General features: G+C 48.6%; 58 protein-coding genes (1 of these 58 only partly in view). 41 read left to right on the top strand and 17 right to left on the bottom strand.

The window, feature by feature from the left end; genetic code table 11:
* The 22 genes from rplP to KOI40_RS17100 form a co-directional block, all read left to right on the top strand.
* Positions 1 to 394 carry the 3' portion of a 50S ribosomal protein L16 gene (gene rplP, locus KOI40_RS17205; protein ID WP_167186919.1) on the top strand. The gene continues 20 nt to the left of window position 1, outside the view, so 394 of the gene's 414 nt are visible here — the last part of the coding sequence; the start codon falls outside the window, past its left edge; the stop codon is at positions 392 to 394.
* The gene (gene rpmC / locus KOI40_RS17200; RefSeq protein WP_216098786.1) at positions 394 to 585 is read left to right on the top strand and encodes a 50S ribosomal protein L29; all 192 of its coding nucleotides are present in this window, start codon (positions 394 to 396) and stop codon (positions 583 to 585) included. The genes rplP and rpmC overlap by 1 nt, the downstream gene beginning before the upstream one ends.
* Positions 586 to 587: 2 nt before the next feature.
* The gene (gene rpsQ, locus KOI40_RS17195; protein ID WP_216098785.1) at positions 588 to 848 is read left to right on the top strand and encodes a 30S ribosomal protein S17; all 261 of its coding nucleotides are present in this window, start codon (positions 588 to 590) and stop codon (positions 846 to 848) included.
* A 37-nt stretch (positions 849 to 885) separates the two neighbouring features.
* Positions 886 to 1,254, top strand: coding sequence for a 50S ribosomal protein L14 (gene rplN / locus KOI40_RS17190; RefSeq protein WP_216098784.1), 369 nt, complete (start codon positions 886 to 888; stop codon positions 1,252 to 1,254).
* A 40-nt stretch (positions 1,255 to 1,294) separates the two neighbouring features.
* Positions 1,295 to 1,612 (top strand): 50S ribosomal protein L24, encoded by a 318-nt coding sequence (gene rplX, locus KOI40_RS17185; RefSeq protein WP_216098783.1) that lies wholly within the window; start codon positions 1,295 to 1,297, stop codon positions 1,610 to 1,612.
* Positions 1,613 to 1,665: 53 nt separating this feature from the next.
* Positions 1,666 to 2,205: a 50S ribosomal protein L5 gene (rplE, locus tag KOI40_RS17180; RefSeq protein ID WP_216098782.1), complete on the top strand. Its 540-nt coding sequence runs from the start codon at positions 1,666 to 1,668 to the stop codon at positions 2,203 to 2,205.
* 11 nt (positions 2,206 to 2,216) lie between these two features.
* A complete protein-coding gene (gene rpsN, locus KOI40_RS17175; protein ID WP_216098781.1) occupies positions 2,217 to 2,522 on the top strand; it encodes a 30S ribosomal protein S14 in 306 nt (101 codons plus the stop codon).
* A 23-nt stretch (positions 2,523 to 2,545) separates the two neighbouring features.
* The gene (gene rpsH, locus KOI40_RS17170; RefSeq protein WP_216098780.1) at positions 2,546 to 2,938 is read left to right on the top strand and encodes a 30S ribosomal protein S8; all 393 of its coding nucleotides are present in this window, start codon (positions 2,546 to 2,548) and stop codon (positions 2,936 to 2,938) included.
* Positions 2,939 to 2,993: 55 nt separating this feature from the next.
* Positions 2,994 to 3,527: a 50S ribosomal protein L6 gene (rplF, locus tag KOI40_RS17165; RefSeq protein ID WP_216098779.1), complete on the top strand. Its 534-nt coding sequence runs from the start codon at positions 2,994 to 2,996 to the stop codon at positions 3,525 to 3,527.
* 10 nt (positions 3,528 to 3,537) lie between these two features.
* The gene (gene rplR, locus KOI40_RS17160) at positions 3,538 to 3,888 is read left to right on the top strand and encodes a 50S ribosomal protein L18 (protein ID WP_216098778.1); all 351 of its coding nucleotides are present in this window, start codon (positions 3,538 to 3,540) and stop codon (positions 3,886 to 3,888) included.
* A gap of 10 nt (positions 3,889 to 3,898) precedes the next feature.
* Positions 3,899 to 4,408 (top strand): 30S ribosomal protein S5, encoded by a 510-nt coding sequence (gene rpsE / locus KOI40_RS17155; protein WP_216098777.1) that lies wholly within the window; start codon positions 3,899 to 3,901, stop codon positions 4,406 to 4,408.
* Positions 4,409 to 4,530: 122 nt separating this feature from the next.
* Positions 4,531 to 4,716 carry a 50S ribosomal protein L30 gene (gene rpmD, locus KOI40_RS17150; protein ID WP_216098776.1) on the top strand — a complete coding sequence of 62 codons (186 nt, stop codon included), beginning with the start codon at positions 4,531 to 4,533 and terminating at the stop codon, positions 4,714 to 4,716.
* Between the two features lies 1 nt (position 4,717).
* Positions 4,718 to 5,152, top strand: a complete 435-nt coding sequence (rplO, locus tag KOI40_RS17145) for a 50S ribosomal protein L15 (RefSeq protein ID WP_216098775.1) — start codon at positions 4,718 to 4,720, stop codon at positions 5,150 to 5,152.
* A 96-nt stretch (positions 5,153 to 5,248) separates the two neighbouring features.
* Positions 5,249 to 6,574: a preprotein translocase subunit SecY gene (secY, locus tag KOI40_RS17140; RefSeq protein WP_216098774.1), complete on the top strand. Its 1,326-nt coding sequence runs from the start codon at positions 5,249 to 5,251 to the stop codon at positions 6,572 to 6,574.
* A 44-nt stretch (positions 6,575 to 6,618) separates the two neighbouring features.
* Positions 6,619 to 6,735, top strand: coding sequence for a 50S ribosomal protein L36 (gene rpmJ, locus KOI40_RS17135; RefSeq protein ID WP_216098773.1), 117 nt, complete (start codon positions 6,619 to 6,621; stop codon positions 6,733 to 6,735).
* 260 nt (positions 6,736 to 6,995) lie between these two features.
* Positions 6,996 to 7,352, top strand: coding sequence for a 30S ribosomal protein S13 (gene rpsM, locus KOI40_RS17130; RefSeq protein WP_216098772.1), 357 nt, complete (start codon positions 6,996 to 6,998; stop codon positions 7,350 to 7,352).
* 55 nt (positions 7,353 to 7,407) lie between these two features.
* The gene (rpsK, locus tag KOI40_RS17125; protein WP_216098771.1) at positions 7,408 to 7,797 is read left to right on the top strand and encodes a 30S ribosomal protein S11; all 390 of its coding nucleotides are present in this window, start codon (positions 7,408 to 7,410) and stop codon (positions 7,795 to 7,797) included.
* A 13-nt stretch (positions 7,798 to 7,810) separates the two neighbouring features.
* A complete protein-coding gene (rpsD, locus tag KOI40_RS17120) occupies positions 7,811 to 8,431 on the top strand; it encodes a 30S ribosomal protein S4 (protein ID WP_216098770.1) in 621 nt (206 codons plus the stop codon).
* A 24-nt stretch (positions 8,432 to 8,455) separates the two neighbouring features.
* Positions 8,456 to 9,454, top strand: coding sequence for a DNA-directed RNA polymerase subunit alpha (locus tag KOI40_RS17115; protein ID WP_216098769.1), 999 nt, complete (start codon positions 8,456 to 8,458; stop codon positions 9,452 to 9,454).
* A 114-nt stretch (positions 9,455 to 9,568) separates the two neighbouring features.
* Positions 9,569 to 9,955 carry a 50S ribosomal protein L17 gene (rplQ, locus tag KOI40_RS17110; RefSeq protein ID WP_216098768.1) on the top strand — a complete coding sequence of 129 codons (387 nt, stop codon included), beginning with the start codon at positions 9,569 to 9,571 and terminating at the stop codon, positions 9,953 to 9,955.
* 251 nt (positions 9,956 to 10,206) lie between these two features.
* Positions 10,207 to 11,628 (top strand): MBL fold metallo-hydrolase RNA specificity domain-containing protein, encoded by a 1,422-nt coding sequence (locus KOI40_RS17105; protein ID WP_216098767.1) that lies wholly within the window; start codon positions 10,207 to 10,209, stop codon positions 11,626 to 11,628.
* Positions 11,629 to 11,782: 154 nt separating this feature from the next.
* The gene (locus tag KOI40_RS17100) at positions 11,783 to 13,210 is read left to right on the top strand and encodes a mannose-1-phosphate guanylyltransferase/mannose-6-phosphate isomerase (RefSeq protein WP_216098766.1); all 1,428 of its coding nucleotides are present in this window, start codon (positions 11,783 to 11,785) and stop codon (positions 13,208 to 13,210) included.
* Between the two features lie 79 nt (positions 13,211 to 13,289).
* On the opposite strand, the gene cysN is transcribed toward KOI40_RS17100, so the two are convergent.
* The 3 genes from cysN to KOI40_RS17085 all read right to left on the bottom strand — a co-directional run bounded on the left by cysN (position 13,290) and on the right by KOI40_RS17085 (position 17,542).
* Complete coding sequence (cysN, locus tag KOI40_RS17095) at positions 13,290 to 14,738, bottom strand: sulfate adenylyltransferase subunit CysN (protein WP_216098765.1); 1,449 nt, start codon at positions 14,736 to 14,738, stop codon at positions 13,290 to 13,292.
* An 89-nt stretch (positions 14,739 to 14,827) separates the two neighbouring features.
* Entirely contained in the window at positions 14,828 to 15,736 is a 909-nt protein-coding gene (cysD, locus tag KOI40_RS17090; RefSeq protein WP_216098764.1) for a sulfate adenylyltransferase subunit CysD, read from the bottom strand.
* A 96-nt stretch (positions 15,737 to 15,832) separates the two neighbouring features.
* Positions 15,833 to 17,542: a bifunctional sulfate adenylyltransferase/adenylylsulfate kinase gene (locus KOI40_RS17085; RefSeq protein WP_216098763.1), complete on the bottom strand. Its 1,710-nt coding sequence runs from the start codon at positions 17,540 to 17,542 to the stop codon at positions 15,833 to 15,835.
* 127 nt (positions 17,543 to 17,669) lie between these two features.
* Between KOI40_RS17085 and KOI40_RS17080 the strand changes: the two genes are divergently transcribed.
* From KOI40_RS17080 to KOI40_RS18505, 17 genes are all read left to right on the top strand, one after another.
* Positions 17,670 to 18,587, top strand: a complete 918-nt coding sequence (locus KOI40_RS17080; protein ID WP_233710357.1) for a LysR substrate-binding domain-containing protein — start codon at positions 17,670 to 17,672, stop codon at positions 18,585 to 18,587.
* A 115-nt stretch (positions 18,588 to 18,702) separates the two neighbouring features.
* A complete protein-coding gene (locus KOI40_RS17075) occupies positions 18,703 to 20,448 on the top strand; it encodes an SLC13 family permease (RefSeq protein ID WP_216098762.1) in 1,746 nt (581 codons plus the stop codon).
* A gap of 1,348 nt (positions 20,449 to 21,796) precedes the next feature.
* Complete coding sequence (locus KOI40_RS17070) at positions 21,797 to 22,954, top strand: glycosyltransferase family 4 protein (RefSeq protein WP_216098761.1); 1,158 nt, start codon at positions 21,797 to 21,799, stop codon at positions 22,952 to 22,954.
* A complete protein-coding gene (locus tag KOI40_RS17065) occupies positions 22,951 to 23,988 on the top strand; it encodes a glycosyltransferase family 4 protein (RefSeq protein ID WP_216098760.1) in 1,038 nt (345 codons plus the stop codon). The genes KOI40_RS17070 and KOI40_RS17065 overlap by 4 nt, the downstream gene beginning before the upstream one ends.
* Entirely contained in the window at positions 23,985 to 25,349 is a 1,365-nt protein-coding gene (locus tag KOI40_RS17060) for a hypothetical protein (RefSeq protein ID WP_216098759.1), read from the top strand. The genes KOI40_RS17065 and KOI40_RS17060 overlap by 4 nt, the downstream gene beginning before the upstream one ends.
* Positions 25,333 to 26,058, top strand: coding sequence for a hypothetical protein (locus KOI40_RS17055; protein ID WP_216098758.1), 726 nt, complete (start codon positions 25,333 to 25,335; stop codon positions 26,056 to 26,058). The genes KOI40_RS17060 and KOI40_RS17055 overlap by 17 nt, the downstream gene beginning before the upstream one ends.
* Positions 26,012 to 26,992, top strand: coding sequence for an acyltransferase family protein (locus KOI40_RS17050; RefSeq protein ID WP_216098757.1), 981 nt, complete (start codon positions 26,012 to 26,014; stop codon positions 26,990 to 26,992). Before KOI40_RS17055 ends, KOI40_RS17050 begins: the two co-directional genes overlap by 47 nt.
* An 11-nt stretch (positions 26,993 to 27,003) precedes the next feature.
* Positions 27,004 to 27,861, top strand: a complete 858-nt coding sequence (locus KOI40_RS17045) for a glycosyltransferase family 2 protein (protein WP_216098756.1) — start codon at positions 27,004 to 27,006, stop codon at positions 27,859 to 27,861.
* Complete coding sequence (locus KOI40_RS17040; RefSeq protein ID WP_216098755.1) at positions 27,858 to 29,141, top strand: oligosaccharide flippase family protein; 1,284 nt, start codon at positions 27,858 to 27,860, stop codon at positions 29,139 to 29,141. The genes KOI40_RS17045 and KOI40_RS17040 overlap by 4 nt, the downstream gene beginning before the upstream one ends.
* A 36-nt stretch (positions 29,142 to 29,177) precedes the next feature.
* Positions 29,178 to 29,891: a sulfotransferase family 2 domain-containing protein gene (locus KOI40_RS17035; protein ID WP_216098754.1), complete on the top strand. Its 714-nt coding sequence runs from the start codon at positions 29,178 to 29,180 to the stop codon at positions 29,889 to 29,891.
* Between the two features lie 63 nt (positions 29,892 to 29,954).
* Positions 29,955 to 30,938, top strand: coding sequence for an acyltransferase family protein (locus KOI40_RS17030; protein ID WP_216098753.1), 984 nt, complete (start codon positions 29,955 to 29,957; stop codon positions 30,936 to 30,938).
* Positions 30,939 to 30,960: 22 nt separating this feature from the next.
* Positions 30,961 to 32,184, top strand: a complete 1,224-nt coding sequence (locus KOI40_RS17025; RefSeq protein ID WP_216098752.1) for an outer membrane beta-barrel protein — start codon at positions 30,961 to 30,963, stop codon at positions 32,182 to 32,184.
* A 145-nt stretch (positions 32,185 to 32,329) separates the two neighbouring features.
* Entirely contained in the window at positions 32,330 to 32,791 is a 462-nt protein-coding gene (locus KOI40_RS17020) for a polysaccharide biosynthesis/export family protein (RefSeq protein ID WP_233710356.1), read from the top strand.
* A 79-nt stretch (positions 32,792 to 32,870) separates the two neighbouring features.
* Positions 32,871 to 35,063: a GumC family protein gene (locus tag KOI40_RS17015; RefSeq protein WP_216098751.1), complete on the top strand. Its 2,193-nt coding sequence runs from the start codon at positions 32,871 to 32,873 to the stop codon at positions 35,061 to 35,063.
* 121 nt (positions 35,064 to 35,184) lie between these two features.
* On the top strand, positions 35,185 to 35,937 hold the full coding sequence (locus KOI40_RS17010; protein ID WP_216098750.1) for a tyrosine-protein phosphatase: 753 nt from the start codon (positions 35,185 to 35,187) through the stop codon (positions 35,935 to 35,937).
* Between the two features lie 543 nt (positions 35,938 to 36,480).
* Positions 36,481 to 37,917 (top strand): undecaprenyl-phosphate glucose phosphotransferase, encoded by a 1,437-nt coding sequence (locus tag KOI40_RS17005; RefSeq protein WP_369413201.1) that lies wholly within the window; start codon positions 36,481 to 36,483, stop codon positions 37,915 to 37,917.
* A 102-nt stretch (positions 37,918 to 38,019) separates the two neighbouring features.
* Positions 38,020 to 38,394, top strand: a complete 375-nt coding sequence (locus KOI40_RS18505; protein WP_216098749.1) for a VanZ family protein — start codon at positions 38,020 to 38,022, stop codon at positions 38,392 to 38,394.
* 128 nt (positions 38,395 to 38,522) lie between these two features.
* On the opposite strand, the gene KOI40_RS16995 is transcribed toward KOI40_RS18505, so the two are convergent.
* The 14 genes from KOI40_RS16995 to ilvY form a co-directional block, all read right to left on the bottom strand.
* Positions 38,523 to 39,071, bottom strand: a complete 549-nt coding sequence (locus KOI40_RS16995) for a type II secretion system protein M (protein WP_216098748.1) — start codon at positions 39,069 to 39,071, stop codon at positions 38,523 to 38,525.
* Complete coding sequence (gene gspL, locus KOI40_RS16990; protein ID WP_216098747.1) at positions 39,071 to 40,381, bottom strand: type II secretion system protein GspL; 1,311 nt, start codon at positions 40,379 to 40,381, stop codon at positions 39,071 to 39,073. The genes KOI40_RS16995 and gspL overlap by 1 nt, the downstream gene beginning before the upstream one ends.
* Positions 40,382 to 40,394: 13 nt before the next feature.
* The gene (gene gspK / locus KOI40_RS16985; RefSeq protein ID WP_216098746.1) at positions 40,395 to 41,429 is read right to left on the bottom strand and encodes a type II secretion system minor pseudopilin GspK; all 1,035 of its coding nucleotides are present in this window, start codon (positions 41,427 to 41,429) and stop codon (positions 40,395 to 40,397) included.
* On the bottom strand, positions 41,426 to 42,127 hold the full coding sequence (gene gspJ, locus KOI40_RS16980; protein WP_216098745.1) for a type II secretion system minor pseudopilin GspJ: 702 nt from the start codon (positions 42,125 to 42,127) through the stop codon (positions 41,426 to 41,428). The genes gspK and gspJ overlap by 4 nt, the downstream gene beginning before the upstream one ends.
* Complete coding sequence (gene gspI / locus KOI40_RS16975; protein WP_233710358.1) at positions 42,127 to 42,525, bottom strand: type II secretion system minor pseudopilin GspI; 399 nt, start codon at positions 42,523 to 42,525, stop codon at positions 42,127 to 42,129. The genes gspJ and gspI overlap by 1 nt, the downstream gene beginning before the upstream one ends.
* Positions 42,525 to 43,172 (bottom strand): type II secretion system minor pseudopilin GspH, encoded by a 648-nt coding sequence (gene gspH, locus KOI40_RS16970; protein WP_216098743.1) that lies wholly within the window; start codon positions 43,170 to 43,172, stop codon positions 42,525 to 42,527. The genes gspI and gspH overlap by 1 nt, the downstream gene beginning before the upstream one ends.
* A gap of 8 nt (positions 43,173 to 43,180) precedes the next feature.
* Positions 43,181 to 43,618: a type II secretion system major pseudopilin GspG gene (gene gspG, locus KOI40_RS16965; protein WP_233710355.1), complete on the bottom strand. Its 438-nt coding sequence runs from the start codon at positions 43,616 to 43,618 to the stop codon at positions 43,181 to 43,183.
* A gap of 72 nt (positions 43,619 to 43,690) precedes the next feature.
* The gene (gspF, locus tag KOI40_RS16960) at positions 43,691 to 44,920 is read right to left on the bottom strand and encodes a type II secretion system inner membrane protein GspF (RefSeq protein WP_216098742.1); all 1,230 of its coding nucleotides are present in this window, start codon (positions 44,918 to 44,920) and stop codon (positions 43,691 to 43,693) included.
* 41 nt (positions 44,921 to 44,961) lie between these two features.
* Positions 44,962 to 46,494, bottom strand: a complete 1,533-nt coding sequence (gene gspE, locus KOI40_RS16955; protein ID WP_216098741.1) for a type II secretion system ATPase GspE — start codon at positions 46,492 to 46,494, stop codon at positions 44,962 to 44,964.
* The gene (gene gspD, locus KOI40_RS16950; RefSeq protein WP_216098740.1) at positions 46,487 to 48,535 is read right to left on the bottom strand and encodes a type II secretion system secretin GspD; all 2,049 of its coding nucleotides are present in this window, start codon (positions 48,533 to 48,535) and stop codon (positions 46,487 to 46,489) included. The genes gspE and gspD overlap by 8 nt, the downstream gene beginning before the upstream one ends.
* Before the next feature lie 201 nt (positions 48,536 to 48,736).
* Positions 48,737 to 49,405: a type II secretion system protein N gene (locus KOI40_RS16945; RefSeq protein WP_216098739.1), complete on the bottom strand. Its 669-nt coding sequence runs from the start codon at positions 49,403 to 49,405 to the stop codon at positions 48,737 to 48,739.
* A gap of 227 nt (positions 49,406 to 49,632) precedes the next feature.
* Positions 49,633 to 50,385 (bottom strand): sulfite exporter TauE/SafE family protein, encoded by a 753-nt coding sequence (locus KOI40_RS16940; RefSeq protein ID WP_216098738.1) that lies wholly within the window; start codon positions 50,383 to 50,385, stop codon positions 49,633 to 49,635.
* Positions 50,386 to 50,433: 48 nt separating this feature from the next.
* The gene (gene argS / locus KOI40_RS16935) at positions 50,434 to 52,173 is read right to left on the bottom strand and encodes an arginine--tRNA ligase (RefSeq protein ID WP_216098737.1); all 1,740 of its coding nucleotides are present in this window, start codon (positions 52,171 to 52,173) and stop codon (positions 50,434 to 50,436) included.
* A gap of 182 nt (positions 52,174 to 52,355) precedes the next feature.
* The gene (gene ilvY / locus KOI40_RS16930) at positions 52,356 to 53,228 is read right to left on the bottom strand and encodes an HTH-type transcriptional activator IlvY (protein WP_216098736.1); all 873 of its coding nucleotides are present in this window, start codon (positions 53,226 to 53,228) and stop codon (positions 52,356 to 52,358) included.
* A 266-nt stretch (positions 53,229 to 53,494) separates the two neighbouring features.
* On the opposite strand from ilvY, the gene ilvC reads away from it, so the two are divergent.
* Positions 53,495 to 54,511 (top strand): ketol-acid reductoisomerase, encoded by a 1,017-nt coding sequence (gene ilvC / locus KOI40_RS16925; protein WP_216098800.1) that lies wholly within the window; start codon positions 53,495 to 53,497, stop codon positions 54,509 to 54,511.
* Positions 54,512 to 54,660: 149 nt separating this feature from the next.
* The gene (pssA, locus tag KOI40_RS16920) at positions 54,661 to 55,521 is read left to right on the top strand and encodes a CDP-diacylglycerol--serine O-phosphatidyltransferase (RefSeq protein WP_216098735.1); all 861 of its coding nucleotides are present in this window, start codon (positions 54,661 to 54,663) and stop codon (positions 55,519 to 55,521) included.
* Positions 55,522 to 56,151: the final 630 nt, after the last annotated feature.

The following is a 56,151-nucleotide window of genomic DNA, read 5'->3' as shown; positions in this document are numbered from 1 at the left end:
AAAGTTTCGCAAGCAAATGAAGGGCCGCAATCGCGGTCTGGCCCATCGCGGCTCAAAGGTTAGCTTTGGCGAATTTGGCTTAAAGTCCAATGCACGTGGTCGTATTACTGCCCGTCAAATTGAAGCGGCGCGTCGTGCAATGACTCGTCACATCAAACGTGGCGGAAAGATTTGGATCCGTGTATTTCCAGATAAGCCAATTACCAGCAAGCCTCTTGAGGTTCGTCAGGGTAAGGGTAAGGGTAATGTTGAGTACTGGGTAGCCCAGATTCAACCTGGCAAGGTTCTGTACGAGATGGAAGGCGTCTCTGAAGAGCTGGCTCGCGAAGCATTCGCACTGGCCGCTGCCAAGTTACCTTTAAGTACAACTTTCGTGAAACGTTCGGTGATGTGATGAAAGCTCAAGAACTCCGCGAAAAATCTGTTGAAGAGCTAAATGCTGAGTTGCTGAAGCAGCTGGAAGATCAGTTCAAGCTGCGTATGCAAGCTTCTACTGGTCAGCTGAATCAGACCCATCTGCTCAAGCAGACACGTCGCGATATTGCTCGTATTAAAACAGTGCTGAATCAAAAGGCAGGTGCGTAACTATGACAGACAAGTTAGTGCGTCAGGTAACCGGTAAAGTAGTAAGTGACAAGATGGATAAAACCATCACTGTCCTGATCGAACGCCGTGTTAAGCACCCAATTTATGGTAAGTACGTCAGTAAGTCATCCAAGCTGAAAGCTCATGATGAAAAGAATGAGTGTAAGGCAGGAGATGTGGTCACTATTGAAGAGTCCCGTCCTCTGTCTAAGTCTAAGTCTTGGGCTTTAGTTAAAATTGAAGAACGCGCTACTGAGATTTAATTATCTCAGGCGTTGTTAAGAGTTTCGGAGACGGACGATGATTCAAGCGCAATCATACTTGGATGTGGCAGACAACAGTGGTGCCCGCCGCGTTATGTGCATTAAAGTGCTCGGCGGTTCGCATCGTCGTTACGCTGCCGTAGGTGATATTATTAAGGTGACCGTTAAGGAAGCCATCCCTCGCGGTAAAGTGAAGAAAGGTCAGGTGATGAAGGCCGTGGTTGTACGTACCAAAAAAGGTGTGCGTCGCCAGGACGGGTCTCTGATTAAGTTTGACGATAACGCTGCCGTATTACTGAACCAACAGGATGCTCCTATTGGTACACGTATTTTCGGCCCTGTTACTCGTGAGCTGCGTGGCGAAAAATTCATGAAGATCATCTCATTGGCTCCAGAAGTTCTGTAAGCCAGAGCTTTTGTAACCTGAGAGAGTCGAGGACAGGGTTATGCGTAAGATCAAACGTAATGACGAAGTGATTGTGATCGCAGGTCGCGATAAAGGTAAGCGCGGTAAAGTAGTTAGCGTACTTGCCGACGATCGCTTGCTCGTGTCTGGTGTTCACATGATCAAAAAACACCAAAAACCAAACCCGCAATTGGGTGTGGCCGGCGGAATCGTGGAGAAAGAAGCTCCGATTCAGGTTTCCAATGTTGCTATTTTTAATGGCGCTACTGGTAAAGCTGATCGTGTAGGTTTCAAAATCCTGGAAGACGGCACCAAAGTGCGAGTTTTCAAATCCAACGGCGAAGCCGTTGACGCGTAATTAGCAAAATCTAATTACGCCGAGTTAACGGCATAAGCAGACGGTAATTGAACATGGCTAAGTTGAAAGAACTTTACCACAACGAAATCGCAGCAAAGCTGAAAGATGAGCTGAAGCTTGCGAACGTTATGGAAGTGCCCAAAATCACCAAGATCACCCTGAACATGGGTGTTGGTGAGGCAATCGGTGACAAGAAAGTCTTAGAAAATGCTGTCAGCGATATGGAAAAGATCACTGGTCAAAAAGCAGTTGTGACCAAGGCTCGCAAATCCATCGCTGGCTTCAAGGTACGTGAAGAGTGGCCGATCGGCTGTAAAGTAACTCTGCGCTCTGAGCGCATGTACGAGTTTCTTGAGCGTCTGATCAGTATCGCGATTCCACGTATTCGTGACTTCCGTGGTATCAGCCCGAAGCAGTTCGACGGTCGTGGCAATTTCTCTATGGGTGTAGGTGAGCAAATCATCTTCCCGGAAATTGAATTCGACAAAGTTGACAAGCTGCGTGGTCTGGATATCTGTATCACTACCACAGCACGTAATAACGAGGAAGGCCTTGCTTTGCTGAAGGCATTCAACTTCCCGTTTAAAGGCTAAGGAAACGGATCATGGCTAAGAAATCTATGATTGCACGTGAAACCAAACGTGCTAACGCAGTTGCAAAGTTTGCCGCCAAGCGTCAAGCCTTGAAAACTATCATTGCCAGCCCTAACTCTTCGGAAGAAGAGGTATGGGAAGCGCAGGTTAAGCTTCAGCAACTGCCTCGTGATGCGAGTCCGGTTCGTCAGCAGCGTCGCTGTCGTATTACTGGTCGTCCACACGCGGTTTATCGCAAGTTCGGCCTGTGCCGTAACAAACTGCGTGAAGCGGCTATGCGTGGTGATGTCCCAGGTTTGGTTAAGGCCAGCTGGTAAGCTGAATTTAGGAGCAGAAACTTATGAGTATGCAAGATCCGTTGGCAGATATGCTGACTCGTATCCGCAACGCTCAACAAGTCGGCAAGGTAGATGTCACCATGCCTTCTTCAAAGCTGAAAATTAACGTTGCCCGCGTTCTTCAAGAAGAAGGCTACGTGACCGGTTTTTCAGTGAGCGAAGATGCTCAGCCTCAACTGACCGTTGAGCTGAAATACTTCGAAGGCAAGCCAGTAATTGCTGAGCTTGACCGTGTAAGCCGTCCAGGCTTGCGTAACTACTCTGGTAAAGATGGCTTGCCATCAGTTCGTGGCGGTTTAGGTATCGCTATCGTTTCTACCAGTAAGGGTGTAATGACTGATCGTGCTGCCCGCGCTCAAGGCGTTGGTGGTGAGGTTCTCTGCACCGTATTTTAACCCCGTCTAGCTGCTTAGCAGCTAACGGCAATAGTTGTTTTAACGGGAATTCGTTATGTCACGAGTTGCAAATAGTCCGGTTGAAGTGCCCGCTGGTGTAACTGTAACCCTGAGTGGTCAGGATCTTACGGTTAAAGGCAGCAATGGTACATTGGCCCACACCATCCACAGCAGTGTTGAAGTCGCTCAGAACGATAATGTTCTGAATGTCTCTGCTCGTGATGGCGCCAAGCAGTCTCGCGCATTGGCAGGCACTACACGTGCTCTGGTAAACAACATGGTAATCGGCGCTTCTCAAGGTTTTGAGAAGAAGCTGTTGCTGCAAGGTGTTGGTTATCGTGCTAAAGCCGCGGGCAGTTCTGTAGACCTGACTCTGGGTTTCTCCCACCCGGTTGTTTATGACCTTCCTGAAGGCGTAAAAGCTGAGACCCCAAGTCAGACTGAGATCGTACTGAAGAGCGCTGATAAGCAGCTGCTCGGTCAGGTAGCCGCGGAAATCCGCGCTTATCGTCCACCAGAGCCTTACAAAGGTAAAGGTGTACGCTACGCTGACGAACATGTACGTCGTAAAGAAGCTAAGAAGAAGTAGGGCCTAGGTCATGAACGATAAAAAACAATCTCGTTTGCGTCGTGCGCGTCGTGCTCGTGCAAAGATGAGTGAGCTGGGCGCAGTGCGCCTGTGCGTTAACCGCACTCCTCGCCACATCTATGCGCAGATTATCGCTGCCGATGGTGCCAAAGTACTGGCTCAAGCCTCTACTTTGGATAAAGATTTACGTGCAGGAAAAACCAGCAACAAAGAAGCCGCTCAGGCGGTTGGTAAGTTGGTTGCCGAGCGTGCTAAAGCTGCTGGGGTTACCCAGGTTGCTTTCGACCGTAGTGGTTTTAAATACCACGGTCGTGTGCAGGCTTTGGCAGACGCTGCCCGCGAAGCTGGTTTGGAATTCTAAAGGTTGAGATATGGCTTTTAACAAGAAAGAAGAACGTAACGATGAAGGCTTCCAGGAGAAGCTGGTTCAGGTTAACCGCGTTGCCAAGACCGTTAAAGGTGGTCGTATCTTTACCTTTACTGCGCTGACTGTTGTTGGTGATGGTAATGGCAAAGTAGGCTTCGGTCGCGGTAAAGCCCGCGAAGTACCTGCTGCTATCCAGAAAGCTATGGAAGCTGCTCGTCGTAACATGATCGAAGTAGATCTGAATGGCGACACTCTGCAGTATGCCACCACGGGCCGTCACAGTGGCTCCAAGGTATTCATGCAGCCTGCTTCACAGGGTACTGGTGTTATTGCCGGTGGTGCAATGCGCTCTGTATTTGAAATGGCTGGCGTTCAGAACGTTTTGGCTAAATGCTACGGTTCTACTAACCCGGTAAACGTGGTTCGTGCAACCTTCCAGGCGCTGAGAGATATGGCGTCTCCGGAGTCTGTAGCAGCCAAGCGCGGCAAAAGCGTTGAAGACATTCTGAACTGATTGGGTGTAACAACCCAATTCAGCGTTCTGAGTGGACCGACTCTTAATAAGCGCCAGCAACCAGTGGTTGTCTGTGCGCTTACAATGAGCCATCAGCTCTTAAAGAAAAGTTGGATAGGACCATGGCTAAGAAAATGATTAAAGTGACTCAGGTGAAAAGCGCTGCTGGCCGCCTGAAGAACCACAAAGCCTGCGTTGCCGGTTTAGGCCTGCGTCGCATTGGCCACTCTGTAGAAGTAGAAGATACTCCTTCAGTGCGTGGCATGATTAACAAAGTAAATTATCTGGTTAAGGTAGAGGGAGAGTAAGATGCGTCTGAATACTCTGAGTCCTGCGCCTGGCAGCACCCACAGCAAGAAACGCGTCGGTCGTGGTATCGGTAGCGGTCTTGGTAAAACCGGTGGTCGCGGTCACAAAGGTCTGAAATCTCGTTCCGGTGGTAGTGTTAAGCCCGGTTTCGAGGGTGGTCAGATGCCTCTGCAAAAACGTCTGCCTAAATACGGTTTTACTTCCCGTGTAGGTCGCGTAACTGCTGAGGTTCGTTTGGCTGAACTGAACAAAATCGAAGGCGAAGTGGTCGATCTGGACACACTGAAGCAAGCTGATGTTATCAATATCAACATCAAGCGTGCTAAGATCTTCCTTTCCGGCGAGCTGACTAAAGCAGTGACCGTAAAAGGTCTGGCCGTGACCAAGGGCGCTAAAGCTGCCATTGAAGCAGCTGGCGGTAAAGTCGAAGAATAAGACAGTCGAAGTTAGCCGGCCTCTAGTACTAGTGGCCGGTGTCTGGTTACCGGCTTCCGGTACTTGGACTGTCGACTACTGATTAGAGACTGATTTATGGCAACCCCTGGAAATCTGCCATTAGGAAACAAGAAAGGATTGGGCGAGCTTTGGGCTCGCCTTCGTTTTCTTTTTATAGCAATTGTTGTTTACCGTATTGGTACACACATTCCGGTGCCAGGTATTGATCCTGAGCGGCTGGCGACATTGTTTAACCAGAACCAAGGCACCATTTTGGGTCTGTTTAACATGTTCTCGGGTGGTGCACTCGAGCGTATGAGTATCCTGGCTTTGGGTATCATGCCCTATATTTCGGCCTCGATTATCATGCAGCTGATGTCTGCCGTTGTGCCATCACTGGAGCAGTTGAAGAAAGAAGGTGACGCCGGTCGGCGTAAGATTAACCAGTACACTCGTTATCTGACGGTGTTGTTGGCTCTGGTTCAGGGCTCTGGTATGGCGGTTGGTTTTTCCGGCCAGGCTTACATGACAGGTTTCAGCTTTTATTTTGTCGCAGTGACGTCACTGGTAACCGGCGCAGTCTTCATGATGTGGCTGGGTGAGCAGGTGACAGAGCGCGGTATTGGTAACGGCATCTCGATGCTGATTTTTGCCGGTATTGTGGCAGGTTTACCGAGTGCGGTAGGCCAGGCGTTTGAAAGCGCACGTCAGGGTGATTTGCACATTCTGCTGTTGTTGGGTGTGACTTTTCTGGCGATTGCGGTTGTGTGGTTGGTGGTACGTATGGAGCGCGGTCAGCGCCGTATTACTGTTAACTATGCCAAGCGTCAGCAGGGCCGCAAAGTATTTGCAGCTCAAAGCAGCCATCTGCCGTTAAAAGTGAACATGGCTGGGGTTATCCCGGCGATCTTTGCCAGCAGTATCCTGCTGTTCCCGGCGTCAGTGGCGCAGTGGTTCGGCCAGGGTGGTGAAGGTGTAGGTAGTGAAATTCTGCAAGAATTGGCGTTAGCGATTGGCCCTGGCCAGCCACTTAACTTCATTTTGTTTGCAGCGCTGATTGTGTTCTTCTGTTTCTTCTATACGGCGTTGATGTTTAACCCGAATGAAGTGGCAGATAACCTGAAAAAGTCCGGTGCGTATATCCCTGGTATTCGTCCCGGTGAGCAGTCAGCCAAGTATATTGACAATGTTCTGACCCGGTTGACTGTGGTTGGTGCTGTTTATATCGCGGCCGTCTGTTTATTACCGCAGTTCCTGGTAGTGGCGACTAACATCCCATTCTATCTGGGCGGTACCTCACTGCTGATCGTTGTGGTAGTGGTAATGGACTTTATGTCCCAGGTGCAATCGCACTTGATGTCTCATCAATATGATTCATTGATGAAGAAAGCAAACCTTAAAGGCTATGGTTCAGCCCGATAATCGGGTAAGATGCTCGGCCGCTGAGTTAGAAGGTGTTTTGAAACATGAAAGTTCGTGCTTCAGTAAAGAAAATATGCCGTAACTGTAAAGTTGTACGTCGTAAAGGTGTTCTGCGTGTTATCTGCAATGCCGAGCCACGTCACAAGCAGCGTCAAGGCTAAAACCTCTTTTTGTGACCAGAGCTAAAACTCTGGTCACAAAAGAACAGGGTTGGAGAGCGCCTGAAGTGCTTATCTGACCTCCAGTTGTCTTAATCGACAGCCGGGAACAAGGGGGCGTTGACTGTCGCCAGGGGGGAAACTCTCTGGCTATTGCTTTTTGTGCGTAATGTCGCTATCCTTTCGCGCCTTTTTATTGGTGCTGAGGGTGGCGTATTGTCGCTGTCAACGCTGCAACTTAAGTTATACGTGGAGTAATCCGAATGGCCCGTATTGCTGGTGTCAACATACCAGATAACAAGCATGCCGTTATCTCCCTGACCTATGTCTATGGGATTGGTCGCACAACTGCGAAACAAATTTGCGCCGCTTCTGGCATCGCTGAATCTACCAAAATTGGTGATCTGAGCGAGACTGAGATGGACGCTATCCGTAGTGAAGTCGCTAAAGTCTCTGTTGAGGGTGATTTGCGTCGTGAAGTTTCTATGAGCATCAAGCGTTTGATGGATTTGGGCTGCTATCGCGGTCTGCGTCATCGTCGCAGTCTGCCTGCTCGTGGACAACGTTCAAAGACGAATGCTCGCACTCGTAAGGGTCCGCGCAAGCCGATCAAAAAGTAAGTCTTAAACCTTAAAGGTACAGACTTCCCAAGGTAAAAGGTTAGGAAGAGTTGCTATGGCAAAGCCAGGTAAAACTACTAAGAAGAAGGTTAAAAAGACGGTTGTCGATGGTATCGCACACATCCACGCCTCTTTTAACAACACGATCGTGACAATTACCGATCGTCAGGGTAACACCCTGAGCTGGGCTACCGCTGGTGGTTCCGGTTTCCGTGGTTCCCGTAAGTCTACCCCGTTCGCAGCTCAGGTTGCTGCAGAGCGCGCTGGCGAAGCGGCTAAAGATTACGGCCTGAAGAATCTGGACGTTGAAGTTAAAGGTCCTGGTCCTGGTCGTGAGTCTGCAGTACGTGCTTTGAACAACGTTGGTTACAAGATTACCAACATTGTCGACGTCACGCCGATTCCACACAACGGCTGTCGTCCGCCGAAGAAACGTCGCGTATAAGGGGGCTTAAATAATGGCACGTTATATTGGACCAACTTGTAAGCTGTCTCGTCGCGAAGGAACTGATCTGTTCCTGAAAAGTGGCGCACGTCCGCTTGATTCCAAGTGTAAAGTTGAAAATGCTCCTGGCCAGCACGGTCTCCGTCGCGGACGTTTGTCCGACTACGGTGTACAGCTGCGTGAGAAGCAAAAAGTTCGTCGTACTTACGGCGTTCTGGAAAAACAATTCCGCGGTTACTACAAAGAAGCTGCCCGTCGCAAAGGCGCGACCGGTGAGGTTCTGCTGCAATTGCTGGAGCAACGTTTGGATAACGTTGTATACCGTATGGGCTTTGGTGCTACCCGCGCTGAATCTCGTCAGCTGGTTTCGCACAAATCAATCAGCGTAAACGGTCAGACAGTAAACATTGCTTCTTACCAGGTGAAAGCCGGTGATGTAGTTGCTGTTCGCGAGAAAGCTAAAAACCAACTGCGTATCGCGCAGGCTCTGAATCTGGCCGCTCAGCGTGCCGATGTTGAGTGGGTTGATGTGAATGCGGACAAAAAAGAAGGTACGTTTAAGCGTGTACCTGATCGCGCCGATTTACCAGCTGAGATCAACGAGAACTTGATCGTTGAGCTTTACTCTAAGTAAGAAATTTCCACTAAAGGTGTGACTATGCAGAGTGCTGTAAACGAGTTTTTGACCCCGCGTCATATCGACGTTACTGAAAACGGCCCAACTCGCGCAAAAGTGGTTTTAGAGCCTCTTGAGCGTGGTTTTGGTCATACCCTTGGTAATGCGTTGCGTCGTATTCTTCTGTCTTCCATGCCCGGCTGTGCCGTCACGGAAGTTGAAATTGATGGTGTACTCCACGAGTACAGCGCCATTGAGGGTGTACAGGAAGACGTTATTGAAATCCTGTTGAACCTGAAAGGTGTTGCTGTTGTTATGCACGGTAAAGATCAAGCCGTGTTGACTCTGAGCAAGAAAGGCCCTGGCGTTGTAACTGCTGGTGACATTCAGGTTGATCATGAAGTTGAGATCAAAAACCCTGAGCATGTGATTGCCAACATCACTGGTGATGTTGACCTGAGCATGAAGTTAACCGTTGCTCGTGGCCGTGGCTATCAGCCTGCTGATGCCCGTCACAATGATGAAGAAGAGACTCGTGCTATTGGCCGTCTGCAACTGGATGCGTCTTTCAGCCCTGTTAAGCGTCTGGCTTATCAGGTAGAAAGTGCACGTGTTGAGCAGCGCACTGACCTGGACAAGTTGATCCTTGATCTGGAAACCAACGGTACTATCGATCCTGAAGAAGCGATCCGTCGCGCTGCTACCATCCTGCAGCAACAATTGGCGGTATTCGTTGACTTGGAAGGCGAAAAAGAAGTTGAGCCTGAAGAGAAAGAGGAAGAAATCGATCCAGTACTGCTGCGTCCAGTGGATGACTTGGAGTTGACTGTTCGTTCAGCCAACTGTCTGAAAGCAGAAAATATTTACTACATTGGTGATCTGATTCAGCGCACTGAAGTAGAACTGCTGAAGACTCCTAACCTGGGTAAGAAATCTCTTACTGAGATCAAAGACATTCTGGCATCTCGCGGTCTGTCTCTCGGTATGCGTTTGGAGAACTGGCCACCTGCCAGCCTCGCAAACGACGATAAATTAGCGTAAAAATAGGCCGCCGCTCTGGACTGTTTAGGTCCTAAACAGAGCTAGGCGGCGGTTGTTAACAAGATTTGCTGTTGCCAATGGGCTTCAGAAATCAGTTTGGAAGGATTTAGAGTTATGCGTCATCGTCATAGTGGCCGTCAACTGAATCGCAACTCATCACACCGTAAAGCCATGTTCAAGAACATGACTATCTCTCTGGTTGAGCATGAGTTGATCAAAACAACTTTGGCCAAGGCTAAAGAACTGCGTTCCGTTGCGGAGCCTCTGATTACCTTGTCGAAAGAAGACAGCGTTGCTAATCGCCGCCTGGCTTTCAGTCGTCTGGGTAGCAAAGCAGCTGTAGGTAAGCTGTTCAGCGAGCTGGGTCCTCGTTACGAGTCCCGTCCAGGTGGTTATATTCGCATTTTGAAGTGTGGTCTGCGCACTGGCGATAAAGCCCCAATGGCTTACGTTGAACTGGTTGATCGTCCGGTTGCAGCTGAGGCTGTTGAAGAAGACTAAGACTTAGTCTTCTGATTGAAAAAAGCGCTTTCGGGCGCTTTTTTTTCGTCTGTATTTTTTGTGAATTATTGTGGTTAGTCGTTGCGAGTCTCGTTTAAGCTGTGCAATGTGTGATTTTGTCGAATCACAGGTTCTCGGTATAGAGTTGCACTGATAATTTCACGGTGTATGGTGAGTTTGAGGGTGGCTGTAACGGCTTGTCCGACTATTGTAGCCGTAATGTGGGTTTAAGCATCCAGGGACGGGATGAGATGACTTCTTTTCAAATAAAACATCATGGTGCAGTGAATGGTGTAACAGGCTCTTGCCATGAGCTGTCCATAAGTGACTCGGGTGTGCTGATTGACTGCGGCCTGTTTCAGGGGGCAGAGGCTTCTGGCAAAGGAGCCGGTGCTCATTCACTGGAGATCGATTTCCTGATCGACCATATAAAGGCTTTGGTGGTGACTCATGTGCATATCGATCACGTCGGCCGAATTCCCTATCTTTTAGCCGCCGGCTTCAAAGGCCCCATTTACTGTTCTATCCCGTCAGCAACGTTGCTCCCTTTGGTGCTGGAAGATGCCATAAAAATAGGTCTCACCAAAGATAAGCGGTTGGTAGAAAAGTTTCTCCGGGTGATCAGCCTGCGTCTAAGACCGTTGTCCTATAACGAGTGGCATACAATTGTTGATTCTCAGGCCGGCGATATAGCAATACGTTTACAGCGGGCAGGACACATTTTGGGTTCAGCCTATGTTGAGTGTGAGGTATCGACGACGGAGTCTGGGAAAAAAGTAGAGAGCAGTCACAGGGTTGTGTTTTCCGGAGACCTAGGCGCTCCTCATGCCCCATTACTGCCTCCGCCACAGGCTCCTTATCGAGCAGATACTTTGGTGATTGAGAGCACTTACGGGGATCGTCTGCATCAGGGGCGTAAACAGCGACGCATGGCTCTCAAAGCCGTTATTGAAAAAGCGTTTCGCGATCGTGGTGCCGTTCTGATTCCCGCATTTAGTATTGGTCGCACACAGGAAATTCTTTACGAGCTGGAAGGCCTGATACACGATCTTGGTAAACAGAAAATATATGAGGAGAGTTGGCAGGATCTGGAAATCATTGTGGATTCCCCACTGGCGGCCAGTTTCACAAAAGCTTGTCGACAGCTTAAGCCTTATTGGGATGAGGAAGCCCTTGTCCGTGTCCGAAGCGGTCGCCATCCATTGAGTTTTGAGCAACTCTATACCGTCAGTTCTCACGACCAACACGAGACTGCGGTCAATTATGTTCGTAGCACCGGTCATCCTTGTATTGTCATTGCGGCGAGCGGGATGTGTGCTGGTGGTCGGATTGTGAATTATCTGAAGGCACTGATCGAGGATCCTCGAACAGACATTGTTTTTATGGGATATCAGGCGACAGGCACGCCTGGTCGAGTCATACAGACTTATGCATCTGTGGGAGGGTATGTGGAGCTGGAGGGTAAGAGATACGATATCCGTGCGCATGTTCATACATTGAGTGGTTATTCTGCACATGCGGATCAGAAAGACCTTCTAACTTTTATTCGGCAAATTAAATTGGCGCCAAAATGTATTCGTATTGTTCATGGCGACGAAGCAGCTAAGCGTGAACTGATGCAAAAAATAAAAGCTGAATTGCATGATGTTGAGGTTGTTGTACCGAAAGGTTAGCACAAAATTTGCTTGATGTATGAGTGTATGTATACGCTCTATGGTGGAGGTCCTAAGTAAGGTGGAAAACTCTTTAGCTTGAAATATGGCTTATGAGCTTTCTTGCTATACTTAGAACAATTTTCAATAACCGCACGTTGCCAGGAATGCATCTATGATAGTCCCAGTTGTTATGGCCGGAGGATCCGGTACACGTTTGTGGCCTATGTCCCGCTCCTTGTATCCCAAACAGTTTCTTTCATTGGTGAATGACGCGACAATGCTTCAGGATACTTGTCGCCGTTTAGACGGATTGGACACCGCACAACCAATGATTATTTGCGGTGAGGAACATCGTTTTACGGTCGCTGAACAAATGCGCGCTTTTGGGTTGCATGCTGACAGTAAAATTGTATTGGAACCGGCAGGAAGAAATACTGCTCCAGCAGTTGCACTTGCAGCTTTAAAGTCTCTTCAAGATGATGAATCAGATCCTTTATTATTGATCTTGGCGGCTGATCATGTGATGACAGACATTGATGCTTTTCAGGACGCTGTCAAAAAAGCGACTGAACACGCGAAGGCTGGCAAGCTGGTTACGTTTGGTATTATTCCTACTGGCCCAGAGACCGGTTATGGCTACATACGTCAGGGGGATATGGTTGGTGATGCTTATCAAATTGCAGAGTTTGTAGAAAAGCCCGATCAGGATACAGCGGAGAAATATTTGTCGGGTGGTAACTACGTTTGGAACAGCGGCATGTTTATGTTCAGGGCCAGTCGGTATGTGGAAGAGTTGCGAAAGTATCGTCCGGATATTCTTCAAGCTTGCGAGGCGTCAGTAGAAAACGCTACGGTCGATGTAGACTTTGTTCGTCCGGATAAAGAGGCTTTTTTGCTTTGTCCAGATGAATCCATAGATTATGCCGTTATGGAACCTTTATGCAGTGCTGTAAATTCAACTGCAGCCGTGGTTGTGCCGCTTGATTGTGGTTGGAGTGATGTTGGATCCTGGTCTGCACTTTGGGATGTTTCCACAAAAGATGATAACGGCAATGCTCTCTACGGTGATGTTATTGCGCACAATACCAGCAATAGTTATATCCGTACTGATTCAAAGCTTGTGGCTACCGTTGGTTTGGATAATGTCATCGTTGTCGAAAGTGACGACGCTATAATGGTTGCCTCTAAAGATCATGTACAAGACGTGAAAAAAATTGTCGAGCAACTTAAGCTGACAGACCGCAGTGAGGCGCAGTTACACAGAAAAGTTTATCGTCCCTGGGGCTTTTATGATTCCATTGATCATGGTGATCGCTTTCAGGTGAAGCGAATTGTGGTCAAGCCCGGTGGAAAGTTAAGCCTTCAAATGCACCATCATCGAGCGGAACACTGGATTGTGGTCAGCGGTACAGCAGAAGTTACCCGCGGAGATGAAGTGTTTTTAGTGTCAGAAAACGAGTCGACTTATATTCCTTTGGGTGTGACTCACCGTCTTGCCAATCCAGGGGCGATACCTTTGGAAATGATCGAGGTGCAGTCCGGTTCGTATCTGGGGGAGGATGATATCGTCCGCTTTGAAGATACCTATGGCAGGAATTAACAACCGATGTTAATTTTCAAGGAGACACAAAAAAGGGCGACATATGGTCGCCCTTTTTTGTTGTCATTGCTCGGAGCGGTTACACCACTTCGTTCAATGCTTTCAGAGCCGCAATCAGTTGTGCATCATTGAAGTTATCCAGCTGAGCCTCAACAGCTTGCAGCTTTTCTTTGATCTGCGCTTTCAGGTCTGCGTTGGAGACATTGGTGTCAAAGCCAGCCAGATCCAGATTGTCGACAATCATGCCAGCACCCACCGTGCCGTTGGTGATGCGGTCGATAATGATAAAGGCACCGGTAATGCGGTTGTCTTGATACTTATCGAAGATTACTGGCATATCAAAGCTGATGTCGCACAGAGCGATTTCGTTCAGTTCCAGGCTGTCAGCGGCACTCTTTTCCATGGTGTTGACGTCGATCTTGTGCTCGATGGCAACCACATTTCCCAGCGCTTTCTTACTGACAAACTTAACCGCGTATTGTTTGTGCAGGCGCAGAGATTCTTCTGCCATCCAGATGACGTGGGCTTTAACGCCTTTGCTGACGTGGGGCAGATCGCCGGCTTTTACCAGCATGTCACCGCGACTTACGTCAATCTCATCTTCCAAAGTCAGAGTGATCGCCTGGGAAACCTGTGCTTCCGGTTGGTCGCCGTCAAACGTGGAGATGGTTTTCACCTTGCTGGACTTGCCGGAAGGCAGGGAAACCACTTCGTCGCCCGGGCGAATGGTGCCGGAAGCAATCGTGCCCGCAAAGCCGCGGAAGTCCAGGTTTGGACGGATCACGTACTGTACTGGCAGACGGAAATTTTTGAGATTGCGGTCTTTGGCAATCTCAATATTTTCCAGAACATTCATCAGTGGCTGGCCGTCAAACCAGGGCATGTGTTCGGAGGGATTCACCACGTTGTCGCCGCGCAGGGCAGAGATTGGAGCAAACTGAATGTCGGGAATGTTCAGCTGCTTGGCAAACGCTTTGTACTCTTCAACGATTTCGTTGTAACGCGCTTCACTGTAATCGACCAGATCCATCTTGTTAATGGCAACCACAACGTGCTTGATACCCAGCAGTGACACAATAAAACTGTGACGTTTGGTTTGGGTCATGATGCCGTGACGGGCGTCGACCATCACAATGGCCAGATCGCAGTTGGATGCACCGGTGGCCATGTTGCGGGTGTACTGTTCGTGCCCCGGAGTGTCGGCAATGATGAATTTGCGTTTGTCGGTAGAGAAGTAACGGTAAGCAACGTCAATGGTAATGCCTTGCTCACGTTCACTTTGCAGACCGTCAACCAGCAACGCCAGATCGAACTCTTCGTCGGTGGTGTTAAAGCGCTTGGAGTCGTTTTTAATCGCCGACAAATGATCTTCAAAAATCATTTTCGAATCGTGCAGCAGGCGACCAATCAGTGTGCTCTTGCCGTCATCCACACTGCCACAGGTCAAAAAGCGCAACAGTTCTTTGTTCTCGTGCTGATCCAGGTAGCCGAGAATGTCTTTTTCAAGAAGAGAGGTAGGTTCAGTCATAAGTATCTCTTTACTGTCTTGGGTTATCCGGCTTGGCCGTCTAACAAAATTTTGTGTCTAAGGGGTTGGCTTGCTAACGGGAGTGCCGGTTAGAAGTAGCCTTCCATTTTCTTCTTCTCCATGGAGCCGGCGGAGTCGCTGTCAATCACACGACCCTGACGCTCGGAGGTTTTGGTCAGCAGCATTTCCTGGATGATCTCCGGCAGCGTTGCCGCTTCGGATTCCACAGCACCGGTCAGTGGGTAGCAACCCAGAGTACGGAAGCGCACACTCTTCATCTCCGGTACTTCGCCTTCTTCCAGCGGCATGCGGTCGTCATCCACCATGATCAGCGTGCCGTCACGCTCAACCACTGGGCGTTTTTCGGCAAAGTACAAGCTTGGGATCTGAATGTTTTCTTTGTAGATGTACTGCCAGATATCCAGCTCGGTCCAGTTGGATAGTGGGAAAACACGGATGCTCTCGCCCTGATCGACGTTGCTGTTGTAGATGTTCCACAATTCCGGACGCTGGTTTTTCGGATCCCAGCGGTGGTTCTTATCACGGAAAGAATAGACACGCTCTTTGGCTCGGGACTTTTCTTCGTCGCGGCGGGCACCACCAAACGCGGCGTCAAACTTGTAGTGGTTCAGTGCCTGTTTCAGACCTTCGGTCTTCATGATGTCGGTGTGCTTGGCGCTGCCGTGTGTAAACGGGCTGATGTCCATGGCTACACCGTCGGGGTTGATGTGCACTAGCAGATCAAAGCCGTATTCCTTGGCAACACGATCGCGGAACTCAATCATCTCGCGGAATTTCCAGGTGGTGTCAACGTGCAGCAAAGGGAACGGAATCTTGCCCGGGTGGAAGGCCTTGCGAGCCAGGTGCAGCAACACAGAGGAGTCTTTCCCGACAGAGTAGAGCATAACGGGGTTATCAAACTCGGCAGCAACCTCACGGAAAATCTGGATGCTCTCGGCTTCGAGTAGTTTTAAGTGGGTCAATTTTTCAGGAGTCATAACAATACCTAATTGTGTAACAAATATTCGGGGTTAGGTCCGGGGCGCATTTCAGTTCGCCCTGTTTTTAATGAAACAGTTTTAATCAAACAGGTTTCATGCAATCAGTTTCATTTCTCGCAAGCGGTCAATCACCAGAGCTACTGCGTCGGTCATCGTATGTTGCGATGTGTCGATACGCAGCTCAGGGTTTTCCGGCACATCGTATGGATCATCAATGCCGGTAAAGCCTTTGATCTTTCCGTCGCGCGCCATCGCATAAAGACCTTTTCGGTCGCGCGCCTCGCAGACCTCAATGGGGGTTGCGACATGAATTTCAACAAACACGCCCACCTCTTCGATCATGCTGCGCACGGCACGTCTTGTGGTTGCATAGGGCGCAATCGGAGCACAAATGGCAATGCCGCCATTCTTGCTGATTTCGCTGGCGACATAACCAATTCTCTGGATGTTCAGATCGCGGTGTTCTTTGGAAAAGCTCAGCTCGCTGGAGAGGTTCTTGCGAACCACATCGCCATCCAGTAATGAAACGTGACGACCACCTAATTCGCGCAATTTTACCATAACGCCGTTGGCCAGGGTGGATTTGCCAGAGCCTGATAGACCAGTAAAGAATAAGGTTATTCCTTGTTTGGAACGTGGTGGCAGTGTGCGATTTAGCTCTTCGACCACTTCCGGAAAAGCAAACCACTCGGGAATGTCTTCGCCGTGGCAGAGCATTTGTTTCAGTTCGGCGCCGGAGATGTAGAGCCCCGCTTCGCCGGACAGCAGTTCATGTTCTTCACAGAATTCACCACGGCCTTCGACGTAACGCAGGAAGGGGGCCTTCAGAATCTGGATGTTGAGTTCGTCCTGTAAGGACGAAACCAGCTCCTGAGCTTCGGTGGCACCGTAGAACAAACCGCCCAGATTGTTGCGCCCGGGCCCTGCATGATCACGTCCGACAATAAAGTGGGTAAAGCCGAAGTTCTGGCGGATGATGGCATGCCACAGTGCTTCGCGAGGGCCGCCCATGCGCATGGCCAGGGGCAGCAGTCGAATATCAACGGAGCCCGCCGGGAAATGCGGAAGAATTTTTTCATAGCAGCGAACACGACAGAAGTGATCAATGTCGCCCGGCTTGGTACGGCCCACCGCAGTGTGGATCACCAGGTTGGCCTGATTTCGGGCCATCAAACGCTTCATCATAATGACGTGCGCTTTGTGGATCGGGTTGCGGGTCTGAAAGGCAACGACATTAGTCCAGCCTTTATCCGCGAATTCCTGACGCATACCGGCCGGGGTATTGCGGTAGTGGGTGAAGTCGTAATGCAGCGGTGGGGTAACACCAGTGAGCGTACCACCTACATACACAGGGTTGTTCTCGTTCAGCAGGATACGCACACCGGGATGTGAGACATCGGTGGTGCCGAAGACTTTGTCGGCTTCCAGCAGCTTGTCGGGGGTCCAGAGATCGGTCACCACAAGATTGGCAATCACCACGCCTTCGGGGTCGCGCAGGGTGATTTCTTCACCGATGCTGGTTTCGTCGGCAAAGGTTTGGGAAACATCTAGATTGATCGGCATCGGCCACAGGGTGCCATCGGCCAGGCGCATAGTGTCTACGACAGAGTCATAATCCGCCTGATTCAAATAACCGGTCAGTGGGGAAAACGCGCCATTAAGCAACAGTTCAACATCCAGCATCTGCCGTGAGGTCAGATCCCAGGAGCGATTGGACTGGGCTTTTTCTTTTTCTTGCGATAACGCCTCGCCCTCTGCGTAGAGGTTAATCAGCGTTCCGCCGTGTGCGCTTGTTGTATCCATCAATGAATGCCCTGATAACGTGGTGTCTTCATAATAGCTGGTCCTTCGAATCCTTCAGCCTGGATTCAGTTCAGAACGCAATGCGGCGATTTTACAGGGGTGTCAGTATTCATAAAATCAGGATATTATGAATTTAAATATCGATTTTATGGGAAAAGAATGGGGTTCCATGAAGTACACGATCCGGCACCTACAGGTGTTTCTGGCGGTGGCCAAAGAGCAGAGTATAAGCAGGGCGGCGGTTGCACTGTCCCTGTCGCAGTCGGCTACCAGTGCGGCCCTGCAGGAGTTTGAAAGCCGCTACGACATTCAGCTGTTTGATCGGGCGGGCAAGCGTTTAAGGCTCAACAGCTTCGGTGAGTCTATCAGGGTCAAGGCCGAGACGGTGATGGCACATTTGCTGGGTTTCGAGGAGGAGCTGATGGGGCAGGATGAGTTTGGCCACCTGCGGGTGGGAGCCAGCTTCACCATTGGCAACTACCTGGCGGTCAAGCATCTGGCGACCTACATGCAGGAGCACCCAGAGGCCAAAGTCGAGATGGAGGTCGGCAGTACCCCGGAGGTGGTGGCCAAGGTGCTCAATTTTCACCTGGATATTGGTTTGATTGAGGCTGAGTTGCATCACGATGATTTACAGCTTCAGCCCTGGCGGGAAGATAAAATGGTGGCCTTCTGTCGTCCTGATCATCCTCTGGCCGGCAAGTCGCAGTTGAGCAATAAGGATATCTTGTCCGCAGGCTGGATTCTGCGGGAATCGGATTCTGGTCACCGCCAGACCTTTGATCGTTCAATGCAGGGGCTGTTGCCAGATCTGCACATCGTGCTGGAGTTGACCCACAACGAGGCCATTAAAAACGCAGTGAAAGCCGGGTTGGGTGTCGGCTGTTTGTCAGAGATTGCCGTTGCGGATGAAATTCAGCAGGGCCTGCTGGTGCCTTTAGTGATCAAGGGACGACCGATGAACCGCCGGTTTTATTTTGTGACCCATAAAAAAGCCGCGGTAAACCGTGCAGCCCAGAGCTGGATGGATATTTGTAAGGGGTGAATTTATTGCCTGACGCAACAGGATGACAGCCTGTCTCTTGCGATCTGCTGCGGTCTATTGCATATTCCGCGTTTATAACGTTCTGACACGCAAGCTGAAGAGTGATTGAAAGTACATGGAAAATTGGGTAACTGAGTTTGCGGGTTGGCTGGTCGCTGTGGATTTGGCAGTGATTGTGGCGTTATTGATTTTCACCCATCTCAAACCCTGGGTGATCTTTTCTGCATCCACGGTTTTTTTGTATCTCTCAAATATCTTGTCGCTGGACGATGCCATAAAAGGGTATACCAATCCTTCCTTGCTGGTATTGATGTTACTGTTTCTGGTCGCGGTGCCTCTGGAAAAAACCACATTGATGCGACGCATGAGCAGTGCGGTCATCAATGGATCCACGAGAAAGTCAATTCTTCGATTGTCGCTGTTCAGCGGTTTCTTTTCTGCTTTTATCAACAATACGGCTGTTGTGTCGGCCATGTTGGGGCCGCTGAAGCGTCAGAGATCGGCGCCGGTCTCTAAATTATTGTTGCCCTTATCCTACGCATCGATTTTAGGTGGAACGCTGACTCTGATCGGTACGTCGACCAACCTGATTGTGAACGGGTTTGTGGAGCAGGCGGGTTACGACTCGCTGGGTTTCTTTGACTTTACCATGGTTGGGTTGCCAGTTTTTGCCGGTTGCCTGTTAGTGTTGGTATTGATGGCCCCAAAAGTGCTGCCTGAACAGGACCTTGAAGAAGAGAAAAGTTCACAGGATTACTTTCTCGAGCGTCGCTTGGCTGCGGGCTCTCCGCTGATTGGCCGTTCAGTACAGGATAATGGGCTGCGTCAATTGGAGCGGATTTTCCTGGTAGAAGTAATCCGCGATCATCACATTATGGCTCCGGTGAACCCGCAGGAAGTGCTCTGTGAAGGGGATGTTCTTGTATTCACAGGAGATTTATCCGCAATAGAATTGCTGGATGGCTTTCAGGGGCTGATGCCGCTGCAGGAGTTCGATCTTGCCGTACGTGAGAACCTTGTTGAAGTCATTGTTTCTCCTTCCGCAGGGCTGGTTGGGCGCACAATCAAGGAAGTCGATTTCCGATCCCGTTTCGATGCGGCGGTTGTGGCCGTAAGACGTGGGGATCAGCGCCTTCAGGGGGGGTTGGGTAATCTGGCCTTACAGGCGGGAGATGCTTTGGTCCTGGCTGTCGGTGATGACTTTAATCGCCGAAGAGATATCTCTGCAGACTTTATTCTGGTGGGCGGTGTAGAGTCCAACAGGATTTTGTCCGGGATCCGTGAGTGGTCTGTCTTTTTGGGGTTTACGATCGCGGTTGTATTGGGGGCGACTGGCGTATTGCCGTTAATAAAAGGCCTCTTGATCTACCTTGGTATGTTGTTGATCTCCGGGATTATGACGGCAGACGAAGTTAAATTTCGTTTCCCATTTCAGTTGCTCGTCGTGATTGGTGGTGCTCTGGGAGTCTCTCAGGCGATGTTTCAAACCGGACTTGCAGACCATATCGGCAGCTGGGCAGGATATGGTCTTAGTGATCTGAGTCCCCTGGGAGCTTTAATTGGGGTCTATTTATTGACGTGGCTGTTTACTGAGCTTGTCACCAATAATGCTGCGGCCGCCATCATGTTTCCTCTCGCCATGGCGATCTCCGGACAGTGGGGAGACAACTATATGCCTTTTGTTATGGCTGTTGCATTTGGTGCCAGTGCGAGTTTTGTTTCTCCTTATGGATACCAGACAAACTTGATGGTCTATACCGCTGGTAATTATCGAATGTCAGATTATTTCAAGTTAGGTATGCCTGTGTTTGTGGTGTACAGCGTTATAGCCGTGACGATGATCCATGTGTTATTTGGTTGAACTGGTTGGCTCCTGCACGGTACATCCTTCATCTGATGTATAAAGACGGTTCATTGGTCGGTATAAAATTCAGTGTTGTAACAATTGGCTTTGCTTCTGGCTTGCGAAACTAATAGAAATTAACTGATTTGTATTAAGTGAATATCAATTATTTTTCATGCTTCCTGATGCTGTTCCCGATGTAATCTAAGTCGGTTGAAGGGCGTCCCACCTCTTTGTGTTGTTTTTTGCGTCATGACTCAAGAGTCTATATTCGAGTGTTTTGCGAAAAGTTTGATCTAATATCCATCTAATCATTTTATGGCGATGTGTAGAGAGCATCGCCCATCAACCATGTCAGTATTCTGATATCGTCTGGCGTTTCCTCTTGTGTGGCAATCATTAATCGGCATCAATTGTTAAATCAAAGTTCTTGTTTATGCTTCTCGTGGGTGCAAAGCAGTGCGCTTTGCCCCGGATGGGTGCTATCAACCTATATATGTTTGAGAAACGGCTAGTGTCTTATCTGCAGTAAAGTAGATTTTGGGTCATGAAATGATCTTAAAACTCAGAGAATATATTCTAGTCTGCGATTTCAGTTAGCTTTATAAAGCATCAGGCGCAATTCACCTTCCGGTTTTCATGTCGAATTGATTGAAATTTAGTGTCGGTTCGTCATGATGGCGAAATAATTGCTAAGTAATTTAATGTGCCTGGGAGCAAGCTGTATCACAGCATGCTCAAAAGTCTGTATCTTCTGTTGATTTGGTATCTCTTACTGGCATTAAAAGGAATGATTAATGTGATAGAGACGAAGGATGTCGCCCAATGAAAACTCGTAATGCGTTGCATTTTGCTCTGGACTGCTCGCTACAATCTTTGGCGGATCTCCATGTTTGTGTTCAAAGAGCAACTTTTAAAACGCTGATAATTTCCTTTGTTTTGGTTTCAATTTCACTAATTCCTGTGAACAGAGTTCATGCAGTTTAAGCCTGGTGCGATCTCATTAGGCCTTTTGGGGATGGCTTTGGCGCGCAAATTCGTTCGATTTGTGAAATGGAATAAGTTACAACAGAGTAATTTGTTTGATGGTCTTTGGTGGCGCCTGCGTTTTATTTCTTGCCAGTAAAAGTCTCTTCGAGAAGGCTTTGTAATTTATTAGTGTGTCTAAGCTCTTGCTTTAGGGGAAGAATTTTAAGCAATTGTGCGCTAGAGCACTTGAATGGAATGTTGCTCATAAGGTTTGTCTGCTGTGCACGGTTATCCATCTTTGATTATGAGTAGTATCAGCGGAAATGTATTTTAATGGGGCTTGCTCTTAAGAAATATCTTCGGAGTAATATTCAAACAGGATTGATAAGTTCTAAAGATGGAATCTGAAAATAGCTTAAAGTTATTAAAGGTGGCGGTTGTTCACGACTGGCTGGTTGATATGGGGGGCGCGGAAAAGGTGCTCGCCAGTATCTTGAAAATCTTTCCCCAGGCTGACGTCTACACATTGGTGTGCGGTATGGACAGTACAAAGTTAAATAAACTTGGTATTTCTAAAACGCCAAAAACATCATTTATTCAAAAGCTGCCTTTTGCGACTAAAAAATACCGTTCATATTTTCCGTTAATGCCTTTAGCGATACAGCAACTGGATTTGAGTGAATATGATTTGGTGGTGAGTAGCAGTTATTGTGTGGCGAAAGGTGTGATTACCGGGCCCAATCAAGTGCATATAAGTTACTGTCATTCTCCTGTTAGATACGCTTGGGATTTACAATTTCAATATCTCAAGGAAGGAGGCGTCAACACAGGGCTTAAATCAGCAGTGGCGAGATATTTTTTATTCAAGCTGCGTGCGTTTGATGTCTGGAGTTCGAATGCTGTAGATGATTTTGTTGCAAACTCTCAGTTTATTAAAAAAAGAATAGAGAAGCTTTATCGGCGTAAAGCTACAGTTATTCATCCTCCCGTTGATGTTTCATCATTTGGGTTGTGTGAAGAGAAGTTGGAATATTACTTCACCTGCTCGCGGATGGTTCCTTATAAAAGAATTGATTTAATTGTAGAGGCATTTAAAAACATACCAGATAAAAAACTGGTAGTCGTCGGTGATGGGCCGGATTTTGATAAAGTCTCTGCTTTGGCTGGAGGGAATGTGGATATCAAAGGTTTTGTCGAATATCCAGAATTGATCTCCATAATGAAAAATGCGAAAGCGTTTGTATATGCCGCAGAAGAAGATTTCGGAATTGTCCCGGTAGAAGCCCAGGCCTGCGGAACGCCTGTAATCTGTTACGGTCGGGGCGGTGTGCTGGATACCGTTGTTGATGGTAGTACCGGCATATATTTTAAAGATCAAACCTGTGAGGCTATTGTTGATGCAATTCACAAGTTTGAAGGTGCCAGTTTGTTTGATTACAAGAGGATCTCCGAACATGCAAAGAGCTTTTCTGAGGAAAGATTTCTCGAGGAATTTAGCGATCATGTGATCAGTAAAGTAACTGAGGCATTTGGGAAGATAGAAGCTGACCAATGAACGTGAAGATTGCAATAAATGGCAGGTTTTTAACTCAATCCGTCACAGGAGTTCAGAGGGTGGCGAGGGAAACAATAAGGTCCCTTGCGCCCATGTTGCATGCTGCAGGGTTCGAAGTCGTTATATTTTGTCCATCACTTGCAACGATTGAGGATGACTTTGAAGGGATTCCCGTAAGAAAAATCGGTAGGTTTTCAGGTCACTTGTGGGAGCAGCTGGAATTACCTTGGTATGTATATGGTTGGCGATTGATCAATTTTTGTAATACCGGGCCAGTATTGTGCAAGTCTCTAATTTCATATATGCACGATGCCCAGGTATATTTGACGCCAAAGTCATATCCTTCGGCATTTGTGTTGTTTTATAAAATAATACAACCAGCACTCGCTCTGCGTAGCAGTTGTGTTGTGACTGTCTCGGATGCCTCAAAAGCAACTCTTGTAAAAAATGGTGTCTGTAAAGAGGGCAAGCTGGCGGTTGTATACAATGGTGTAGATCACTTTTTGGATGTTTCTGCCGAAAAAGGCTACGCAGTTAGCATTGTAGGTGACTCTCCGTTTGTTCTCCTTTTAGGGTCCGACAAAGCCCATAAGAATATCAATACCATCATCGAGGCGTTTTCAGGTCTTGAGCCATCGGGTACAAAGTTGGTGGTGAGCAATGCTGTTGATTTAAACCTCCCGAAAAGTGAGTCGATTATTGCTTTGGGTAAAGTCAGTGATCCTGAATTGAAAGACTTGTACTGCAATGCCAGCCTGTTTGTGTTTCCGTCATTAACAGAAGGATTTGGCTTGCCTCCGCTAGAAGCGTTGAGCTGTCAGTGCCCGGTTTTGTTGTCGGATATTGATGTTTTCAAAGAACTGTTTGGCTCGGCTGTGAATTATGTAAAACCCACCGATGTTGCCGCCTGGCGTGATGCCATTCTAAATGAGCTGTCACTGAAGAATGAGTCCTCTGTAGAAATTTGGGAAAAATATCGATGGAACAACTCAGCGATTAAGTTGTTCGAAGTGATACAAGAGGGTGTGAAGTGAGTCCTTTCGCACCTCTGATGCTACTGTTTTTCTTTGTGTCCTTGTTTAAGGGGGGCAAGTGGCTTTTGATTCCTGTTATTGTGATGGGGGGAATGCAGACTGTTGCGGCTATTGATTTTGGCGGAGGTGCGCTGCCACTTACTTATTTCTGCATCTTTTTGATTGTCGCACGCTGGTTGATTACTTTTGTGTTTGTCACTCGTGCAAACCTTCATGTGGCGCATTGGGGGAGATACAGAAAGGTCATATTACCTCTCGTATTTTTCGCTATTTATGCCACCATATTGACGTTGATTGCTCCTAATTTCTTCGAAAATATTATTGTTGCTCCCTTTTCGGATGGCGTAACCATAAACAATCTGAACATTCTTGCTTTCGAAAGAAGCCATACTCGCCAATTAATGTATTTGTGGGTTTCAGTAATTTTTGTTGCTGCGTTCGTGGCAACCGTAAGGTCGCCGGAAGATTTCAAGTATCTTGATGTTGCTTTAAAGGCTTCTCTTGTTTTTTTATTTTTACTGGGTCTTTGGCAAGTCCTTTTCGTTTGTTGCGGGATACCTTTCCCGGAGTCATTGATTTACAGCAATAATTATTACAAGTTGAATTACAGGCAGTTTACGGCAGGGATTCCAAGGATGACGTCGTATTATATCGAGCCATCACAAATTGCCATCGCTTCAGCCGGATATTTCGGTTATTTCTTAAGTTCACTGTATGGTGAAATGAAGTGGTCAACGTTGTCGTTTCTTGGTTTGAGCCTTTTAGTGTGTGTATTGTCATTTTCATCTACGGCATATGCAGGTATTGCAATTGGGAGTTTTATATTCTTTTTAGTTGTCACAGTTCTGCGTAATTTTAGTCTCAAATATGTACGATTTTTTACCTTGATGCTTGTCTCCCTGTTGTTTGTCTCGTTGTTGGCAGGAATGTTTGCAGTGAATGGATTTTTGTCAGAAGTGGTAGACAGTGTTTTGCTGTCTAAAGCGGACAGTGTTTCAGCAGAATACCGGATTGGTGTGGATAAGATCGCAATCGATTTGTTTGAGCAAACATATGGCGTTGGTGTTGGTTGGGCAAGTCACCGGGCTTCTAGTTTTGCTGCTTTTTTATTGTGTTCGGTAGGAATTATTGGGCTGGCAATATTGGTTTATTTGGCTCTGTGTGTGGGTGGATTATATAAAGAAAAAATAGATGAAGATAATGAGACCCACATGCTGTGGGGGTTGTGCTTTGTTCTAATCACGATGTTTATTGCTGGTGCTGATCCAAATCACCCCTTTTTGTGGTTGATGTTGGCTCTTGCGTTATCTGGCGCAGTAGTTCCAGGAAGCGGGGAAGAAAGGTATGTCCAAAAAGTATAGGTTGATTTGGTTTCATCATTTCCACAAGGCTGGAGGATCATCAATTGTTTCTGCAGCTCAAAACCACGGTGAAGTGTTTTATCCATGGCATGAGAATGGCAATCCAGTTGATTCTAGTGGGAATCTAATCGAGTTGTGGGATTTTGATGAGAAAAAACTTCATGAGTTTGTTGGTGAGTGTCAGCAGCGGGGGGTAACTTTTGTCGCTACAGAGTGGGGGGCTCCTATGTTTACAGTCCTTCAGAAAGATCCACGAGTTACTCTGGTTGCTTGTGTAAGAAATCCTGTTGAAAGAATGGTTTCAAATTTCAAGTATGACTACCTTAATGGTTATGCTTCCCATAGTGACATACGAAACTATGTAAATTCAGGAAAAGCCGTAAGGTCGACACGTTATTACTCAAACATGTTAGCACAAAATTCCAATAGTCAAGAGATGGATGAATTCGATCTTGTGGTTGTGTTGGAGCGAAATATGGGCTCTCTCTTTGAGTATTTCGGGTGGGATGAACAGGGAGAGGTGAGCAATAAAACAGATTTTGGAGTCTGGAAATCAGTGAAATACTTTCTGAAGTTACGGTGGAACTTGATCTATCGACGCTACTGGAGATATTTGGAAGTGAGTAGTCAGGATGTAAGATGGCTGACAGGAGAGCTACTGGATGAGCAAAAAGTTTATGAGAAAATTGTCAAAAGGTGGTGTGACTGATCTCACAGCTTTAAAAGCACTGGGCATCGTTCTGGTCTTGATTGGTCATGCCCCCGGATTAGGGTCGTTGGTGTATAAAGTGATATACGCCTTTCACATGCCCTTGTTTTTTTTTATTTCTGGATACTACTTGTCTGATAAGAGGCTTGGTAATAATACAATCGATTTCTTGAAGGATGTTGGGGTTAAGCTCTTTATTCCCTATTTGATATTTTACCTGATCTCCTATGTGTATATGTGGCTAAGAGCTGAATATATGGGAGTGGATCAGGTACCTTTTTTTCTACCCTTGCTTGTTTCAAATTCAGAAATTCTAGCGTCTATTAATGTGACGTTATGGTTTTTTCCGGCGCTAATTTTGGCCAGGATTATTTACTTTTATCTCTATAGGTATTGTCCAAATGACTTTGTGGTTTTAATTGTTACTTTGATATTGTTTTTGATTTTATTTTTTTGTGGCTGGGCCTCGTTGCCATGGTGCCTTGAATTATCTCTGTTAGCATCCTTCTATCTTTCAGTGGGAAGACTGTTTCAATATATTAAGCCGATGTCTTTTTTTAGCGGAATTCCACTGGTTGTAGTTGGATTTTTGGCGGTTTTAGTTTTTGAACCAAAATCTGATTTTAGGAGCCTGAACTTTAGTATGGGGTTGGTGTTTTTTGTTCCTGTGTCTCTGGCTTTTCTCTCAGGGTTGTTTTTTATTTTTTCTGGTGCCTTTAAAAATAAGGCAATCGAATTTCTTGCGGATAATTCACTGATTATTTTTCCGACCCACATTTTGGTGTATAGCGCTCTGACTGGAGGGGTTGAAATTTTAGATTTTGATGATCTTGTTGTGGCCGGATGGCTGTTAGGATGTTCTTATCTGGTGGTGACACTTTTGTTGTCGCCTTTCATCGTGCGAACTTTTCGTTATGTCTTACCTCGGTATTAAGGTGGATCTAAATGATGACGTTTTCCTTGATAGTAGCAACGCTGGGTCGTTTGGATGTGTTGAGAGATTTATTAAAGAGCCTTGAGGAGCAAACTGAAAGGAGTTTTGAGGTTATTGTTGTTGATCAAAACCCCAAGGGTTTTATGACCGGTCTTCTGAATTCAAATAATTGGTCCTTTCCGATCGTGCATGTCGAGGTTCCCGAAATTAGAGGCTTGTCAAGAGCAAGAAATATAGGGATTAAAATGGCTCAGGGAGATCAGCTTATATTCCCTGACGATGATTGCTGGTACCCCTCAGGATTTTTAGCTCTGGCAAAAAAGAAAATGGATGAGTGCCAATGCGATGTTCTGACGGGAAGGGCAGCCCACTTTGAAACCAAAGAGCCAATTAACGGAAAGTACCCAGTGGCCTCTACGTGGGTTGATAGAAAAAATGTCTTCAGTGCGCAAATTGAATGGGTAGTCTGTTTTAAGAAAGAAGTGATTCTGAATGTGGGTGGATACGATGAAAATATTGGTGTCGGGGCTTCCTCTCCCTGGCAGTCAACCGAGGGGCCGGAGTTGACGGTCAGAATTCTGGACGCGGGTTATACCGTATTTTTCTGTCGGGAGTGGTATGGGTTTCATGAAGAGTTGAACGTATTCCGTCCTGATTCTGCAATGATCAGAAAGGGCCGGGGATACGCGAGAGGCTACGGTCACGTAGTAAGGATTCGAGATTACAGCAGATTTTTTAAAATGATGGTCGTGATCAGGCCGTTTGCGACATTGTTAAAAGCAATTGTTCAAGGAAACTGGTCGAGGGTTAAATATAACACTCATGTCATTCTCGGGAGATGTGAGGGTGTATTGGGGCGTGTATTTTGAGTCGAGAGCTAGCTAGTCTAACACTGAGAGCCGAAAAGCTATTGTACATACGGGCAGCCTTGGTTAAGGCTCTGGGCGCTATATCAGCATTCTTTTTAACAGTTGTTGTGGCAAAGGTATTAAATTCTGAAGCCACGGGAATGTTTATGCTTACGTATACTATTTTATTGGTCTGCGTAGCAATCTTCCGTTTCGGAATGGACGGGATCATATTGAGAGAGCTGTCGGGAAATATCGAGGCTGGAAAACCGCTTCATAATACAGCTTTGATCTTTACCTTTTTGACCTCATCGATTTTGGCACTCATTTTTTTTTACTATTCAGATTTCATCGCAATAAAAGTGTTTAGCAAGCCTCAACTGTCCACGTTAATGAGTACGATGCTGTGGGCTTTACCATTTATGACCTTTTATACATTAATAGGGGTAGGGTATCAGTCAGTTCATAAGGTTGAATGGTTTGTTTTCTTTCAGAATTTAGGTGTTTCATCTGTCTTCATAACTCTGATTTTATTCGTCTGGTGGAATCTTAATAGTTCAATGGATGGCGGTCAGGCAGCTTTGGCTTTTCTTGTTTCCGCACTTTTTATGTTTTTGATTTCATTAAAATGGTTTTTTACTAATCGGGCTGCTCCAGATTTTAATCGAAGATCTTTGCGTCGGCTTTTTAGTTCATCCAAAAATATATTTTTGTCGGAAGTAATGGTTCAGTCTGTTGCTTGGTCCGGCGTTATTGTGGGCGGGATATGGTTGTCGGCTTCGGACGTGGCTTACCTCACTATCTCACAAAGAACAGCAATGTTGATTTCTTTTATTTTGATGGTTGTCAATATGGTTCTACCTGTTCGTATTGCGAGGCTTTGGTCAGAAAAGAAAATTGATGAGATTCAGAAAGTCTCTAATGCCTGTTGCAGAAGTCTTCTGCTAGTTGTGGTTCCTCTATGTATAGTGATGATTCTGATGTCAGATTTCATAATGAATTTTTTTGGCTCAGATTATGCAGGCGCAACCTTGGTGTTTTCAATATTAGTCGTAGGGCAAGCTGTCGGGGTGTCTCTGGGTCCGGTTGGATTCTTGTTACTTATGACCGAAAACGAAAAGCCATATAGAAATGCAACTCTTGTCTCAGGAATTGTTTCTGTTGTTTTGGTTGTGATTCTTACCCGAGAATTTGGAGTGATTGGTTCAGCGTGTGCTGTGGCATTCAGCACGGCTTTTGGCAAAGTGCTATTGGCGGCTCAGGTACGCCAAACACTGGGGTTTTGGCCCTTTATCAAATAGTAATTTTGTTGAGTGATAGCAATTCAAGAGGGAAGTATGAATCTCAGAGATGTAAAGAGAGCTGCAAGGAGTGTCGTGCCGGAATCTATCGCCACTCGATATGATAATCATGTTGTCTCACGAAGATTGAATACATTTGAAAAAAGCGAAGCTTTCTCAGATGGATATAGTCTGATGCCTTTCAGAAATTACAAATCAATCTTTATCCATGTACCAAAAGCTGCAGGTATTTCGGTGGCTCATGCTTTGTTTGGGTGCAGAGGCGGAGGTCATGCCACTTATCGAGACTATTACAGGCATTTCGGCAAGGAAATGTCTGATTTTTTTGTCTTTAGTATTGTAAGAAGTCCTGTAGATAGAGCATTTTCAGCATATACGTTTCTAAGATCGGGCGGAATTTCAGATTTTGATAGGGTAATGCAGAAAGAGGTCTTTTCAAGGTTCGACTCTTTTTCTGAGTTTGTCATTGAATATCTGAATGATGATACGTGTAGAAAACTGCTTCATTTCAAACCTCAAGTAGATTTTTTGAAAAATTCTAAAGGTGTTTTAGATATTGATTTTATTGGTAAGTTTGAAAATATCGATAAAGATTTTAGCTATATCTCCGAGAGGGTCATTGGGAGAGGAGGGAGCCTTGTGGCGCTTAATGCCACCAAAGGGAAGCCGAAAGAGTTGAATCTAGATTCCGGTGTCGTCGATAAGTTAAATAAAATCTATGTGGAAGATTTTGAGGCACTTGGGTATTGAGTTCCAGTTAAGCTCGTAGTGACGTTTGGTTCACTGTATAACCCACGATTATCCGGGGGATTTATGTTTCTCAACTATGTCAACAATATACGTGGTGTGGCTATTCTTTTTGTCATTCTCGCGCACTGTTTTTCATGTGTTCCATCTCAGGGGTGGGGGATTTTGGAAAAATTTTCCTCGAATTTCGCTGTTCCGTTTGTGGGTGTTGCAGGATTTCTTTTTGCGGTGTTATTGCCTAAATATACCTATCGCGCATACATGTTGGGAAAATTTAAGTATGTAGTTCTTCCGTATATTTTCATGTCAGTACCAGCAGTAGCTATATATTTGACGGGCTCAAAAACAACTCACACGTGGGTTGATATGGATTGGTTTTCTACGAGCTTAAACCCCGTTCAGCAATATTGCTATCTGATGATAACCGGCGCTCATCTTGGTCCAATGTGGTTTGTTCCTATGGTTATCTTGTTTTACCCTTTGTTTCCGTTTTTTCGTTGGATGAAGGATAGGGGTTTCCTTGGCGGCGTATTTGTTTTGGCCTTTTGTAGTGCGTTAATCGTCGGCAGGCCCTGGTATAACTCAAATGTCCTACAGGCTTTTGTATATTATATGCCTGCTTACCTTGCGGGAATTTGGTTGGCAGAAAACAGATGGGCTTATGAAAATGTAAGGTTGGATGCCAGACTTGTCATCTCTTTAGTTATCTCATTTATGCTGCTGTCATATGCTTCACTTGGAGGAGATTCTCGTATTGATTTGGTAATGAAGCTGGTGCTTTTTTGGGGGCTTTTGTGTTTTTTTTATCATTACGTGAACAAACCTATCCCTTTTCTGTCTGTATGCGCATCATTAAGCTTTTATCTGGTCTATGCTCACGGTTATTTAACGGGTGCAATACGAATGCTCTATCAAAAAGATGTCTTATCAGATGGCGGAATATTTTTGGTTGGAGGCGCGTTTGTACTCGTTCTCGCGATATCCATCGGCAGTTATTATCTTCTTGCCAACGTGCTGGGCGACAAAAAACGTTATTTTTTAGGAGCATGAGGTTTAGGGGTTGAGCGGAATAATGTTAAAGGAAATAACAGAAGATATACACTTTTCAAAATGGTTGGGAGTTTCTCTGCTCATTTTCTCTCCGTGGACTAGTGCCATGGATCCGGCGTCTTTTCGTGTGGGTGTCTTCGAGTTGGCGCCGGTTATTAATTTTGAACAGAGATATGATACTAACCTATATTCGCAACCTCGGAATGAGACTGAGTCCTGGGTTACGATCCTTTCGCCCTCTATTCAGGCCGCAACTGAGCTTGATACGGTTAAGTTACTAATGGGATATCAAAACTCGACGGGATTGTATGAGGCGAGTAGCGCAGATAACTATAGTGACAATAAGTTAGCTGGTCAGCTGGTATGGGAGCTTAATCACCGTAACCAGTTCGATATGAAAGCGGTTTATATTGATGGCCATGAAGATCGTGGTTCAGGCTTTAGTCAGGGCGTTAATGCGATATTGATTGATGAGCCGGACACCTATGAAAGTATTCTTTTAGATGCCAGATACACTTATGGGAGTGAAAAGTCAGCAGGGCGAGTGGTCTTCAATCTCACTAACTATGACCTCGAATTCACAAATCATCGCGACTATACACAAAGTCGAGATCATGATGATTTAACAAAGGGAGTAACATTTTATTGGGGTATCGGTGGGAAGACGGATCTTCTTCTTGAGGGGCGACACACAGATATTGAATATCAATATGATCCCGACCCTGCTTCATTAAGAGGTGCTCTTGATAGTACACAAACAAAGTTGCATGCTGGGCTAACTTGGGAAGCAACTGGTAAAGCAGAGGGAACGATTAAGTTGGGTCGTACCCAGAAAGATTTTGACAGTGACTTGCGCAACGACTTTTCAGGAGTGAGTTGGGAGGTAGAAGTCGAGTGGTCGTTAAAGAGTTACTCAATTATTTCTCTTAATACCTCACGGGAACCGCGTGAGACTAATGGCGGTGGTAGTTTTATTGATTCTGAACTCATAGGTATTGATTGGGCACACGACTGGAATGATCGCTTTAGTAGCAAAGTGTTCTATAGCTTAAGGGATGATACTTATGAGGACTCTCTGCTGGAGCGGGAGGATAAGCTTGAAACCTATGGATTACGAGTGGACTACAGCATGCGGCGTTGGTTTGATGTTGGTTTATCCGCCACTATCAACGATAAAGCGTCGAATCAAGTGCAATTTCCCTATGAGCGAAGTCGCGTTTCGCTACATTTCAGTGTGAGCTTGTAATGGTTGGAGCTAATCGGTGTTAAAACTATTCAGTGGTTTGTTGAATTCGTTCCCGGGGCTTGATATGAAACTCTCAAAGTTGAAGCTCGTTCTGATGATGGTGGTAATAGTGTTGCCTGGGTATGTTATGGCTCAAGGTGATGGTATGTCTGAATATACGCTGGGTTCGGGAGATGTGATTCGGATTCAGGTTTATGGTGAAGACGATCTTTTTGTCGAGGCCCAGCTCAGTGATGCTGGAACGCTGTCCTATCCGTTTTTGGGCGAATTACAGTTGCTGGGTCTGACAGTCGGTGAGTTGCAGGATAAAATCCGGAAAGGCCTGTTAGGGGATTATCTGGTAGACCCCAAGGTAACTGTAACAATACTCGAGTATCGGCAGTTCTACATCAATGGTGAAGTCAATAAGCCCGGAGGATTTCCTTTTCAGCCGGGATTAACGATTCGAAAAGCTGTGTCTCTCGCAGCAGGCTTTACCGAAAGGGCTTCCAAGAAAAACATGTTTGTAGTGTCAGATAGCGACGCTAGCCAAACACCTAGAAGGGTAGATCTTAACAGCCCTGTTAAGCCAGGCGACAGTATCACTGTCGAACAGAGCTTCTTTTAATGATGTCGGTGCGGTATGGAGTACATCTCTTTTTCCGTATCGCTTTAATATCTGTAAATATTCTATCCCTTGAGGGTTTATGAAAGATATTCAGCCGTTTGGTAATTATCCTGAAATTCAAGAAGAAGTCGTGGATTTGCGTCATTACTGGCGAGTTGTAATGGCCCACAAGTGGAAAATTGTAAGTTTTTCATTTGTGATAACGTTGTTGGCGATTCTGGTGGTTTTCTCCATGGATCCTGTTTACCGGGCGACAACTACGGTGTTGATTGAGAGTGAGCAGGCAAAAGTATTATCCATCGATGATGTTTACGGCCTGAATACTGCGAATAAAGAATATTATTTAACCCAATTTGAAATATTAAAATCTCGCGATCTTTCCGAAAGAGTTGTTCGTCGCTTAAAGCTGGACAAGATTCCACTATTTGATCCACGCCAGAAAAAGGAAGATCTTAGCCTGAAGACTTTGTTTTTTGGTCAAGAGGATAAGGAGGAATTAACTGATGAAGAAGCGTTCGAAATCGCGGTAGATAAATTTAGAAAAGGTTTAAGCATCGTACCTGTTCGAAATACTCAGCTGGTTAAGATTAGCTATGAGTCAAAGAATAAAAAGGTTGCAGCTGCTATTACCAATGCACTGGCCGAGGAATTCATTGAAAGCCACATGGAAGCAAAGCTGGATGTGACTCGCAAGGCTGCAAGCTGGCTGGGTGAGCGCCTGGGGGGGTTGTTGGTTACATTACAGAAGTCAGAGGAGCGTCTACAAAATTATCGGGAATCAGCAGAACTTGTTGACATTCAGGGTGTTCAAACCATGGGGGCGGAAGAGTTAGAGCAATTAACTCAAAGATATGTAGAGGCCAAGCGAAATTTGACAGAGATCGAGAACATCAAGGATCAAGTCCAGTCCTTAGGAGTGAATCCTTCGGTAGAAGAGTTAATGGCGATTCCCAGTATTCTTCGACATCCTTTGGTGCAATCTTTAAAGCAATCGCAGGCTGAAACAGAGCGTAGGGTGGCTGAGCTTAGTAAGCGATATGGCCCAAAGCATCCTAAGATGAAGGCTGCCATGTCCGAAGCTGCGCAGGCAATGGACGAACTGGAACGTCAGGTACAGCGTGTGGGAAGCGGCATACATGCAGATTATCGAGCTGCCGTACAAACAGAAAAAAGCTTTTCTGCTCAATTGGAAAATGCAAAAAAACGTCTTCAGAGCATAAACAGAAAAGAGTTTAAATTAAGTGAGTTGGAACGAGAGGTAGACACCAATAGACAGCTGTACGATATGTTTATGCAGCGAGCTAAAGAAACGGATGAGGCTGGTGGATTGCAAGCTGCACATGCTCGAATTGTAGATCCTGCTGTTGTGCCTCGTGTTCCGGTCAAGCCGCGAAAAACATTGATTGCCTTTCTCGCCATGTTCATAAGTGGTCTGTTTGGTGTGGTTCTGTCCTTAGTTAAGGATGCGATGAATAATACCGTGCGTACACCTGATGATGTCGATGAGAAGTTGAGCGCACCAATGTTGGGCTTTTTACCTCTTATCAAGTCTAGCAAGAAAGACCTGGTGTTTGATGGGTTTTTAGCTGATAAGAAAGGTCGCTTCGCCGAAGCAATTCGAACAATTCGTACAGGGTTGTTGCTTTCAAATCTTGATGAGCCACATAAAATTACGGTGATTACTTCATCTGTACCTAATGAAGGCAAGTCTACGGTTTCATTAAATTTGGCTGTGGCAGTGGGACAAATGGAGAAGGTGCTTCTAATAGAAGCTGACATGCGTAGGCCAACGCTGGGTCAGACTATAGGTTTGTCACGAAATGCGCCTGGCTTGTCAAATCTCGTGGCCGGTGCAGCAGAGTTAGAGGAATGTATATATAAACTGCCGGACGCCGAAGTGGATATTATTCCCTCCGGGATGATTCCGAGTAACCCTCTGGAGCTTTTGTCATCCAAGCGATTTTCTGAGTTGTTGCATGAATTAAGCAATATTTATGACAGAATCTTCATCGACTCCGCACCAACGCATACAGTGAGCGATGCAATGGTTTTATCCACATATGCCAATGCTTTAATCTATGTTGTGAAGGCTGATGACACAACCGCAGATTTGGCTGCCAAAGGTATACAACGTTTGAGAAGTATTGGTGCACCAATCACTGGAGTTGTTTTGAACAAGGTCGATCTGGAGAGTGATGGAGGCTATCGAGCATACTACGGTGATTATTATCATGAGTATTATCAGTCTGATGTTGAAAACGCTGTAGCTTAAGTTTCCTGTTGAAAACAGTGAGCGCACCTGTTTTCGGGTTGTATGTGCAGTTTGTACGCAGGAGTCTTTAGCATTCTGCCAATGTTTTCGATCAATATGACCAATATCGGGCTACCCTCTTATGATTGATCTCCACTGTCATTTATTGCCAGGAATAGATGACGGCCCAAAGGATATGGACGCTGCGTTAGCGTTGGCTGCTCAAGCTGTTTCAGATGGAGTAACCCATTCAGTCTTAACCCCCCATATACATCATGGTCGCTGGGACAATTCCATCCCGGGCATATGCCAGGCTGTGCACAGTTTTAGGTCGGCCTTGTCAGATTCTCAAATTCCGTTAACGGTGGCTTTCGCTGGAGAAGTCAGGGTGGGGGCAGAGATCCTTACCATGTTGCCCAGAGATGAGATTCCATTTTTGGGCGTTTGGGGATCCAAAAAAGTAATGCTTCTGGAAATGCCCCACAGTCATATTTTACCTGGCACGGATAAGATTGTCCGATGGTTGTTGAGGAATAACGTCATGCCCTTGATTGCTCATCCTGAACGTAACAAGTCAGTGATGAGAAACTCCGATAATTTAAACTTCTTAATTGAGTTGGGTTGTCTTTTTCAGGTCACTTCAGGTGCTCTTGTCGGACAGTTCGGTGAGTCGGCTAAGACTTGTGCAGAAGTGCTTTTGAAGAAAGGTGTAGTCACAGTTTTGGCGTCAGATGCACATCATGTGAAGCGCAGGCCGGTAAATCTAAGTTGCGGTTTCGAGGCAGCTAAAAAAATCGTTGGATTAAAGCTTGCCCAGCAGTTGGTTTATGATAACCCTTTGAAAATAGCTGGCTCAATTTTTTCTTCTGCGAGCTCTGTGGCTCTGATTAAATAATTTTTCGGGATTTTCATCTTCCTGAGTTAAGTGATAGTTCTGTTTCATCGCTAAACTAATTCTCAAAATATGTGACTTTGTCATCGTCTTTGGCAAATACTTTTTGCACATGTTTGTGTTCCCTGTGGTTGTGAGGGGGTTCACTTTTGTGCAAGTGTGAAAGTATTAGCATCTGGTTGTTGTTCCATAATGTCTTCTTAAAAAGATTTAGTGTTGTCGTGAATTTATTTTCATAACCGAATGTTACTAAAGAGATAATGGTCTGCCTTCGATATCATTTTTATGGTTTTTGGTATGGATGGTGCAGTGGTTTTGTCGTAAGCAGAGTTTCGTGACTTCAAATTTCTTGTTGTTAGTTGTGGAAAAGGAAGCTGCCACATTTGTGTGAGACCTATCACGAGTGGGTAATGCTGTCGTTTATTGCGTTATTTAAATGAAATTTAATTCGCGCGGTAGTGATGCTGTAACTAAATCTGAGGATGCTTTTAAGTTACAACACTACGATTTCCGTGTTTCCATATCTCGAAAAGAAGGAATTTTCTTGTGTCTAACGATAATGGGTTAATTAAACCTTATGCATCCCAGTTTGCTTTCGTGTCCCGGTGTTTGGATTCGACGCTTATTGTTTTTTCGGTTGGACTGATAGCATGGTTTGGTAATATCCCTCTAAACAGTGATATCTGGATTGCAGGTTTTTTAAGTGGACTGTTGCACCAGATTTTGGCTGATTTCACAGAGATTTATCGTTCGTGGCGTTCAGAAACGCTCTGGGCGGAGGCCCGGCAAGTGATCATGTGCTGGATGATCGGGTTCTCCGTAATTTTTACTATCGGTCAATTCAGCCCCGTGCAGGATACGTTATTTACCTGGCCGATGTTTGTTCAGTGGTTCTTCGTCGCGCTAGCCCTGCTGCTGCTGTGGCGTCTTCTGGTTCGTATAGGTCTCAGGTATTTGCGTTCTCATGGATACAATACTCGAGCAGCAGCTATTGTCGGGACTGGGCCGCTGGCCCAAAAGGTGGCCAGTCGTTTAGATAGTGCTACTTGGGCGGGTTACCGTTTAGATGGGTTCTATGACGATCGTCAAAAGGCAGAGCCATTAAGCTCCGAGTGTCGACGTGCTGCAGGATATGATAAAGACGCCTGTGTTTCTGTAGGTGGTTTTGATGTTTTGGTGGAAAAAGCCGTGTCAGGACAATTGGATAGTGTATATATTGCGATGCCGATGAGAGCCGAGTCACGTATTCGTGAATTGTTGGATCGGCTGGCGAACTCAACGGCTACAGTTTATGTTGTTCCTGACTTATTTGTTTTTGAATTACTGCATGCGCGCAGTATTAACCTGAATGGTTTGCCTGCCTTTGGTCTTATAGGTGAACCCATGAGAGGGCTTAACGGTTGGTTAAAGCGAGGTGAGGACATTGTCGTTTCGTCCATTATATTATTGATGATAATGCCGTTGATGTTGTTTATTGCCGCATTGGTGAAGTTGACATCGCATGGTCCGGCGATCTTTAAACAGCAACGATATGGCATGGACGGAAAGCCAATCGAAGTCTGGAAGTTTCGTACAATGAAAGTGATGGAAAACGGTAAAAGTTTTCGTCAAGCGACAAAGGATGACGATCGCATAACTCGAGTGGGATCTTTCTTGAGAAAGACATCTTTGGATGAGCTCCCTCAATTTTTTAACGTATTACAGGGTTCTATGTCTATTGTAGGGCCCAGGCCACATGCGATTGCTCACAATGAGGAATTTCGCTGCCAGATAAAGAGTTATATGAGACGCCATAAAATCAAGCCTGGAATTACCGGATGGGCCCAGATTAATGGCTGGCGAGGCGAAACCGACACTCTTGAAAAGATGGAAAAGCGTATTGAGCATGATCTCCATTATATTCATCATTGGTCTGTATGGTGGGATGTGAAGATTATTTTTCAAACCATTTTTAAAGGTTTTGTTGGCAAAAATGCTTATTGATGGTCAATCCACACTCTCGTGGTTTTATGAGAATTTCCAATTTTTACGTTTGTTTGCATGTGATTTAAAAAGAACAGATTTACCAAGGGAAAAGAATTTTTAGTGTCTAAACAAACTGCTAGTTTATGGTTTTGGCGTTTTTTTGCGCTTGCCGGACTCGGGCTTCTTTTTTGGGGGGGATTCCGAGAAAACCCGATTCCTCAATATTCTCATGATTTTGATAAAATTATTCATGTAACAGGGTTCACCATTGTCACAGTCGCCTGTCTGATGGCGTTTACTTTGAATGTGTGGGTTATAATTCCTGTACTACTGATGTTACTGGGGTTGTCTATAGAAATTGGTCAGGGATGGTTTTTGCCGATGAGGTCTTTTGATTGGGAAGATTTCAGAATGGATGTTATCGGGATCTTGTTAGGCGTGGCTTTGATAATGCCCTTCCGATATTGGTCAATTCAGCCCAAAGCCAGTTCCTGAGTGATTATTCAAACATATAGATGTCTCGGAGATGCATTGAATATTAGGCTTTCAAGATGCTTTTTCAGAGGGTATTGATGAGGCATCATAGTCGGATCACTATTTGGCAAAGACTTGGACGTTTCTGTTTAACCCTCAAACGTTGCCCGAATATTTACTCGTCCCTTCGCCTGCTGATCAATACTGATCTCACTGAGAGATAACCCCTGGCTTTGCAGGTGATGGAGCCATTGCAAGGTATTATCGAAATTCACATTTTCCATCCAGACTCTCAGGCTGCCACTGTTCTCTGGCTGTAAACGCTTGATGCTCAGGTTGAAATCTTTGGCCGAAGCATTCACAAGTGAGAGCGGGTTGCCGGAGAATGTCTGGCTGGCTCGTGGTGCGGCGCTGATACGTTGAATGGCAGGTTCCTGTGCTTTTAGCCAGTACAGTAAAGCTTGCTCGTCTTTAAAATGTTCACGCGCCTGCTGGTGATAATTCACAGCGGGTAATATTGCACCATAGACAAGGATAAGCAGTCCGACGAAAGCGCTGAGTATGGTCAGTGCCAGTCGATCGCGTTCGGGTAGCTTATAAAAAGCCGTCATCGCTTTCTCATAACGCGCTTTTAATGCCTGACTCTGTGGGCTGCCGATGGTGTTGTCGCTGATGCCATGATGGGAATCGGTATTCATTAGATGCCTCCCTGGAATTTAATTCGGCCACGTACGCCGCGTTTGCTGTCTTCGTTGGCGGAGAGCAGTTCTGCCCTTGGGCCAAGAGCTTGTTGCAGTGAATCAAGCTGGCTGATGGTTTTGCTTTCAATGTCGAGCAGTATCTCTTTGCGCTGGCTGTTGTAACGCATGGATTTTATTCGCAGGGTGTTTTTATGCTGCTCCCAGCTCGGTAAGAGTTGACCCAGCAGGGTTAAAAAGTCATCCCCTGTCTGCTGTTGTCCTCTGGTCAGGTGCGCTTTGGTCTGTGTGCGGATATTGATGATGCGCTTGTCCTGAGGAAAGTACTGGCGATACAGTTGCTCACTGCCTGCCTGCAGTTTTTCGGCACGAATATTGAAATACACTCCGCTTGCCAGCAGATAAACCAGGTTGAGGCCGATCAGCAGCGAGGCGGCGAGAGCCAGAGGTTGCCAGCGCATGTTGTGGCGGTTTTTTCTGGGGGGGGCATAGGGGCCGGTTAACAGATTGCTGCAATCCTGTGGGGAGATGGCAATGTGTTGCTGTGTGTAACGGGGCAGCAGCGCGTTGTATTCCGGAGTGTCACCGTCAGCCTGATTGAGCGATGTGTCTTCAATGGTACAGCCCTGGCTGCGCAGTTCCTCCAGCACCAGATTGATTTCCGGGGTATCGAACTCTGCGCTGCGGTAGAGCAGGATATTCTCGTCTTCCACTTCCTTGAGGCAGGAGACGAGCTGTACGGCCTGTTCTGGCTGCAAACCAAGAGCCTGCTGATGGCGGATGATCAGGCAGTTGTCGCCGTCCATCCACAGTAATGCTGTGTTGCGATCAGACGATTGTTTGGCTGCAGTCATCAACGGCTCGGCGTCGCTGTAGATTCCCTGAGGGGTGATGCCCTGTACCTTGAGTTTCAGTAACAGCTCTTTCAGCAGCTCTTTTTGAATAATGCGGACGGCAATATTGTCACCGCGAATATCACCGGCGGCAATGTGTACGTCTTCCAGATCGCAGGCCAGTTTGTCTTCGCACAGGAACGGTAAAATCTGGGCGAGATGCTTGTGCTGTTTTTTCGGGGCCTGTACCTGAGTGCTGAGAATGTGCAGGTTGGGCACAAAGACGTAGATATCCTGCTCGTCATTGTCAGGGGCAAGCTCGTCGAGCTTGCAAGTCTGCCATCCGGGTGGTTGAGATACACTTTCCGCGGTCTGCCCCGGCTCTGTTCGGAAGCAGAGACACGTCAACTGGCTGCTGGGTGTTTCTGCCAGTGTGTCGGGTAGCTGTGGAAAGTAAACAAACAGTGACGATGTCATAGTGTGATGCTCATTATAATTGTCTGTTGTTCGGGTTTTTGCCTGAAGATGCTTTCTGCGAGGACACGAACAGATCTTTGGGGCGCTGCAAGTTACGGGACACCGTTTTGATAAAGCCGGTTTGCGGGTCCCGATGGAGGACAGACTGCAAATAGGTGGTGTGATCCTGATAGCGAGCGGCAACCGATACCAAAAAGTACTGGCTGTGCACGTCAATGCGTACCTGGCTAAGATCGAGGCCGGCGGTGACTGCATGGGCCATAAACGCCTGATTGGAAACGAATCCATGAGGCAGTTTTTCTCGCGCCTGAATGACCTGTGCGGCATTTAACTGTGGGTGCAGGCTGCTGAGGACGGCTTCGCTGGCGGTGTTGGGATTGATGCTGGTCGCCTCCGGCAGGGCGATGACTTCCGGTAGTATCGCGGCCAGCTCCTTGCGCTGAAAAGCATTGAGTGCGTAAAGTTCACTGGCGTCACTCATCGGCGCATCGGCGCTGCGGTAATCGTTTTCCAGCGATTGAAAGTACACGTCTTCACTGTTGGCGCTGCGGGGCTGGGTGTCTCTGTCCAGCCAGTCAAGCACGGCATTGGCACGATTGGCTGGGAGCGACAGCTGATTGAGCAGGCGCTGAAATTGTTGGACTTGTGCGGCATCCGTCTCGCCACTGCTGGACACCAGATTGTTAAGATTGAAGCGGGATTCCAGATCCCGGATGCGAATACGCATTTGTCCGTTGTCGGGTTCGAACTGGGCATCCTGGAACCAGCGGTCGTGCTGGGAATCCCCCTGAGACAATTCCTGATTGGTGACCCAGTCCTGGTGCAGAATCTGTCGGGCCAGAGCCTCTCCTCCCAGAGCATATTGATGCGCCTGGCTGTTCATCAGGTGGTAGCTGGTCTTGCGGATATCGTAGCCCGTGCGGGCGACAGCACCGCTGACCAGAATGACCACCAGGGCAAACACCAGCAACATGGAAATCAGTGCTACGCCCCGCTGTGAATGTGGCGGGGTGTGTGAGTAGTTTGACAGGCGAGGCAGGCGGTTCATGGCTGCGGTTTCCTGTCCAGTGTGAGCGTCACCAGCCGCTGTATCTGTCCCCTGCTGGGGCTGGTGAGCGTGACTTCAATCGCTTGCGGCAATCCGGCATCGGGTTGATCGATGGGGGGCCATTGGTTCACCCAGCTTTGGTTGTCGGGTTCAAAGTAGCGAAATTGCAGGTCGTGGATATCCGGTAGAACTTTTTGCTGCACCGGTTCGCTGGCAGGAGCCCGATCGAGAGTGAACCAGAAGCTGCGCTGTAAATAGGTGTCTTCGTCGTGGGTTTGCAGTCGATAGTCAACCCGTTGTAAATCGCTGCGCACACGATGTAGCGGGTTGCTCCAGCCACCACGGGTGAAGGTAATCGAGTCGGCATCACCCACCAGCGCCGGTTCGCGGTTGCCGTAGTCTTCGCGGATGCTGCGGTTGACCGCTTGCTGCAGATCCTGTGTCAGACGCATGATACCGCGCTGCCAGTAATTGTGTTCGTGGCTTTGCTTGTCCAGTGCTTGCTGGGTGCGGGCTTCGCCACTGAGCAGGTGATAAGACGCCAGACCCATAATGGCAAATATACTGAGGGCAATCAGAACTTCCAGCAGGGTAAAGCCCCGCTGTCGCACGTTGTTGTATGCATCTGTGCTCGCCATGGATTGCCGCGCTTTTCTCGCCATGACGGGTTGGGGGTAATGGCTTACTGGCTGGTTCATCAGTAGCGCCCCAAAAATCCGATCAGTTGGAAGCGGGTAGCGAGTTCACTGTCGCTATCGCGAACTTCAATAACCGCTTTTCGTAAATCCTTGTTGTTGGTGTTGGTGATATCCTGACTGACAAACCATTGCCGGTTGGCAAAGGTAATTTCCTTTTCCTGTTTTCCGACGGGGGCAAACTGTTCGCTAAGGCGGAGCCGTGCCAGTTCATTTTCTGCAATCCAGCTGGCCTGTGCGCGGGTTTCCAGATAGCTAGCCTGACGTACACTGCGACCGCTTTGTTGCAGTAAGGTCGATGCGCAAATGGCAAAGATGCTCAGGGCGATCAGAACTTCCAGCAGGGTAAAGCCGCCGCAGTCGTGTCTGCTTCTTGAGTGGTTCAGCCGGAACATCATCATCACTCCGAATTGTGTCCGGTGCGCGTGATGGGGGAGAAGCCGTCGCTGTGCAGCGTCTGGGTGCTGCGGGTATCGTCTTCCAGTTGCAGAGTGATGGTAAACGCAGAGGATTCTCCATTGGCCAACAGCAATAACTCGGGTTGCAGATCTCCCTGCTCTTCGGCATCGCTGTCGAGGCTGAAATTGCCGTAATGGGATGACGTGCTGCCGGACGTCTTGTTGCTTGTCTCGTCGGGCAACAGTTTCAGAACCGTACCGGAGATTTCCAGTGACAGTTCTACCGGGATGTCATAGGTGTAATTGCCCAGTCCCTGAATCTTTTGTTTTTCTTCGTCCATGGCCTGCAGGGGGTTCCACTGGTCTTCTGTGGCGTCGTATCGCAAAAAGCGATAGCCGGTTTCCGTGAAGATAACGCCAAAATTCTGTTGGCTGAACGCGGCTTCGTCCTGCGCCAGCAGCAGACGTTGTTGCAGGCGGGTAGCTTCCTGCTGAAGCTGACGCGGCCCATTGCTGCCAATCGCCAGAGACGCCAGACCGGCCATGATGCCAATAATGACCATCACCAGCATGATTTCAATGAGTGTGAAACCTTGCGGGCGATGAGTCTTTGACGGGGTGACTCGGCGAGAGCGTTGCAGAAAGCGCATGGTGATAATCAGTTATAAATATCCGCGTTGTCGCCTTCGCCGCCTTCACGCTTGTCGGCACCCAGCGAGTAGAGATCGTAAGCGCGTTCACTGCCGGGGCTCAGGTACTGATAGTCATTGCCCCAGGGATCCTTCGGCAGGTTTTTCAGGTAGCCTTCCGGATTCCAGTTGGCGGGCTCGGGATAGCCGCTGGGCTTGCTGACCAGAGCTTCCAGTCCCTGATCGGTGGAAGGGTAGGCGTGGTTGTCCAGTTTGTACAAATCCAGTGCATTGCTGATGCTGTTGATATCGCTTTGCGCGGCGGTGATTCGGGCTTCACCGGTGCGGCCGAGAATGTTGGGTGCCACCAGTGCGGCGAGAATGCCCAGGATCACCACAACCACCATGATTTCAATCAATGTAAAACCGCGCTGTGTTGCGGTGTGGGGCCTTTGCGTTGTCATCATCATTACCTCCGGTTTAACGGTTATATTAAGTCTTGGTTATTTTAAGTCTTGTTTGTATTTTACAGTCGGCGGTTAACCCACCAGCTGGTTCATATTCAAAATTGGCAGCAAGATGGCCATGACAATCAGTAATACCGTGACCCCCATAAAGAGCAGCATGGCCGGCTCGAACAGGCCTACCAGTACGGTCACCAGATTTTGTAATTCCCGCGATTGGTAATCGGCCGTGCGTTCCAGCATGGTGTCCAGCTCACCACTGGCTTCCCCGCTGGAAATCATGTGCAGCATCATCGGTGGAAAGTATCCGGTCTCGGCCAGAGCATGGTGAAGACTGCTGCCTTCCTGAACCCGCTGGGTGGCGCCTTGCAGTTGTTGTTTCAGGTATTCGTTGCCCAGCACATCGCAGCTGATTTTCATGGACTCGACCAGTGGCAAGCCGCTGTTGGTCAGAATGCTGAGAGTGCTGGCATAACGGGCGGTATTAAAGCCACCACTGAAGCGTTTGATAAACGGCGTATTCAACAGCCAGCGGTGAAACTTAAGTCGGATGTGATCTTTTTTCAGTAACTGGAACACGCACACTACAGCGATTGCGAGACCCAGCACCACCGCCCAGCCATAACCGGCGATAAAGTCGCTGATGGCAACCAGACCAACGGTTAGCGCGGGTAACTGCTGGCCTGAACCCACAAACACCTTGATCACATCCGGTACCACGTACACCATCAATCCGGTCACCATGGTGATGGACAACAAAATCAGCATGCAGGGGTAAATCATCGCCATCTGCACTTTCTGCTTGAATTGCTGACTTTCTTCCGTGTGATCCGCCAGGCGGTTCATGACCTTGTCGAGGTGGCCGGAGTGTTCGCCGGCCGATACGGTGGCGCGGTACAAATTGGGAAAGGCGCGGGGGAATTGCGCCAGACTGCCGGCCAGAGTGTGGCCTTCGAGCACTTTCGAACGCACCGCCAGAATAATGCTTTTGATGCGTGAATCTTCACTTTGCTGGGCGATGGCCTGCAACACTTCTTCCAGTGGCAAGCCGGCCTGAATCAGGGTGGCCATCTGACGAGTGATCAGTGCCAGGGACTTGGTGGGCAGGCCCGGAGTCATCAGCGACAGCCCAAAAAACTTTGGGGTGTTTTCCTGTTGTGACTTTTGTTGCCCTTCAACGAGTGTCAGCGGGGTGAGCTTTTTTTCCCTCAGCAGTTGCCGTGCCTGACGCATACTGTCGGCTTCAATCACACCGCTGCGAGAGCGCCCTTCCAGTGTCAGGGCTTTGTAATCAAAGGCTGCCATGACGTGGTTCCGAATGTTTCAGTAATGTACAGAGTGGGGTATTAATCTTCATGGGTCACCCGCAAGACCTCTTCGACGGTGGTTTTACCGGCCAGAATCCGCGCGCGACCGTCGTCGCGAATACTCGGGCTGTGTTGTCTGGCGTAGGCAATGATCTCAGCTTCTGATGCACGGTTATGAATCAATGCGCGCAAGGATTCGTCAATTTGAATGATTTCGTAAATGCCGGTGCGGCCGCTGTAGCCCAGTTGGTTGCAGTGGTCACAGCCGTTGGCGTGGTAGAGCGTTAAGGGTTTGTTCTCATCGTATGGGACTTGCAGCAATTCACATTCGGCTTCGTCGGCGGTGTAGGGGGTTTTGCATTCGGGGCACAGCACCCGCACCAGCCGTTGGGCAATCACGCCGATAAGACTGGAGGACAGCAGGAAGGGTTCGATGCCCATGTCCACCAGTCGGGTCACAGCACCCACCGCGGTGTTGGTGTGGAGGGTGGAAAGCACCAGGTGGCCGGTCAAACTGGCCTGAATGGCAATCTCAACGGTTTCCAGGTCGCGAATCTCGCCCACCATCACCACATCGGGATCCTGACGCAGCATGGCGCGAAGACCGCGGGCAAAGGTCATGTCGGCTTTGATGTTCACCTGTGTCTGGCCAATCCCCTCCAGGTTGTACTCAATGGGGTCTTCCACGGTGAGGATGTTTTTGTCTGCCTGATTGATGCTGGATAGACCGGCGTAGAGAGTGGTGGTCTTACCGGAACCGGTAGGTCCCGTGACCAGCAAGATACCGTGTGGTTTGTGCAGCAGTTCGGTCAGCCGCTTTTCATCGTTGGGCAGCATGCCCATGCTGCTCAGTTTGAGGCGACCGGCTTGCTTGTCCAACAGACGCAGCACCACCCGTTCGCCGTTACTGGAAGGCATGGTGGAAACCCGGATGTCCACTTCGCGGCCGCCCACGCGCAATGAGATACGACCATCCTGAGGAACCCGTTTTTCCGCGATATCCAGCTTCGACATCACCTTGATGCGGGAGACCAACAAGGGCGCCAGTTCTCGCTTGGGTTGCACCACTTCACGCAGTATGCCGTCGACCCGGAAGCGAACCACCAGGCGGTTCTCAAAGGTTTCGATGTGGATGTCGGACGCGTTTAGTTTGATCGCTTCAGACAGCAGCGCGTTGATCAGGCGAATGATCGGTGCGTCGTCTTCCTGTTCCAGCAGGTCTTCGGTTTCAGGAACCGCATTGGCCAGACTGGTAAGGTCCATATCGCCGCCCAGATCTTCCACCATTTGCATGGCTTCGCTGGAGTCGCGCTCATAGGTTTTGGTCAGGGCCAGCTGGAAGTCTTCGGGACTGACAAAGGTAATGTCTACGGGGTGCCCTAAATGACGTTGGGACTCCGCGATGATTTCAATGGGAGGTAAGCTGGTGCACAGCAGTTTCGTGCCGCCGTCACCGGCGAGCAGGACCTGATGCCGTTTGGCAAAACCGAACGGCAGCTTCAGCGGGCTCTGCGGCGCATCCACCTCAACCGGGGCGAGCAGTTCGTCGGTCACTTCAATGGCGTCAGGCATCGCCAGAGCTTCCTGTGTTGTTCAGGGTATTGCTTGTTTGCCCCTCGGTGGGTTTGTCTGTGTCGGCCGAAGGCATGGATGGTGTCTTGGGCAGGGTGGCGGGTGCACTGCTGCCAGTGGGGGTGCTCAGAGGTGGCAATTGTGGCACCTGGCCGGGGATAAAGTAGGAATCGACTTTGGAGCGGAATTCCTTTTGATCCAGCTTGATGCGATCGTAGCGTTCACGGGTGACTTCATAGCTGGCAAGGCTGTCATTCAAAATGGTTGGGCGAATAAATACCATCAGGTTGCGTTTGACGGTTTTGGTATTGGTGCTTTTAAACAACCGTCCCAGACCGGGAATGTCTCCGAAAAAGGGAACCTTGCTTTCAATTTCTTCCGCTTCATCGCGAATCAGGCCGCCGAGCACCAAAATTTCGTTGTCATCAATCAGCACGCGGGTTTTGATCTCCCGCTTGTTGGTGATGATGTCGGCTGCACCCACGTCGGCGGTCTGGCTGATATTTTCCACGCTCTGTTCGATTTCCAGTGTCACGGAATTGTTGTTGTTCACCCGCGGCTTGACCTTCAGTGTGATACCCACGTCCTTTCGCTCAATGGTCTGGAAGGGGTCGTCGTTCTCGCGGGCTTCACTGCCGGTGATGAATGGCACGTTGGAGCCCACGAGAATCTGGGCCTCTTCATTATCCAGCGCCATGATGGTGGGGGTGGAGAGAATGTTGGCGTTGGTTTCTGTGGCCAGAGCATTAATCAGCGCCCGCATTTGTCCGCCGCTGAAATACCCCATGGTGAAGCCGGAGCCCAATGCGCCGAGTCCCGTGTTCTGATTAATATTGAGAACCGGTGTGCGGGGGAAGGAGCGAAAACCGAGACTGGTGTCGGTGTTGTTGGCGACCCACTCAATACCCAGGTCATTACCCAGGTCTTCGTTCACCTCGACGATCAGCGCTTCAACCAGAACCTGAGCGCGGCGGCGATCCAGCTTGGCAATCACACCCTTCATGGTGTTCAGCATGGCCGGTGGTGCGGTAATCACCAGCGCATTGACGGATTCGTTGGCCTGGATGCCGATTTCTGTGTCGACCGCGACCTTGTCTTTCTGATTTTTTTTCAGGCTGCCGGAAATACTTTCCAGAATCGGTACCAGATCCGCGGCGTTGCTGTAGTTGAGATAAAACACCTGAGTGTTGCCATCACCGGATAACGGTTGATCCAGACGGTGCACCAGTTTGCGAATTTGACTGCGGGTCGCCAGATCGCCGGTCAGCAACAGGCTGTTGGAGCGTTCATCCACAGCGAGCATGACCGACAGGTTTTCTGCCCCCTTCGCCTGCTGTTGAGGCAGCAGTTTGTTGATGACGTCTGCAACATCCTTGGCACTGGCGAACTGCATGGGAATCAGTTCAATGTCGACGGTGCTGCCGGTATCAAGACTGCTGACAATATCGATGACTTTCTGAATGTTGTTGGCGCGATCGGCAATGATCAGGGCATTGGTGGCAGGATAGGCAGCCAGGTGTCCCACTTGTGGCACCAGTGGCCGTAACAGGTTCACCAGCTGGGTGGCGGAAATGTTCTTGATTTTAACGATTTGCACGACCACATCTTCTGCGGTCTTTTGCTCTCCGTTACCTGTGACGGGCACCGACGACTGTTTGGCCAGTGCATCGGGAATGACTTTGATGGAATTGGCGCTTTCAATAACCGCAAAGCCATAGACCTGTAAGGTGGATAAAAAGACTTCGTAAGCTTCGCCGCGGGTCATTGGCTCGCCGGCCATGACGGTGACTTTACCTTTCACATTGGGGTGCACAATGATGCTTTTGCCAGTGACTTCCTGAGCCCATTGAATCAGGTCGCGAATGTCCGCATTGTCCAGCGCAAGGGTGATTCGCCCTTGTGATGACTGAGTCTGGGCTTGCGCTGGGGCAGAGCTCAGTAGCGCACCGGTAGAAAGCAGTGTAGTGAGCAGTGTGAGCGCGGTGAATGCCTTGGCCCAGCGAGAAGTGTTACGACAATTTAACGTTCTACAGTAATCCATGGTCTCAGCCTGATTGCTTAACTGGCGCCAAGCGACCAGTCCTTAATGTTATTGTTTTGATAGTGGGTTCACCGCTGTGCATTCGCCAGGCAAACGTCACGGCATCCTATGCCAGAATAGCTCCGCAGAAAGCGGCCTCCTTGAAGCTCTGTTAACTCGACTCATTGGTGTTAACAGAGCGTCAAGAATAGGCGCTGAATATTACAAGTCGCGTGCTTCCCTCAACTGCTTTAGACGATCCTTCAGTGACGCTGTCCGTTGTTCTTGAGATAGTTGTTCTTGCGATGTTTGTTGTTGGGACAGAGCCTGTGTACTTTCGGGGACAGGGAGATATGCGGGGTTGTTGCGGGTTGCGACGCTGGTCGAGCCGCCGCGGTTTTGAGGTTTCGGGAAGCTCAGAGTTTCCAGCATGCCGTTGCGGCTGAGAATTACTTGCTCTGTGCCAACGCTGCTGATGGTGGCGCCGCCGGGAAGCTCGTCATCCACACCGTAGTATTTGGCACCTTTTCCCTTCTCTGCGATCAGTGCCCGGCCTTCTTCCGCGATGGTACTGCCTATCACGCCATGCAACTCCAGATTCAGCCGTGTTTCCGGGACATTTTCCTGATTGGTAATCTGCGGTGTTTCAGCTGCTTTAGCGGCGCCAAACCACTGACCGGCAACCAGCGCTTCAATGGACGCAGTGTGCGAACGGGAGGACGTAGAAAGCCTTGCCTGATCCGAAGAGGACAAGACGGGTTGCGAGCGAGCGGTGGCAACATCCTGGTAGAGCCCGCTGCCCAAATGGACAGTGCAGGCAATCGCAAGCAGTGCGACCGCTCCAGCGGCTAGTCTTGGCTTGTTAGCCAGTAAATCCTGTTTGTCGGCCAAGAGGCGGCTCCATGTGTCCGGCTGCATGATCGAAATTAACCCCTAATGGTTCTTTTATTATTTTCTATCCCTTGTAGATTCTATTTTGCCCATGTTTATAGGCGGTTGCTACCGTTCATTCCGATGAGTTTTTACTTGTTATGATCTGAGACTTTAGTAAAAAACGAAAAGCTAGAGCCAAAGGCTATTAAAAACAGGGAGGGATGTGGAACGACGCGCAACCGGTGTCAGCCGATTAAGCCGTCCCACAGCAATTTGAGGCCAACAATCATCAGGAAAAAATAGCAAAGGCGGTAGATGAGCGCCTCGTTCATGCGCTGCAGGCAGTAGTAACCCAGGCGCACACCGACCGGCGCCAGTGGCACCAGGGCCAGTGAGGTCATCAGGTTAGAGTGATCAAACTGACCCAGCCAGGCGTAGGGGATGACTTTCACCAGGTTCACTACGGTGAAAAACATGGCGAAGGTCCCCATCAGCATTTTCTTTTCCAGTTGCTGGGGCAGCATGTAAATACTGATCGGAGGGCCTCCGGCGTGGATGCCAAAACTGGTGAACCCGGCTATAGAGCCCCATAAGGTACCGCGGGCTACGCTGGGAGGACGCTTGGTGTTGTTGTTTCTCTTCCGTTTGACCCAGTAATCGAGACAAAAGACCACGGAGATCAGACCGATCATGACGCGAATGGCGTCTTCGGACAGGTAGCGAAAGGTGAATGCACCGACCACAATACCGGCTATGGCGCCAGGCAGGGTGTACTTCAGATTGATTTTGCTCCACTGGCCGCGAAAGCTCCAGATGGCGACAAAGTCCATCACCACCAGGATGGGCAAGAGCACAGCGGCGGCTGTTACCGGCGACACGGCCAGGGCCATAAGCGGCACAGAGACAATGGCAATGCCGCTGCCCAGCCCACCTTTGGCCATGCCATATAGCAAGATGGCGGGGACAGCGCAGAGATAAAAGAAGGGATCAGTGATCATGGTGTCAGCTGACCTCCACGAGAGTGTCTGGTACCCGCAAACACTCTCTTACATTTTCTCCATGGTTTCGATGCCCAGCAGGTCCAGTCCGGTTTTCAGGGTTTGGGCGGCCACTCTGGCGATACTCAAGCGGCTGTTGCGGGTAGCCGTGTCTACATCATCCTTGAGGATCGGGCAGGCCTCATAGAAGCGCATAAACAGGCTGGCAACATCGTATAAATAGTTACACAACACGTGTGGGTAAGCTTCACGGGTGACCTGATCCAGCACTTCCGGGAATTGCAGCAGCTTCAGTGCCAGGGCTTTTTCCTGCTCGGTACCGATTTGAATGTCTGCTGTCAGCTCGTCCGGGTTGACACTTGCCTTGCGGAAAATGCTCTGGATGCGGGTATAGGCATACTGCAGGTAGGGGGCGGTATTGCCCTCGAAGCTGAGCATGGAATCCCAGTTGAAGATGTAGTCGTTAGTGCGTGTCTTCGACAGGTCGGCGTATTTCACCGCACCGATACCCACCTTTTGTGCCACTTCGACTTTTTCTTCTTCGCTTAAGCCCGGGTCTTTTTCTGCAATCAGTGCGGCGGCGCGCTCTACGGCTTCATTCAACAGGTCGGCCAGCTTGACGGTGCCACCGCTACGGGTTTTGAACGGTTTGCCGTCCGAGCCCATCATGGTGCCGAAGGCGTGGTGTTCCAGGCTGATATCAGCTGGGACAAATTTGGCTTTACGAGCCAGGGTGAACACCTGATTCATATGCAGTGACTGGCGGGCATCAATAAAGTACAGAATGCGGTCGGCTTTCAGCACGTTGGCGCGATAGCGCAGGGCGGCCAGGTCTGAGGTGGCGTATAGATAGCCGCCACCCTGTTTCTGAATGATCACCGGACTGGGGTTGCCCTCTTTGTCGGCCAGTTCCTGCAGGAAGACGACCTGAGCGCCCTGATCTTCTACCGCCAGACCTTGTTTCTGCAGTTCTGCAACCACTTTCGGCAGGTCGTCGTTGTATGCGCTTTCGCCGCGAACGTCATTGTCGGTCAGGGTGACGTTCAGTTGCTGATAAATCTCTTCGCTGTGGTGCAGGGAGACTTTTTTGAACTTCTCCCAAAGTCCCAGCACTTTCTCGTCGCCGGATTGCAGTTTTACCACATAGTCGCGGGCGCGTTTGGCGAAGGCTTCGTCATCGTCAAAATGCTTTTTGGATTGTTGGTAAAAGCCTTCCAGATCCTTCAGGGCAAACTCTGCCGCTTCGCCGTCTTCCAGCTGATCTTCCAGTTCGGCGATCAGCATGCCGAATTGGGTGCCCCAGTCACCTACGTGGTTTTGACGAATCACGTTCTGGCCCTGAAATTCCAGTGCCCGCACCAGAGCATCACCGATGATGCTGGAGCGCAGGTGCCCCACGTGCATTTCTTTTGCCAGATTGGGGGAGGAGTAATCCACCACCACCGTCTGTGGATCGGTGGCTTTTTCCTGGCCCAATTGCGGATCGTTGAGCAGGGTTGCAGTCTGCTGTGCCAGCCAGCTGTCCGCCAGGTGGATGTTGATGAAACCGGGGCCGGCAATTTCAGTCTTGTCGGCAATGCCACTCAGGTCGAGGTTGTCGAGAATTTGCTGTGCCAGCTCGCGAGGGTTGGTTTTCATGGCCTTGGCTGCAGCCATGGCGCCATTGGCCTGATAGTCACCAAAACCCGCTTTCTTGGAGGGGGCAAGGTGGGCGCTGTAGTCGGCGGGAATGCCGGCAGCCTGCATGGCCTGTTGGACTTTATCGTTCAGCAGTTCGCGAATATTCATAGGGACTCGATAGGGGCTTCTTAATAATGAGAGGTTGAGAAAGCGCTTCTCAAACCGGGCAGATCAAATATGGGGCGCGATTTTATCGTGTTGGGCGACCAATTAGTAGGCTGAAGGCGTTTAATCGTAGACTGAAGTCACTTGAGCGGGCAGATGGAAGGCAATCTCGGCAAAAGCTTCGGTCAGCTTCCCCAAAAAGCGGCAATGATTGGACTTTTCAGGCGCTTTTTCAGTGTGCACAGTCCGACATCGTAATGCCCCAGCTCGTTAAGTTGCGGCAGGATTTCCACCCGATCGGCCAGCGGGCTGTTTTCCAGAACGATCTGGGGCACAACGCCTATGCCAAAACCCAGGCTGACCATACTGACCAGAGCCTCGTGGCCTGCCACCTGGGCGTAGATGCGAGGGGTCACCTTGATGCGCTTGAACCAGCCATCAATGCGCTCGCGGGCGATGCCTTCTTCCGACAGGATCATGGGGGTGTTGGCCCAGTCATCCGCGCTGGCGGGTGCGATAACGGGTAAGTTGTCGCTTACTTCTTTGGGGGCAATAAAAACCAGAGGAGAGACTGCAATCCGCCGGAATGCCAGATTGTCTGGCAGTTTGTCCGGGCGGGCGGCAATGGCGATGTCTTCCTGTCCGTTGAGTACCCGGCTGATAGCCGGGGCCGGATCTCCGGTGTGCAGTTTCAGCTCAATGCGCGGGTGACGCTGGCGGAAGTCACTGAGGATGTCATACAGAAAGCTGTAGCTGGCGGTAACGGAGCAGTAAATACTGATCTCGCCTTTCAGGTCGTGGCTTTCCTCCATGAGGGAATCGCGAAAGGCATCCCACTGTTGCAGGGTGTCGCGGGCGTAGGTCTGCAGCAGTTTGCCTTCCTGTGTCAGCGCTACCCGGCGGTTATCTCGCTCAAACAGGGTGACCCCCAGGTTTTCCTCCAGCTGTTTGATGCTGCGACTGAGTGCCGAGGGGCTGATGTGAAGTTCTTCACTGGTTCGGCCAAAATGCAGGGTTTCGGACAGATTCAGAAATAAGGTCAGTGAGCGGGTATCCATAGGACGGTCTGCGGCAGATGAGTGTTGCGTTAATGTAAATATAGTATTGCAAATATATCATTTTACGCAACGATGGCGATCCCTTACACTGCGCCACCATTGAATCCTGTCAGATAAAGTGCCGCTCGGGCGGATCTTTGTCTAGGCTTGGGTTCGTTGTCCAAGGTTTTGAAGGATTTTTTCGAAGCTGCTGAGAGTGTTTCGGGGCGGCTTTGAAACGTTTGAATATCAGTTATCCATATTATCTTCTTATATAGAGGTGCATGATGAAAGTTTATTACGATAAGGACTGTGATCTGTCCATTATCCAGGGCAAGAAAGTTGCTGTTATTGGTTACGGTTCTCAGGGTCACGCTCACGCCTGTAACCTGAAAGATTCTGGCGTTGACGTAACTGTTGGCCTGCGTACCGGTTCTTCTTCTGTTGCAAAAGCCGAAGCTCACGGTCTGAAAGTGGCTGACGTTCCTACTGCGGTTGCCGGTGCTGACGTTGTTATGATCCTGACTCCGGACGAGTTCCAGAGCAAGCTGTACAACGAAGAGATCGAGCCAAACATCAAGCAGGGCGCTACCTTGGCTTTCGCCCACGGTTTTGCGATTCACTACAATCAGGTTGTTCCTCGCGTCGATCTGGACGTGATCATGATCGCTCCTAAGGCTCCTGGTCACACTGTTCGTAACGAGTTTGTTAACGGCGGTGGTATTCCTGATCTGATCGCCATTTTCCAGGACGCCTCCGGTTCTGCGAAAGAAGTGGCTCTGTCTTACGCTTCTGGCGTGGGCGGCGGTCGTTCCGGCATCATCGAAACTACCTTTAAAGACGAAACCGAAACTGACCTGTTTGGTGAGCAAGCGGTTTTGTGTGGCGGTTGTGTTGAGCTGGTTAAAGCCGGTTTCGAAACCCTGACCGAAGCGGGTTACGCGCCAGAAATGGCTTACTTCGAGTGTCTGCACGAGCTGAAGCTGATCGTTGACCTGATGTACGAAGGCGGTATCGCCAACATGAACTACTCCATCTCCAACAATGCGGAGTACGGTGAGTACGTGACTGGCCCTGAAGTTATCAACGAAGAGTCTCGTTGGGCCATGCGTAACGCTCTGAAGCGTATTCAGGATGGCGAATACGCCAAGATGTTCATCACTGAAGGTCAAACCAACTATCCTTCAATGACTGCCCATCGTCGTAACAACGCTGCTCACCCAATCGAGCAGGTTGGTGCGCAGCTGCGTTCCATGATGCCTTGGATTGAGGCCAACAAGATCATCGATAAGAGCAAGAACTAAGTTCAAGTTCTGATGAGATTGTAGAAAACGCGGCTTCGGCCGCGTTTTTGCGTTTTGGGACAGGTGCTGGCGTATTCACAATCCTTTCTACAGGCGCGAGGAAGCAGTATCATGGCCACCTTCCACTTCTTGCGAAAGATAAGGCACTAATGAACGATCAAATTCCACATGACAATGACGCAGCTGGCGACTCTCAGGACGATGCTCAGGAAAAACGCGAGCAGGGCATTCTTGACGATATCGTGTTGCCTATCGATGAGCATATAGAAGAGGTCGATGAAAACGGCAAGAGAGTGCGTCGTCGTGGCATCTACCTCTTGCCAAACCTGTTTACGACGGCAGCCTTGTTCAGTGGTTTTTACGCCATCATGTCTGCGATTCAGGGTAGCTTTGAGTTTGCTGCGCTGGCGATTCTGGCGGCAATGGTCTTCGATGGCCTCGATGGGCGGGTGGCTCGCATGACCAATACCACCAGTGAGTTCGGTGTTCAGTACGACAGTCTGTCGGATATGGTGTCCTTTGGCGTGGCGCCGGCGCTGGTGATATACCTATGGGCCCTGGTGGATCTGGGCAAGTTTGGTGTCGGCGTGGCTTTTGTGTATGTCGCTGGTGCCGCATTGAGGCTGGCGCGTTTTAATACACAGGTCGGCGAAGTGGATAAGCGGTACTTTATCGGTCTGGCGAGCCCGGCTGCAGCTGCTGTGGTGGCGGGCATGGTGTGGGCCGGCTTCGATGTCAGTATGGCTGGCAGACCCTCCATTATTGCCGGGATTATCACCGCCCTGATGGGGCTGCTCATGGTTTCCAACGTTAAATACAGCAGTTTCAAAGAGCTGGATTTCCGCGGGCGTGTGCCGTTCGTGATGATTCTGGTGGTTGTGCTGGTATTTGGTGTGGTCGCGATTGATCCGCCCAGAATATTGTTGGGGATGTTTGGTTTGTACGCCGCTTCAGGTTTGGTGATGTGGGTTTGGAGTTTGAGGAAGAAGAAATCCAAAGCTGTCTTGTGAGTCGGGTATGGTTAGAGTCTCTTATAGAGGGTCATCACTTCCATTCCTAAGGGCGCAGTAAGCGCCCTTTCTTTTGCATGTTTGCTTTATCAATTAGTCGGTCTTGGCTGTCTTGATCTTTCTTGCTCCTGGTCTATAGTTAATTTTGCCCGCAAGGAAATCGGATTGCGGACCTCTCTGGTTTTACTCGTAGTGTTTTCTTAAAACATTCAGAATCCAGTTGACCACATGGTGGTGGATGGGCATAATGCGCCTCCCTCGAACGCTGTGGGCTCGAAAGTACTGAAAATCAATAGGTTACAGAGCTTTCTTGAAGTCTGGTTGAGTTTGAAATTAAAGTTTAATTTTTTACTTGTCAGGCGGTTTATCTTCCGTATAATGCGCCGCTCTCAACGACGAGCAGCAAGTTGGTCGGAGGGGTTGAGCGAAGTGATAAAACTCTGAATGAGGGTTCACTTCAGCATGTTTTTGAGTGAAAGGTTTTTGATGGCTAAGCTGTTAAGATCCAACAAAAAAAGAACTTGCCAAGCTTAACGGATTGCGTATAATGCGCCTCCTGCTTCGGGAGACTGAAGCAAAGACAGCAGAAGCCGAGCGCTCTGTGAGTTGTTTAAAAAATTAATCAAGCAA

Origin of the sequence: Pseudomaricurvus albidus (assembly GCF_018863235.1) — a bacterium.
GTDB classification, from domain to species: Bacteria; Pseudomonadota; Gammaproteobacteria; order Pseudomonadales; family Cellvibrionaceae; genus Pseudomaricurvus; species Pseudomaricurvus albidus.
Note: the sequence above shows the minus strand (reverse complement) of the source record. Positions and strands in the feature narration are given on the sequence as shown.

Excerpts from the sequence above, each read along its gene's own strand:
- KOI40_RS17050 (WP_216098757.1), top strand. The coding sequence starts at position 26,012 with ATGAGCAAAAAGTTTATGAGAAAATTGTCAAAAGGTGGTGTGACTGAT.
- rpmJ (WP_216098773.1), top strand. The coding sequence starts at position 6,619 with ATGAAAGTTCGTGCTTCAGTAAAGAAAATATGCCGTAACTGTAAAGTT.
- KOI40_RS16995 (WP_216098748.1), bottom strand. The coding sequence starts at position 39,071 with ATGAATACCGATTCCCATCATGGCATCAGCGACAACACCATCGGCAGC.
- gspJ (WP_216098745.1), bottom strand. The coding sequence starts at position 42,127 with ATGAACCAGCCAGTAAGCCATTACCCCCAACCCGTCATGGCGAGAAAA.
- KOI40_RS17075 (WP_216098762.1), top strand. The coding sequence starts at position 18,703 with ATGGAAAATTGGGTAACTGAGTTTGCGGGTTGGCTGGTCGCTGTGGAT.
- gspE (WP_216098741.1), bottom strand. The coding sequence starts at position 46,494 with ATGCCTGACGCCATTGAAGTGACCGACGAACTGCTCGCCCCGGTTGAG.
- KOI40_RS17035 (WP_216098754.1), top strand. The coding sequence starts at position 29,178 with ATGAATCTCAGAGATGTAAAGAGAGCTGCAAGGAGTGTCGTGCCGGAA.
- cysN (WP_216098765.1), bottom strand. The coding sequence starts at position 14,738 with ATGACTGAACCTACCTCTCTTCTTGAAAAAGACATTCTCGGCTACCTG.
- gspF (WP_216098742.1), bottom strand. The coding sequence starts at position 44,920 with ATGGCAGCCTTTGATTACAAAGCCCTGACACTGGAAGGGCGCTCTCGC.
- KOI40_RS17085 (WP_216098763.1), bottom strand. The coding sequence starts at position 17,542 with ATGGATACAACAAGCGCACACGGCGGAACGCTGATTAACCTCTACGCA.
- KOI40_RS17080 (WP_233710357.1), top strand. The coding sequence starts at position 17,670 with ATGAATTTAAATATCGATTTTATGGGAAAAGAATGGGGTTCCATGAAG.
- pssA (WP_216098735.1), top strand. The coding sequence starts at position 54,661 with ATGAACGATCAAATTCCACATGACAATGACGCAGCTGGCGACTCTCAG.
- KOI40_RS17010 (WP_216098750.1), top strand. The coding sequence starts at position 35,185 with ATGATTGATCTCCACTGTCATTTATTGCCAGGAATAGATGACGGCCCA.
- KOI40_RS17100 (WP_216098766.1), top strand. The coding sequence starts at position 11,783 with ATGATAGTCCCAGTTGTTATGGCCGGAGGATCCGGTACACGTTTGTGG.
- KOI40_RS17030 (WP_216098753.1), top strand. The coding sequence starts at position 29,955 with ATGTTTCTCAACTATGTCAACAATATACGTGGTGTGGCTATTCTTTTT.
- gspK (WP_216098746.1), bottom strand. The coding sequence starts at position 41,429 with ATGAACCGCCTGCCTCGCCTGTCAAACTACTCACACACCCCGCCACAT.
- KOI40_RS17115 (WP_216098769.1), top strand. The coding sequence starts at position 8,456 with ATGCAGAGTGCTGTAAACGAGTTTTTGACCCCGCGTCATATCGACGTT.
- KOI40_RS17020 (WP_233710356.1), top strand. The coding sequence starts at position 32,330 with ATGTCTGAATATACGCTGGGTTCGGGAGATGTGATTCGGATTCAGGTT.
- KOI40_RS17055 (WP_216098758.1), top strand. The coding sequence starts at position 25,333 with ATGTCCAAAAAGTATAGGTTGATTTGGTTTCATCATTTCCACAAGGCT.
- KOI40_RS16940 (WP_216098738.1), bottom strand. The coding sequence starts at position 50,385 with ATGATCACTGATCCCTTCTTTTATCTCTGCGCTGTCCCCGCCATCTTG.
- ilvC (WP_216098800.1), top strand. The coding sequence starts at position 53,495 with ATGAAAGTTTATTACGATAAGGACTGTGATCTGTCCATTATCCAGGGC.
- secY (WP_216098774.1), top strand. The coding sequence starts at position 5,249 with ATGGCAACCCCTGGAAATCTGCCATTAGGAAACAAGAAAGGATTGGGC.
- rplR (WP_216098778.1), top strand. The coding sequence starts at position 3,538 with ATGAACGATAAAAAACAATCTCGTTTGCGTCGTGCGCGTCGTGCTCGT.
- KOI40_RS17070 (WP_216098761.1), top strand. The coding sequence starts at position 21,797 with ATGGAATCTGAAAATAGCTTAAAGTTATTAAAGGTGGCGGTTGTTCAC.
- cysD (WP_216098764.1), bottom strand. The coding sequence starts at position 15,736 with ATGACTCCTGAAAAATTGACCCACTTAAAACTACTCGAAGCCGAGAGC.
- rplN (WP_216098784.1), top strand. The coding sequence starts at position 886 with ATGATTCAAGCGCAATCATACTTGGATGTGGCAGACAACAGTGGTGCC.
- rplQ (WP_216098768.1), top strand. The coding sequence starts at position 9,569 with ATGCGTCATCGTCATAGTGGCCGTCAACTGAATCGCAACTCATCACAC.
- rpsE (WP_216098777.1), top strand. The coding sequence starts at position 3,899 with ATGGCTTTTAACAAGAAAGAAGAACGTAACGATGAAGGCTTCCAGGAG.
- rpmD (WP_216098776.1), top strand. The coding sequence starts at position 4,531 with ATGGCTAAGAAAATGATTAAAGTGACTCAGGTGAAAAGCGCTGCTGGC.
- rpsK (WP_216098771.1), top strand. The coding sequence starts at position 7,408 with ATGGCAAAGCCAGGTAAAACTACTAAGAAGAAGGTTAAAAAGACGGTT.
- gspG (WP_233710355.1), bottom strand. The coding sequence starts at position 43,618 with ATGATGACAACGCAAAGGCCCCACACCGCAACACAGCGCGGTTTTACA.
- KOI40_RS17015 (WP_216098751.1), top strand. The coding sequence starts at position 32,871 with ATGAAAGATATTCAGCCGTTTGGTAATTATCCTGAAATTCAAGAAGAA.
- rplE (WP_216098782.1), top strand. The coding sequence starts at position 1,666 with ATGGCTAAGTTGAAAGAACTTTACCACAACGAAATCGCAGCAAAGCTG.
- gspH (WP_216098743.1), bottom strand. The coding sequence starts at position 43,172 with ATGCGCTTTCTGCAACGCTCTCGCCGAGTCACCCCGTCAAAGACTCAT.
- KOI40_RS17025 (WP_216098752.1), top strand. The coding sequence starts at position 30,961 with ATGTTAAAGGAAATAACAGAAGATATACACTTTTCAAAATGGTTGGGA.
- gspL (WP_216098747.1), bottom strand. The coding sequence starts at position 40,381 with ATGACATCGTCACTGTTTGTTTACTTTCCACAGCTACCCGACACACTG.
- gspD (WP_216098740.1), bottom strand. The coding sequence starts at position 48,535 with ATGGATTACTGTAGAACGTTAAATTGTCGTAACACTTCTCGCTGGGCC.
- rpsM (WP_216098772.1), top strand. The coding sequence starts at position 6,996 with ATGGCCCGTATTGCTGGTGTCAACATACCAGATAACAAGCATGCCGTT.
- rpsD (WP_216098770.1), top strand. The coding sequence starts at position 7,811 with ATGGCACGTTATATTGGACCAACTTGTAAGCTGTCTCGTCGCGAAGGA.
- gspI (WP_233710358.1), bottom strand. The coding sequence starts at position 42,525 with ATGATGATGTTCCGGCTGAACCACTCAAGAAGCAGACACGACTGCGGC.
- KOI40_RS17065 (WP_216098760.1), top strand. The coding sequence starts at position 22,951 with ATGAACGTGAAGATTGCAATAAATGGCAGGTTTTTAACTCAATCCGTC.
- rpsN (WP_216098781.1), top strand. The coding sequence starts at position 2,217 with ATGGCTAAGAAATCTATGATTGCACGTGAAACCAAACGTGCTAACGCA.
- rpmC (WP_216098786.1), top strand. The coding sequence starts at position 394 with ATGAAAGCTCAAGAACTCCGCGAAAAATCTGTTGAAGAGCTAAATGCT.
- argS (WP_216098737.1), bottom strand. The coding sequence starts at position 52,173 with ATGAATATTCGCGAACTGCTGAACGATAAAGTCCAACAGGCCATGCAG.
- KOI40_RS17105 (WP_216098767.1), top strand. The coding sequence starts at position 10,207 with ATGACTTCTTTTCAAATAAAACATCATGGTGCAGTGAATGGTGTAACA.
- rpsQ (WP_216098785.1), top strand. The coding sequence starts at position 588 with ATGACAGACAAGTTAGTGCGTCAGGTAACCGGTAAAGTAGTAAGTGAC.
- rplX (WP_216098783.1), top strand. The coding sequence starts at position 1,295 with ATGCGTAAGATCAAACGTAATGACGAAGTGATTGTGATCGCAGGTCGC.
- rpsH (WP_216098780.1), top strand. The coding sequence starts at position 2,546 with ATGAGTATGCAAGATCCGTTGGCAGATATGCTGACTCGTATCCGCAAC.
- rplF (WP_216098779.1), top strand. The coding sequence starts at position 2,994 with ATGTCACGAGTTGCAAATAGTCCGGTTGAAGTGCCCGCTGGTGTAACT.
- ilvY (WP_216098736.1), bottom strand. The coding sequence starts at position 53,228 with ATGGATACCCGCTCACTGACCTTATTTCTGAATCTGTCCGAAACCCTG.
- rplO (WP_216098775.1), top strand. The coding sequence starts at position 4,718 with ATGCGTCTGAATACTCTGAGTCCTGCGCCTGGCAGCACCCACAGCAAG.
- KOI40_RS17045 (WP_216098756.1), top strand. The coding sequence starts at position 27,004 with ATGATGACGTTTTCCTTGATAGTAGCAACGCTGGGTCGTTTGGATGTG.